Source organism: Pseudomonas citrullilanati (assembly GCF_030580855.1).
Lineage (GTDB): Bacteria > Pseudomonadota > Gammaproteobacteria > Pseudomonadales > Pseudomonadaceae > Aquipseudomonas > Aquipseudomonas citrulli.
On record NZ_JAUQOP010000016.1, the window covers coordinates 57,672 to 111,990 of the forward strand.

The 54,319-nt window shown below is 63.1% G+C and carries 48 protein-coding genes and 1 riboswitch (1 of these 49 running past the window's edge); of the genes, 31 read left to right on the forward strand and 17 right to left on the reverse strand.

All coding sequences use genetic code 11. The annotated features are described in order from the left end of the window. From Q6A48_RS13005 to Q6A48_RS13015, 3 genes are all read left to right on the forward strand, one after another. A protein-coding gene (locus Q6A48_RS13005; protein ID WP_304554508.1) for a hypothetical protein crosses the window boundary here: on the forward strand, window positions 1-548 show its 3' portion. The gene continues 52 nt to the left of window position 1, outside the view; the window shows 548 of its 600 coding nt (coding positions 53-600); its start codon lies beyond the left edge, outside the window; its stop codon occupies window positions 546-548. Between the two features lie 95 nt (window positions 549-643). Next, entirely contained in the window at window positions 644-1,321 is a 678-nt protein-coding gene (locus Q6A48_RS13010; protein WP_304554509.1) for a response regulator, read from the forward strand. Beyond that, a complete protein-coding gene (locus Q6A48_RS13015; RefSeq protein WP_304554510.1) occupies window positions 1,318-2,664 on the forward strand; it encodes an ATP-binding protein in 1,347 nt (448 codons plus the stop codon). The genes Q6A48_RS13010 and Q6A48_RS13015 overlap by 4 nt, the downstream gene beginning before the upstream one ends. A 190-nt stretch (window positions 2,665-2,854) precedes the next feature. Here Q6A48_RS13015 and Q6A48_RS13020 read toward each other — a convergent pair whose 3' ends face one another. Next, window positions 2,855-3,853, reverse strand: coding sequence for an AraC family transcriptional regulator (locus Q6A48_RS13020; protein ID WP_304554511.1), 999 nt, complete (start codon window positions 3,851-3,853; stop codon window positions 2,855-2,857). A gap of 333 nt (window positions 3,854-4,186) precedes the next feature. Between Q6A48_RS13020 and Q6A48_RS13025 the strand changes: the two genes are divergently transcribed. Both Q6A48_RS13025 and Q6A48_RS13030 read left to right on the forward strand, forming a co-directional pair. After that, entirely contained in the window at window positions 4,187-5,524 is a 1,338-nt protein-coding gene (locus tag Q6A48_RS13025) for a dicarboxylate/amino acid:cation symporter (RefSeq protein ID WP_304554512.1), read from the forward strand. Between the two features lie 347 nt (window positions 5,525-5,871). Beyond that, window positions 5,872-7,053, forward strand: a complete 1,182-nt coding sequence (locus Q6A48_RS13030) for a CaiB/BaiF CoA transferase family protein (protein ID WP_304554513.1) — start codon at window positions 5,872-5,874, stop codon at window positions 7,051-7,053. Window positions 7,054-7,170: 117 nt separating this feature from the next. On the opposite strand, the gene Q6A48_RS13035 is transcribed toward Q6A48_RS13030, so the two are convergent. Both Q6A48_RS13035 and Q6A48_RS13040 read right to left on the reverse strand, forming a co-directional pair. Beyond that, window positions 7,171-7,665, reverse strand: a complete 495-nt coding sequence (locus Q6A48_RS13035) for a SprT family zinc-dependent metalloprotease (RefSeq protein WP_304554514.1) — start codon at window positions 7,663-7,665, stop codon at window positions 7,171-7,173. Window positions 7,666-7,822: 157 nt separating this feature from the next. Then, on the reverse strand, window positions 7,823-8,425 hold the full coding sequence (locus Q6A48_RS13040) for a Yip1 family protein (protein ID WP_014339766.1): 603 nt from the start codon (window positions 8,423-8,425) through the stop codon (window positions 7,823-7,825). Window positions 8,426-8,850: 425 nt separating this feature from the next. Between Q6A48_RS13040 and ttcA the strand changes: the two genes are divergently transcribed. Next, window positions 8,851-9,675, forward strand: a complete 825-nt coding sequence (ttcA, locus tag Q6A48_RS13045) for a tRNA 2-thiocytidine(32) synthetase TtcA (protein ID WP_053145881.1) — start codon at window positions 8,851-8,853, stop codon at window positions 9,673-9,675. A 67-nt stretch (window positions 9,676-9,742) separates the two neighbouring features. After that, the gene (locus tag Q6A48_RS13050) at window positions 9,743-10,417 is read left to right on the forward strand and encodes a DNA-3-methyladenine glycosylase I (protein ID WP_304554515.1); all 675 of its coding nucleotides are present in this window, start codon (window positions 9,743-9,745) and stop codon (window positions 10,415-10,417) included. Window positions 10,418-10,516: 99 nt separating this feature from the next. Here the strand turns inward: Q6A48_RS13050 and Q6A48_RS13055 are convergent, their stop codons facing one another. The 3 genes from Q6A48_RS13055 to arsC are packed head-to-tail and all read right to left on the reverse strand — an operon-like array spanning window position 10,517 to window position 11,890. Continuing rightward, window positions 10,517-10,942 carry a DUF2069 domain-containing protein gene (locus Q6A48_RS13055; RefSeq protein WP_304554516.1) on the reverse strand — a complete coding sequence of 142 codons (426 nt, stop codon included), beginning with the start codon at window positions 10,940-10,942 and terminating at the stop codon, window positions 10,517-10,519. Beyond that, a complete protein-coding gene (wrbA, locus tag Q6A48_RS13060) occupies window positions 10,935-11,540 on the reverse strand; it encodes an NAD(P)H:quinone oxidoreductase (protein ID WP_304554517.1) in 606 nt (201 codons plus the stop codon). The genes Q6A48_RS13055 and wrbA overlap by 8 nt, the downstream gene beginning before the upstream one ends. Next, on the reverse strand, window positions 11,537-11,890 hold the full coding sequence (gene arsC, locus Q6A48_RS13065) for an arsenate reductase (glutaredoxin) (protein WP_304554518.1): 354 nt from the start codon (window positions 11,888-11,890) through the stop codon (window positions 11,537-11,539). Before arsC ends, wrbA begins: the two co-directional genes overlap by 4 nt. A 112-nt stretch (window positions 11,891-12,002) precedes the next feature. On the opposite strand from arsC, the gene Q6A48_RS13070 reads away from it, so the two are divergent. Further along, entirely contained in the window at window positions 12,003-12,470 is a 468-nt protein-coding gene (locus tag Q6A48_RS13070) for a TlpA disulfide reductase family protein (protein WP_304554519.1), read from the forward strand. 182 nt (window positions 12,471-12,652) lie between these two features. On the opposite strand, the gene Q6A48_RS13075 is transcribed toward Q6A48_RS13070, so the two are convergent. From Q6A48_RS13075 to Q6A48_RS13090, 4 genes are all read right to left on the reverse strand, one after another. Beyond that, window positions 12,653-13,057, reverse strand: a complete 405-nt coding sequence (locus Q6A48_RS13075) for an META domain-containing protein (RefSeq protein ID WP_304554520.1) — start codon at window positions 13,055-13,057, stop codon at window positions 12,653-12,655. Continuing rightward, complete coding sequence (locus Q6A48_RS13080) at window positions 13,057-13,491, reverse strand: hypothetical protein (RefSeq protein ID WP_304554521.1); 435 nt, start codon at window positions 13,489-13,491, stop codon at window positions 13,057-13,059. Before Q6A48_RS13080 ends, Q6A48_RS13075 begins: the two co-directional genes overlap by 1 nt. Before the next feature lie 216 nt (window positions 13,492-13,707). Next, window positions 13,708-14,697, reverse strand: a complete 990-nt coding sequence (locus tag Q6A48_RS13085) for a 2-hydroxyacid dehydrogenase (protein ID WP_304554522.1) — start codon at window positions 14,695-14,697, stop codon at window positions 13,708-13,710. A 66-nt stretch (window positions 14,698-14,763) separates the two neighbouring features. Further along, a complete protein-coding gene (locus Q6A48_RS13090) occupies window positions 14,764-17,514 on the reverse strand; it encodes a response regulator (RefSeq protein ID WP_304554523.1) in 2,751 nt (916 codons plus the stop codon). A gap of 375 nt (window positions 17,515-17,889) precedes the next feature. On the opposite strand from Q6A48_RS13090, the gene cysM reads away from it, so the two are divergent. From cysM to Q6A48_RS13115, 5 genes are all read left to right on the forward strand, one after another. Then, window positions 17,890-18,792 (forward strand): cysteine synthase CysM, encoded by a 903-nt coding sequence (gene cysM / locus Q6A48_RS13095; RefSeq protein ID WP_304554524.1) that lies wholly within the window; start codon window positions 17,890-17,892, stop codon window positions 18,790-18,792. Then, a complete protein-coding gene (gene rlmD, locus Q6A48_RS13100) occupies window positions 18,792-20,162 on the forward strand; it encodes a 23S rRNA (uracil(1939)-C(5))-methyltransferase RlmD (RefSeq protein WP_304554525.1) in 1,371 nt (456 codons plus the stop codon). Before cysM ends, rlmD begins: the two co-directional genes overlap by 1 nt. Window positions 20,163-20,263: 101 nt before the next feature. Further along, on the forward strand, window positions 20,264-22,510 hold the full coding sequence (gene relA, locus Q6A48_RS13105; protein ID WP_304554526.1) for a GTP diphosphokinase: 2,247 nt from the start codon (window positions 20,264-20,266) through the stop codon (window positions 22,508-22,510). Window positions 22,511-22,630: 120 nt separating this feature from the next. Continuing rightward, a complete protein-coding gene (mazG, locus tag Q6A48_RS13110; RefSeq protein WP_304554527.1) occupies window positions 22,631-23,464 on the forward strand; it encodes a nucleoside triphosphate pyrophosphohydrolase in 834 nt (277 codons plus the stop codon). 26 nt (window positions 23,465-23,490) lie between these two features. Next, the gene (locus Q6A48_RS13115; RefSeq protein WP_304554528.1) at window positions 23,491-24,030 is read left to right on the forward strand and encodes a DUF2058 domain-containing protein; all 540 of its coding nucleotides are present in this window, start codon (window positions 23,491-23,493) and stop codon (window positions 24,028-24,030) included. A gap of 139 nt (window positions 24,031-24,169) precedes the next feature. On the opposite strand, the gene Q6A48_RS13120 is transcribed toward Q6A48_RS13115, so the two are convergent. The 4 genes from Q6A48_RS13120 to purM form a co-directional block, all read right to left on the reverse strand. Continuing rightward, the gene (locus Q6A48_RS13120; RefSeq protein ID WP_304554529.1) at window positions 24,170-24,364 is read right to left on the reverse strand and encodes a hypothetical protein; all 195 of its coding nucleotides are present in this window, start codon (window positions 24,362-24,364) and stop codon (window positions 24,170-24,172) included. Window positions 24,365-24,746: 382 nt separating this feature from the next. Beyond that, window positions 24,747-25,460: a DUF3108 domain-containing protein gene (locus Q6A48_RS13125; RefSeq protein ID WP_215007843.1), complete on the reverse strand. Its 714-nt coding sequence runs from the start codon at window positions 25,458-25,460 to the stop codon at window positions 24,747-24,749. A gap of 8 nt (window positions 25,461-25,468) precedes the next feature. Then, window positions 25,469-26,119 carry a phosphoribosylglycinamide formyltransferase gene (gene purN, locus Q6A48_RS13130; protein WP_304554530.1) on the reverse strand — a complete coding sequence of 217 codons (651 nt, stop codon included), beginning with the start codon at window positions 26,117-26,119 and terminating at the stop codon, window positions 25,469-25,471. An 11-nt stretch (window positions 26,120-26,130) separates the two neighbouring features. Then, complete coding sequence (gene purM / locus Q6A48_RS13135) at window positions 26,131-27,189, reverse strand: phosphoribosylformylglycinamidine cyclo-ligase (protein ID WP_304554531.1); 1,059 nt, start codon at window positions 27,187-27,189, stop codon at window positions 26,131-26,133. A gap of 365 nt (window positions 27,190-27,554) precedes the next feature. Here purM and Q6A48_RS13140 point away from each other — a divergent pair, with 365 nt between their 5' ends. The 5 genes from Q6A48_RS13140 (at window position 27,555) to Q6A48_RS13160 (ending at window position 32,118) form a co-directional block, all read left to right on the forward strand. Continuing rightward, complete coding sequence (locus Q6A48_RS13140) at window positions 27,555-28,613, forward strand: DUF2066 domain-containing protein (RefSeq protein ID WP_304554532.1); 1,059 nt, start codon at window positions 27,555-27,557, stop codon at window positions 28,611-28,613. Window positions 28,614-28,645: 32 nt separating this feature from the next. Continuing rightward, on the forward strand, window positions 28,646-29,719 hold the full coding sequence (locus Q6A48_RS13145) for an AI-2E family transporter (protein WP_304554534.1): 1,074 nt from the start codon (window positions 28,646-28,648) through the stop codon (window positions 29,717-29,719). A gap of 156 nt (window positions 29,720-29,875) precedes the next feature. Then, a complete protein-coding gene (gene hda / locus Q6A48_RS13150; protein ID WP_042728538.1) occupies window positions 29,876-30,580 on the forward strand; it encodes a DnaA regulatory inactivator Hda in 705 nt (234 codons plus the stop codon). Window positions 30,581-30,792: 212 nt separating this feature from the next. After that, window positions 30,793-31,419: a C40 family peptidase gene (locus Q6A48_RS13155; protein WP_304554535.1), complete on the forward strand. Its 627-nt coding sequence runs from the start codon at window positions 30,793-30,795 to the stop codon at window positions 31,417-31,419. 165 nt (window positions 31,420-31,584) lie between these two features. Beyond that, the gene (locus tag Q6A48_RS13160) at window positions 31,585-32,118 is read left to right on the forward strand and encodes a C40 family peptidase (protein ID WP_053145916.1); all 534 of its coding nucleotides are present in this window, start codon (window positions 31,585-31,587) and stop codon (window positions 32,116-32,118) included. A gap of 131 nt (window positions 32,119-32,249) precedes the next feature. Here the strand turns inward: Q6A48_RS13160 and Q6A48_RS13165 are convergent, their stop codons facing one another. Both Q6A48_RS13165 and Q6A48_RS13170 read right to left on the reverse strand, forming a co-directional pair. Beyond that, complete coding sequence (locus tag Q6A48_RS13165) at window positions 32,250-33,560, reverse strand: PQQ-dependent sugar dehydrogenase (RefSeq protein WP_304554536.1); 1,311 nt, start codon at window positions 33,558-33,560, stop codon at window positions 32,250-32,252. Between the two features lie 67 nt (window positions 33,561-33,627). Further along, window positions 33,628-34,212, reverse strand: coding sequence for a hypothetical protein (locus Q6A48_RS13170; RefSeq protein WP_304554537.1), 585 nt, complete (start codon window positions 34,210-34,212; stop codon window positions 33,628-33,630). Window positions 34,213-34,361: 149 nt separating this feature from the next. Beyond that, window positions 34,362-34,570: riboswitch (cobalamin riboswitch) on the forward strand. A gap of 82 nt (window positions 34,571-34,652) precedes the next feature. Between Q6A48_RS13170 and cobO the strand changes: the two genes are divergently transcribed. The 13 genes from cobO (at window position 34,653) to Q6A48_RS13235 (ending at window position 49,947) form a co-directional block, all read left to right on the forward strand. Then, window positions 34,653-35,279, forward strand: coding sequence for a cob(I)yrinic acid a,c-diamide adenosyltransferase (gene cobO / locus Q6A48_RS13175; RefSeq protein WP_304554538.1), 627 nt, complete (start codon window positions 34,653-34,655; stop codon window positions 35,277-35,279). Beyond that, a complete protein-coding gene (locus Q6A48_RS13180; protein ID WP_304554539.1) occupies window positions 35,276-36,667 on the forward strand; it encodes a cobyrinic acid a,c-diamide synthase CobB in 1,392 nt (463 codons plus the stop codon). Before cobO ends, Q6A48_RS13180 begins: the two co-directional genes overlap by 4 nt. Continuing rightward, window positions 36,664-37,314 (forward strand): 5,6-dimethylbenzimidazole synthase, encoded by a 651-nt coding sequence (gene bluB, locus Q6A48_RS13185; protein ID WP_304554540.1) that lies wholly within the window; start codon window positions 36,664-36,666, stop codon window positions 37,312-37,314. Before Q6A48_RS13180 ends, bluB begins: the two co-directional genes overlap by 4 nt. Then, window positions 37,311-38,219: an adenosylcobinamide-phosphate synthase CbiB gene (cbiB, locus tag Q6A48_RS13190; RefSeq protein ID WP_304554541.1), complete on the forward strand. Its 909-nt coding sequence runs from the start codon at window positions 37,311-37,313 to the stop codon at window positions 38,217-38,219. The genes bluB and cbiB overlap by 4 nt, the downstream gene beginning before the upstream one ends. Continuing rightward, window positions 38,212-39,204, forward strand: coding sequence for a threonine-phosphate decarboxylase CobD (gene cobD / locus Q6A48_RS13195; RefSeq protein WP_304554543.1), 993 nt, complete (start codon window positions 38,212-38,214; stop codon window positions 39,202-39,204). Before cbiB ends, cobD begins: the two co-directional genes overlap by 8 nt. Next, window positions 39,201-40,652 carry a cobyric acid synthase gene (locus Q6A48_RS13200; RefSeq protein ID WP_304554544.1) on the forward strand — a complete coding sequence of 484 codons (1,452 nt, stop codon included), beginning with the start codon at window positions 39,201-39,203 and terminating at the stop codon, window positions 40,650-40,652. Before cobD ends, Q6A48_RS13200 begins: the two co-directional genes overlap by 4 nt. Window positions 40,653-40,800: 148 nt before the next feature. Further along, window positions 40,801-41,322, forward strand: a complete 522-nt coding sequence (gene cobU, locus Q6A48_RS13205) for a bifunctional adenosylcobinamide kinase/adenosylcobinamide-phosphate guanylyltransferase (RefSeq protein ID WP_304554546.1) — start codon at window positions 40,801-40,803, stop codon at window positions 41,320-41,322. Then, complete coding sequence (cobT, locus tag Q6A48_RS13210) at window positions 41,319-42,374, forward strand: nicotinate-nucleotide--dimethylbenzimidazole phosphoribosyltransferase (RefSeq protein ID WP_304554547.1); 1,056 nt, start codon at window positions 41,319-41,321, stop codon at window positions 42,372-42,374. Before cobU ends, cobT begins: the two co-directional genes overlap by 4 nt. Then, complete coding sequence (gene cobC / locus Q6A48_RS13215) at window positions 42,371-42,946, forward strand: alpha-ribazole phosphatase family protein (protein ID WP_304554549.1); 576 nt, start codon at window positions 42,371-42,373, stop codon at window positions 42,944-42,946. The genes cobT and cobC overlap by 4 nt, the downstream gene beginning before the upstream one ends. Before the next feature lie 2 nt (window positions 42,947-42,948). After that, entirely contained in the window at window positions 42,949-43,680 is a 732-nt protein-coding gene (locus tag Q6A48_RS13220; protein WP_304554550.1) for an adenosylcobinamide-GDP ribazoletransferase, read from the forward strand. A 60-nt stretch (window positions 43,681-43,740) separates the two neighbouring features. After that, the gene (locus Q6A48_RS13225; RefSeq protein WP_304554551.1) at window positions 43,741-45,888 is read left to right on the forward strand and encodes a hypothetical protein; all 2,148 of its coding nucleotides are present in this window, start codon (window positions 43,741-43,743) and stop codon (window positions 45,886-45,888) included. Window positions 45,889-46,132: 244 nt separating this feature from the next. Continuing rightward, window positions 46,133-48,346 (forward strand): autotransporter outer membrane beta-barrel domain-containing protein, encoded by a 2,214-nt coding sequence (locus Q6A48_RS13230; RefSeq protein ID WP_304554552.1) that lies wholly within the window; start codon window positions 46,133-46,135, stop codon window positions 48,344-48,346. Window positions 48,347-48,447: 101 nt separating this feature from the next. After that, complete coding sequence (locus tag Q6A48_RS13235) at window positions 48,448-49,947, forward strand: hypothetical protein (RefSeq protein ID WP_304554553.1); 1,500 nt, start codon at window positions 48,448-48,450, stop codon at window positions 49,945-49,947. A gap of 221 nt (window positions 49,948-50,168) precedes the next feature. On the opposite strand, the gene Q6A48_RS13240 is transcribed toward Q6A48_RS13235, so the two are convergent. Beyond that, window positions 50,169-54,290 (reverse strand): RHS repeat domain-containing protein, encoded by a 4,122-nt coding sequence (locus tag Q6A48_RS13240; RefSeq protein WP_304554554.1) that lies wholly within the window; start codon window positions 54,288-54,290, stop codon window positions 50,169-50,171. Window positions 54,291-54,319: the final 29 nt, after the last annotated feature.

A 54,319-nucleotide genomic window follows, 5' to 3' on the forward strand; every position in this document is an offset into this window, starting at 1 on the left:
CCATGGCCCACGCCGATGACAATTTCGCCAGCCTGACCCTGGGCCAGACCAGCGACAAGGTCAAGAAATCCGACGCCCTGAACGACAACCTGGGCCATCCGAACGCCGACGGCATCATCGGCAAGGACACCACCTACGGCATTCGCCTCGGCAAGCAGAACGACCAGGGGCGCTACTACGCCACCTACGACAATGTCTCGGGCACCCACAACGGCATCAAGCTGCGCCAGGAGAACCTGCTGGGCAGCTACGATGTGTTCTACCCGGTCACCAGCACCACCAAGCTGTTCGGCGGCGGCACGGCAGGCCTGACCAAGTTGACCCAGGATTCCCCCGGCTACAGCCGCGACAGCGACATCGGCTACGCGGTGGGCTTGCAGGGCGGCGTCTTGCAGCAAATTTCGCAGAACACCTCGGTAGAACTGGGTTACCGTTACCTGCGCAGCAACGCCAGCACCGAAATGAGCCCCCACGGTGGCGACAAGGTCGGTTCGCTGGACCTGACCAGCAGCGCCCAGACCTACCTGTCCGCCAACTACACGTTCTAGGCTGAGGGTGGCCCGCCGGATCGGCCAGGACGATCCGGCGCCTTTCGTTGCGGCATACAGTGCCTGATCGTTCGATTCGCCTTGGGAGGGGCTTCATGAAACTACTGGTCGTCGAAGACGAGGCGCTGTTGCGTCATCACCTGCAAACCCGTCTTACCGACAGCGGCCACGTGGTGCAGGCCGTCGCCAACGCCGAAGAGGCCTTGTACCAGGTCGCGGAATTCAACCACGACCTGGCTGTCATCGACCTGGGCCTGCCGGGTATCAGCGGCCTGGAACTGATCCGCCGGCTGCGCTCCCAGGACAAGACGTTCCCGATCCTCATCCTGACCGCCCGCGGCAACTGGCAGGACAAGGTCGAGGGCCTGGCCGCCGGGGCCGACGACTACGTGGTCAAGCCGTTCCAGTTCGAGGAGCTGGAGGCGCGCCTGAATGCGCTGTTGCGTCGTTCCAGTGGCTTCACCCAGTCGACCATTGTCGCCGGGCCGTTGCTGCTGGACCTCAACCGCAAGCAGGCGACCCTGGACCAGGAGCCGCTGGCGCTGACCGCCTACGAGTACCGCATCCTCGAATACCTGATGCGTCATCACCAGCAGGTGGTCGCCAAGGACCGCTTGATGGAACAGTTGTATCCCGATGACGACGAGCGCGATCCGAATGTCATCGAAGTGTTGGTCGGGCGCCTGCGCCGCAAGCTGGAGGCCCCCAATAGCTTCAAGCCGATCGACACCGTGCGGGGGCTGGGCTACCTGTTCAACGAGCGCTGCCAGTGATTCGTTCGCTACGAGTGCGGTTGATGCTGGCCGCCATGACCCTGGCGGTGTTGTTCATGCTGGCGTTGTTGCCGGCCATGCAGGGCGCGTTCAGCCTGGCGTTGCAGGAATCCATCGAGCAGCGCCTGGCGTCGGACGTGACCACGCTGATTTCCGCCGCCCGGGTGGAGAACAACCACTTGAAGATGCCGGCGCAACTGCCCGACGAGCGCTTCAACCTCGCCGATGCCCGGCTGCTGGGCTACATCTATGACCGCGATGGGCGGCTGGTGTGGCGGTCGAAGGCGACCCGGGAAGAAAACATCAACTACACCCCGCGCTACGACGGCCAGGGCAACCAGTTCGCGCGGATCCGCGAGAACGACGGCCAGGAATTTTTCGTCTATGACGTCGAGATCCAACTGCTCGGTGGCCAGAGCGCGGCGTTCAGTATCGTCACCCTGCAACCGGTGCGCGACTACGAGGTGACCCTGCAAGAGCTGCGGGACAATCTCTACCTGGGCTTCGGCGCGGCCCTGCTGGTGTTGCTGGCGCTGTTGTGGATCGGCCTGACCTGGGGCCTGCGGGCCCTGCGGCGCCTGAGCCAGGAGCTGGACGAAATCGAAAGCGGGGCCCGGGACAGCCTCAGCACCGAGCACCCCCGGGAGCTGTTGCGCCTGACCGGTTCCCTCAACCGCTTGCTGTACAGCGAGCGCGAGCAGCGCAGCCGCTACCGTGACTCCCTCGATGACCTGGCCCACAGCCTGAAAACCCCGCTGGCGGTGTTGCAGGGCGTCAGCGAAGACATGGCCCGGCGCCCCGCGGACCGGGAGCAGGCCTGGGTGCTGCAAGCCCAGATCGAGCGCATGAGCCAGCAGATAGGCTATCAGTTGCAGCGCGCCAGCCTGCGCAAGAGCGGGCTGGTGCGCCATCAGGTGCCCTTGCGCCCGGTGTTGCAAAGCCTGTGCGACACCCTGGACAAGGTCTACCGCGATAAACGGGTCGATGTCGGGTTCGACCTGCCGGAGCACTGCCAGGTGCCGATCGAGCAGGGCGCCTTGTTGGAAATGCTCGGCAACCTGCTGGAAAACGCCTATCGCCTCTGCCTGGGGGCCGTGCGCGTCAGCGTCCACCAGACCCACGGCGGCACGGAGCTGTGCGTGGAGGACGATGGGCCGGGCGTGCCGCCGGATCAGCGGGCGAGGATTCTCCAGCGCGGTGAACGGCTGGACCGCCAGCACCCGGGGCAGGGGATTGGCCTGGCGGTGGTCAAGGACATCATCGAAAGCTATGGCGCCCGGCTGACCCTAGGGGATTCGGAACTGGGCGGGGCGGCGTTCCGGATTCATTTTCCGGTGGTTTGACTTGAACATTTCGTTGTGTGCGGGCCTCTGTGGCGAGGGGATTTATCGTTGGGCTGCGTAGCAGCCCCCAAACAGACAACTCGGTGTGCCAGGTAGCTGGAGTCACTGCTTTAGGGCCGCTGCGCAGCCCAACGGGGATAAATCCCCTCGCCACACGGGGCAGCACCCCGCAGGAACTGGAAGTCACCACTCAAATCTCCTGCTCTCGATAAGCCCCCGGCGTCACCCCCGTCCACTTCTTGAACGCCCGATGGAACGCCGACGGTTCCGAGAATCCCAGTTGCTCGGCAATCTGCTGCAACGACAACTGTGCCTGGCCCAGGTGATAGATGGCGATATCCCGCCGCAACTGATCCTTGAGCGCCTGGAAACTGGTGCCTTCCTCGCGCAGGTGCCGGCGCAACGTCTGGGGGCTGATGTGCAGGTGGGCCGCCACGCTGTCCAGGTCGGGCCAGCGGGCCGTGTCGCGGCTGAGCAGGCGGCGCAGCTGGCTGCTCAGGCTGTGGCCATCGTCCGGGCGCGACAGCAGGTCGGCGGGGGAGCGTTCGAGGAAGTGCTTGAGGGTGCGTTCGTCCTGCAACAAGGGCATGTCCAGGTAGCGGCTGTGGAACAACAGGCTGCTGGCGGGCGCCTCGAACACCTGCGCGCAGGGGAACAGCAAGTCGTACTCGGCGGCGTGGGCGGGCTTGGCATAGCTGAAGGTCGCCTGCTCCAGGCCGATCCGCTGGCCGATCAGCCAACTGCCGAGGCGATGCCAGATCACCAGCAGGCTTTCGCTCAGGAAATGATCCGGGTCCCACAATGTCGAGTCGTCCAGTACCAGCCGGACCCGCTCGCCTTCGGTTTCCAGCGTCAGCCGCGGGGCGTCGGGGAACAGGCCGTAGAACAACAGGCCGCGCTGGAGCGCCTTGCCCAGGGTGCGGCAGTGGATCAACGCGTGGCACATCATCGCAAACGTCCCGGGTTTACTCGGCGCCCGGCCGAACCCGAGGTATTCGTCATCCAGTTGTTGCCACAGCGCCTGCAACAAGCGCGCGAACTGTTCCGGCGCGATGCGCGCCCGTGACTCTTCCAACAGCTCGGGGCTGATGCCCAGTTGTTGCAGCAGGGGCAGGTAATCGAACCCTTGTCGCCGCGCGCCGCCCAGGGCTGCGCGGGCGAAATGGCTGGCGATCGTGCGTTGGCGCATGGCAAGAAAATCCGTCCGTTAAGCGGGCGATGGTAGCAGCGCGAAGGACTTGGACAAGGCGGATATCCGCCAAATTCCGGAGCGGGAAGCGGCCAGTGGGCGGAAAACCGCCACCCCGAACGCCCTGTTTAAACCCCTGTGGAATCCGCCGGCCCGTCTGCTATACCGGATGTAGGCGATTTCGCAAAAATGGCACGCGCTTTGCGATGTGTTAGGTAGGTCTGCCGCGTGCAGCCGACAAAACAAATCCCTCCAGTGCAGGAGGGTTCGCAATTGAGGTTTCGTCGACGACAGGTGGATGTTGTCGCACGGGACGCTTGAGGAAGGTTTGCCATGACGACTCGTCAGCCCCTGTACAAATCCCTGTATTTCCAGGTGATCGTAGCCATTGCCATCGGTATTTTGCTCGGCCACTTCTACCCGCAGACCGGTGTTGCCCTCAAGCCGTTCGGTGACGGGTTCATCAAACTGATCAAAATGGTCATTGCCCCGATCATCTTCTGTACCGTCGTCAGCGGTATCGCCGGCATGCAGAACATGAAGTCGGTCGGCAAGACGGGCGGCTATGCGCTGCTGTACTTCGAGATCGTCTCCACCATCGCCCTGTTGATCGGCCTGGTCGTGGTCAACGTCGTGCAACCGGGTAACGGCATGCACATCGACGTGACGACCCTGGACACCAGCAAGATCGCCGGCTTCATCTCCGCCGGTAAAGACCAGAGCATCATCGCCTTCATCCTCAACGTGATCCCCAACACCATCGTCGGCGCGTTCGCCAACGGCGATATCCTGCAAGTGCTGATGTTCTCGGTGCTCTTCGGTTTCGCCCTGCATCGCCTGGGTGCCTACGGCAAGCCGGTACTGGACTTCATCGACCGTTTCGCCCACGTCATGTTCATCATCATCAACATGATCATGAAACTGGCTCCCCTGGGTGCGTTCGGTGCCATGGCCTTCACCATCGGCGCCTACGGTGTCGGTTCGCTGGTGCAACTGGGCCAGCTGATGATCTGCTTCTACATCACCTGCGTGGTGTTCGTGCTGGTCGTGCTGGGTGCCATCTGCCGTGCCCACGGCTTTAGCGTGATCAAGCTGGTTCGCTACATCCGTGAAGAGCTGCTGATCGTGCTGGGCACTTCCTCGTCGGAATCGGCCCTGCCACGCATGCTGATCAAGATGGAACGCCTGGGTGCCAAGAAATCCGTGGTCGGCCTGGTCATCCCGACAGGCTACTCGTTCAACCTCGACGGTACGTCGATCTACCTGACCATGGCCGCGGTGTTCATCGCCCAGGCCACCGACACCCACATGGACATTACCCACCAGATCACCCTGCTGCTGGTGTTGCTGCTGTCGTCCAAGGGCGCTGCCGGCGTGACCGGTAGTGGCTTCATCGTACTGGCCGCCACCCTGTCGGCCGTGGGTCACCTGCCGGTGGCCGGCCTGGCGCTGATCCTGGGTATCGACCGCTTCATGTCCGAAGCCCGTGCCCTGACCAACCTGGTGGGCAACGCCGTTGCCACGATCGTGGTTGCCAAGTGGGTCAAGGAGCTGGATGAAGACCAACTGCATGCCGAGCTGGCTTCCGGTGGTCGCGGCATCTCCGACGTCCGTGAAGACGACGAGCAGATCGTGGCGGCTGAATCGTCTGCCCCTGGCGTCGTGAAGTAATCTGCACGTTGCAATGAAAAACCCGCTTCGGCGGGTTTTTTTATTGCGCCTCGTTTTCAGCCTAGAGTGTTTTGTGGTGAGAGCGCTTTTGTGGCGAGGGGATTTATCCCCGCTGGGCTACGCAGTAGCCCCCTGCGTCTGATCCGACACGCCGGGTGGCAGATGAAATCCTGGGGGCGCTGCGCGCCCCAACGGGGATAAATCCCCTCGCCACAAAGGATCCGTGGCACCACAAGGGATCCGTGGCAGCACTGAGCGCAATGGTCATCTCTTGTGACACCTGCGGTGATTGCCCCACCGCCAACCCCTGCCTAGTCTTCAGCCATCACCCCCGTCGGAGATCGCCCATGCAAGGCCCACTGGCATCGCTCAAGGTTCTGGACTTCTCGACCCTGCTGCCCGGCCCGTTCGCCTCGTTGCTGCTGGCCGACATGGGCGCCGAGGTGCTGCGCATCGAGTCGCCGACCCGGCCGGACCTGTTGCGGATATTGCCGCCCCATGACCAAGGGGTTTCGGCCAGCCACGCCTACCTCAACCGCAACAAGCGCAGCCTTGCCCTGGACCTCAAGCAGCCGCAGGCGCGGGCGGTGATCGAGGCCTTGCTCGCCGACCACGACATCCTGCTGGAACAGTTCCGCCCCGGAGTCATGGAGCGGCTGGGCCTGGGGTACGACGCGCTGAAGGCCATCAATCCGCGGCTGATCTACGTGTCGATCACCGGCTATGGCCAGACCGGGCCATACAAGGACCGCGCCGGCCACGACATCAACTACCTCGCCGTGGCGGGCCTGGCCAGCCATACCGGTCGCGCCGACAGCGGGCCGTTGCCACTGGGGATCCAGGCGGCCGACATTGCCGGCGGTTCGCTGCATGGGGTGATCGGGCTGTTGGCTGCGGTGATCGCCCGGCAGCAGACCGGGCAGGGCCAGCACCTGGACGTCAGCATGACCGACTGTGCCTTCAGCCTCAACGCCCTGGCCGGGGCCGGTTACCTGGCTTGCGGGAAAACCCCCGGGTTCGAGGACCAGCTGCTCAACGGCGGCAGCTTCTACGACTATTACCGCACGCGGGACGGTCGCTGGATGTCGGTGGGCAGCCTGGAACCGGCCTTCATGCAGGCCCTGTGCGCGGCCCTGGGACGCCCGGAACTGGCGGCCCAGGGCCTTTCGCCCGACCCCGTGCAACAACGGGCGCTCAAGCAGGCGTTGCAAGTGGAGTTCGAAAAGCACGATTTCGCCGAGCTGTGCCGGTTGTTCGCGGGCATCGACGCCTGTGTCGAGCCGGTGCTGGACCTGGAAGAGGCGGTCCGGCACCCGCAATTGCAGGCCCGTGGCGTGGTGACCCAGGTGCCCCGGGGCGATGGTTCGAGCCAGGCGCAGATGGCCTGCCCATTGAAGTTTTCCCAAGGGCTGCCCGAGCCCCGGCATATTGGCGCAAGGCTCGGGGCGCATACCGATCAGGTGTTGGAGGCGTTGGGGTTCAGTGCGCAGCGGATCGAAGCGTTGCGTAAGCGCGGGGTGGTTTTGTAGCGTCTGTCAGGCAGTCATCGCGAGCAAGCTCGCTCCCACACTGGATCTATGGTGTTCACAAAACCCCTGTGGGAGCGAGCTTGCTCGCGATGGGGCCAGCCCACACACCACAAAAACTTACTCCACCCGCGTCTCCCCGCTGAACACCAGGGTATTGCGGCAGCTACGGCACAAATATCGCCGCCCCTGGCGCACCAGGCGGTGGCGCTGGGCCGAGAACGGGAAGTCGCTGCCATCGCAGGGGCATTTGTAGATGTAGCGGGTCACGCTGCGGCGCTTGATCTCGTAGGTGTGGCAGCGATTGGGCGGCAGTTCGTACACGCCGCGCATGATCAATTGCCACTCTTCGCCATGGGGTTGGATGCGCTCGCCAAACAGCTGGTGGGCGATCAGGTGCGCGACTTCGTGGGCGACGGTCTGCTTGAGGAAGTCATCGGCGTTTTCCCGGTACAACTGCGGGTTGAAGCGCAGCAGGTTCTCATGCAGATGGGCGACCCCGGCTTTCTGGCCACGCAATTTGAAGCTGACCACCGGGCGTTTGAAGGGACGTTTGAAAAAGGATTCGGCTTGTTGGTAACACTCTTCGACGCGGGTATTGAGTTGCTCGAGCATGCTGTACGGGTCTCCAGAAACCCGAGTATGCCGCAAGCGCCGACCGTTGCGAATCGCCTGGCTGCCCGGCGGTCGTTTTCCTCCGTCCGCAGACAGGAAGGCCGCCTTGCGGCGGCCTGTGTTGGCAGGTTTGCTTGTTATTGGAGGGGCTTGCGGTTCAATTGGTGTACACCGGGCCGACGCCCAACCCCCAGACGATCACGGTGAACGCCATGATGGCGACCAGCACCACCAGGCCGACGGCAAGCACCGAGCTGGAGAACAGGAAGCCTTCGTCCTGGGGAATGTTCATGAAGGTCGGCAGGCCCACGTACAACAGGTAGACCGTGTAGCAGATGGCCGCCGTGCCGACGATCATCCCCAGCCACATGTGCGGGTAGAGCGCCGCCAGGCCGCCGATGAACAAGGGGGTCGCCGTGTAGGTGGCAAACGCGACGCAACGGGCCAGGCTCGGATTGGCATCGTAGGTACGCGCCATCCAGTGGATGAAGGCGCCCATCACCGCCACGCCGCCGAGCATCGCCAGGTACGACATGACGGTCATCCACAGCGCGCTTTCCTGCGTCAGCATCACCGGCGGGCGATTGCCGATGACCCAGCCCACCTGCGTGGTGCCGATGAACGCCGACACCGCGGGAATGGCCGCCAGGATCAGCGTGTGGGTCAGGTACATGTGGCTGATGCTTTCCTCCTGATCGCCACGGATCTCCTTCCATTCTTGATCAGGGTGGGTAAAGAGCCCCACGACATGATGGATCATAGTCAGTCACTCCTTTGTTATTGCCATCGCCCCCCAACGGAGCGCCTACGGGCCAAGTGGCCAAGTAAGTAAAGGTCTGTATGTGTGTGCGACCTTATGCCGCAGTATAGAAAGGACTCATGCCCTGTGGGATGGCAGGCTTAGAGCAAATCGCGCTGTCGACTGACGGGGTAATCGCCGATGGATCTGTACATCGCTTTCGGCGAACACTCACACTTGTGGCGAGGGGATTTATCCCCGCTGGGCTGCGCAGCGGCCCCCTTCGTCAGGTCTGGCACCACGGTGAAGCTGCGAATTTGGGGGCGCTTCGCACCCCAACGGGGATAAATCCCCTCGCCACAAAAGCGCATGTCATCAGCCTTCGCCGACAGCAAGTTTTTTGCGTAAAATGCCGGCCCTTCGTCACACCTCACGGATTTCGCGTCATGGGCACTCTCACGGTCAACCAGAACAAACTGCAAAAGCGCCTGCGCCGCCTGGCCGGTGAGGCGGTCGCCGATTTCAACATGATCGAGGACGGCGACAAGGTCATGGTCTGCCTGTCCGGCGGCAAGGACAGCTACACCCTGCTCGATGTGCTGATGCACCTGCAGAAGGTTGCCCCGATCAAGTTCGACATCGTCGCGGTGAACATGGACCAGAAGCAGCCGGGGTTCCCCGAGCACGTGCTGCCGGCCTACCTCGAATCGCTGGGCGTGGAATACCACATCGTCGAGAAGGACACCTATTCGGTGGTCAAGGAGCTGATTCCCGAAGGCAAGACCACCTGCTCGCTGTGTTCACGCCTGCGGCGCGGGACGCTCTACACCTTCGCCGACGAGATCGGCGCGACCAAGATGGCCCTGGGTCACCACCGCGACGACATCGTCGAGACGTTCTTCCTGAACATGTTCTACAACGGCACCCTCAAGGCCATGCCGCCCAAGCTGCGGGCCGATGACGGGCGCAACGTGGTAATACGGCCCTTGGCCTACTGCAACGAGAAAGACATCCAGGCTTATTCGGACTTCAAGCAATTCCCGATCATCCCCTGCAATCTTTGCGGTTCCCAGGAGAACCTGCAGCGCCAGGTGGTCAAGGAAATGCTCCAGGAGTGGGAACGCAAGACCCCGGGCCGTACCGAGAGCATTTTCCGCGGCTTGCAGAACGTCGTCCCTTCGCAGCTGGCGGACCGCAACCTGTTCGACTTCACCAGCCTGCGCATCGACGAAAACGCGACCCCGCGCTTCGTCAACGTGGTGAACCTCTGACGCTGTCAACGCCTCAATTGCACGGCGCTCGCGAGCGCCGTTTTCATTTCCGACCCCAGGAGAGGGCATGCGCGATTACAAGTGGCTGCACGAGTATTGTCTGAACCGCTTCGGTTCGGCGGCTGAACTGGAAGCCCACCTGCCGGTTCCCAAGACCCCGGCGCAACTACGCAAGATCAGTGATGACCGCTACCTCTCGACCCTGGCGCTACGGGTCTTTCGCGCAGGCCTCAAGCACAGCCTGGTGGATGCCAAGTGGCCGGCGTTCGAGGAAGTGTTCTTCAAGTTCGACCCGGAAAAAGTCGTGCTCATGAGTGCCGAGCACCTGGAGCGGCTGATGCAGGACGCGCGGATCATCCGCCACCTGGGCAAGCTCAAGAGCGTGCCGCGCAACGCCCAGCTGATCCTGGACGTGGCCCACGAAAAGGGCAGCTTCGGCGCGCTGATCGCCGACTGGCCGGTGACCGACATCGTCGGCCTGTGGACCTACCTGAAAAAGCACGGCCATCAATTGGGCGGCCTGTCGGCACCGCGTTTCCTGCGGATGATGGGCAAGGACACGTTCGTGCCGAGTTATGACGTGGTGGCCGCGCTCAATGCCCAGGACATCATCGACAAGGTCCCCACGAGCCTGCGGGACCTGGCGACGGTGCAGGCTGCCTTCAACCAGTGGCATGAAGAAAGTGGTGGGCGGCCGATGTCGCAGATTTCGATGATGCTGGCGTATACCGTCAATCATTGAGACCGCGTCGCACCTATCGCGAGCAAGCTCGCTCCCACAGGGGATTTGTGAACGCCGAAAATTCAATGTGGGAGCGAGCTTGCTCGCGATAGCGGCCTATCAGGCGACGGACGGTTCGCCTTCCCCCGCTAACCGCCGGTTCAACTGAAACCGCCAACGCACATACAGCAAGGCCGAGCAGAACAGCGCCAGGCTCGCCACCATTTCCAGCACGCCGAACCACTGACGGTTCGGGTCATAGGCCGCCAACGCGCCCTTGATGAAATACAGGTTCACCACGAAGCACATCCACGAGTGCCCGCGGGCGCTGCCGCTGAGCATGCCGGGGGCGAGGATCAGCAGCGGCACCAGCTCGATCAGCAGGATGACCCACGGCCGTGCGCCATGCAGGTCGGCGATCAGCAGGTAATAGGCGCTGAGCAACCCCACCAGGGCGAAAAAGCACAGCAGGCTGAGGACCCGGGCGATGCGCACGCGCGGTTCCAGCCAGGGGATGGGCGGCAGGATCTTCGGCTTCTTAGCCACGGCCGTTCTCCAGCAGTTGCGCGGTCTTCGCCAGGCGCGAACCCAGGGCCCGGCACAGCGCGACCTCGTGTTCGTTCAAGCCGCGCTTGCCGTCGCTGCCGGCGTGATGACTCGGCCCGTAGGGCGTGCCGCCGCCTGCGGTGTCGATCAGCGCCGACTCGCTGTAGGGCAGGCCGGTGATCAGCATGCCGTGGTGCAGCAACGGCAGCATCATCGACAGCAGGGTGGTTTCCTGGCCGCCATGCAGGCTGGCCGTGGAGGTGAACACCCCGGCCGGCTTGCCCACCAGGGCACCGGTCAGCCACAGGTTGCTGGTGCCGTCGAGGAAATACTTCAACGGCGCGGCCATGTTGCCGAAACGGGTCGGGCTGCCCAAGGCCAGGCCGGCGCAGTGCTTCAGGTCGTCGAGGGTGGCGTACAGCGGGCCTTGTTCGGGGATGTCCGGCGCCACCGCTTCGCACTCGGTGGAAATCGCCGGCACCGTGCGCAGCCGGGCTTCCAGGCCGGCCTGCTCGACGCCGCGGGCGATCTGCCGGGCCATCTCGTTGGTGGCGCCGCTGCGGCTGTAATACAACACCAGGATGTACGGCGTGCTCACGGCAGGATCTCCAGGATCTTCTCCGGCGGACGACCGATCACGGCCTTGTCAGCGGTTTCCAGGATCGGCCGTTCCATGAGTTTCGGGTGGGCGGCGATGGCGGCGATCAACTGCGCCTGGCTCAGGCTTTCGTCGGCCAGGTTCAAGTCCTTGTATTCATCCTCGCCAGTGCGCAGCAATTGCCGGGCGGTGATGCCGAGCTTGCCCAGCAGGCGTTCCAGTTGCGCGGCGTCCAGTGGGGTTTCCAGGTAGCGGACCACGGTGGGCGCCAGGCCTTGGGCCTCCAACAGTTCCAGCGCACCGCGGGATTTCGAGCAGCGCGGGTTGTGATAAAGCGTCAGATCGGTCATGAGCGGGTCGCATCTTGCGTAAGGTGGCGGCTATTCTACTGTGCCGCGAGGCCCCAAGCACCCAACAGAGGCAACGGGTCGCGGCGGCTCACATTCAGACAAGGATCGGCACATGGCAAGGCGACTGACGGCGGCACTGGCATTCATGGGCATTTTGTCGCTCAGCGGCTGTGGCAACGACTACGGGGTGGACCAGAACGGCCAGGCCATCGCCTCGCAACGGCTGGACAAGCAATGGCTGGTGCTCAACTACTGGGCGGAGTGGTGCGCGCCGTGCCGCACTGAAATCCCCGAGTTCAATGCCCTGGCCGACCAGCTCAAGGGCCGCAATGTCGGTGTCTTCGGGGTCAATTTCGACCAGGTCCAGGGCGAAGAACTCAAGAGCGCCAGCGACAAGATGGGCATCCGCTTCACCGTATTGGCCCGCGACCCGGCCGAGATCTTCGACCTTCCCCGCAGCGAAGGGCTGCCGGTGACCTACATCATCGACAACCGGGGCAAAGTGCGCGAGCAATTGCTCGGGGAGCAGACGGCGGCGGGGGTGATGGCGAAGCTCGAGGCGTTGCAGGCGGTTAAATAACGTACAGTGAGCTTGAGTAGCACGCGTTTGTGGCGAGGGGATTTATCCCTGCTGGGCCGCGAAGCGGCCCCAAGATTTACTTGCCACTGCGGTGTGTCAGACGCAGCACAATGGGGCTGCTACGCAGCCCAGCGGGGATAAATCCCCTCGCCACAGGGTTTTGGCCAGGCTCAGGAATAGCCTCAGCCTTCTTCCAGCCACCAACGCAACGGCTTGCCCTGGGCAGGCCAGAAGCGCATCTGCTCGTTGGGCGCAATGTCCCAGCGCTCGACTTTTTCCAGCGCTTGCAAGAACCGTCCTTCCTGCTCCATCACGGCCGGGGCGCAGAGCTTGCGGGTGCTGCCGATCTTGCCGAAGCTCAAGCGGTGGCCTTCCAGGGTATAGGGGGCGAACCAGTGGTTGCAGCCGCCGTTGCCATAGGCGCGACCGTCATCGCCGAGGGTGATGGTCAGGTGGCTGTAGTCCATCAACGGGCGTTCGCCGATCCACTCCAGGATGTAGCTGCGGTTGTGTTGCAGTTGCACCGGCTCAGCGGCACAGCCCAGCAGGCTCATGCCGATCAGCGCGGACAGCGCCGTGCGTTTCATCAGGCCGCTTCCTGGCATTGCGGGCACAGGTGCTTTTCACCGACCGTGGTCCAGCCCAACTCGGCAATGCGCGCACGGGCGGCCGGCTTCTCGGCTTTGGTGCCGAGCTTGGCATCGACGGCGAATTCGAAACTCAGTGCCTTGGCGCAGTTGTCGCAATTGACCTGCCAGGTGTGGATCGCCAGCTCGCCGAACACCGGGCCGGTGGTCATGGCGGTCCATTGGCCCATGGGCTTGAGCAGGTGCCGAACGGTGTCCACCGTCAGGCGCATGGACAAGTCCTTGCTGCCCTTGAGGGTCACGAGCAATACATCATTGGCCTGGATCGACCCGCCATTGCCGGTCACCTGGTAGCGGCCCGGCGCCAGGGCGCGGACTTCGGTCAAGGTGTGTTGCGGGTTCATCAGGGTGTAGCGGAAATCATGTTCGGCCATGGGTCCTCCAAATAGGCGCGACATGCTAGCACGCGGCATGGCTTGGGATGGTCTCGATGGCGGGCATCTGGAGATCAGGCCGACGAAACTCCATCCCCTGTGGGAGCGAGCTTGCTCGCGATGGCAGTGTGTCAGTCAACCTCGAGGGCGGCTGATGCACCGCCATCGCGAGCAAGCTCGCTCCCACAGGGGTTATTTATTGGCTGGTAAAACGGGTTAGCCGTCGACCAGATTCTGCGGCGTGCCGTTCGCCCAGGCGGCGATGTTGTCCAGGGTGGTCGTGGCGATCGCCGCCAGTGCTTCATGGGTCAGGAAGGCCTGGTGGGCGGTGACGATCACGTTGGGAAACGTCAGCAGCCGGGCCAGGACGTCGTCTTGCAGGGGCTGGTCGGAGCGGTCCTTGAAGAACAGTTGGGCCTCTTCCTCATAGACGTCCAGGCCCAGGTAGCCCAGTTGGCCGCTTTTCAGCGCTTCGATCAGCGCCGGTGTGTCCACCAGGCCGCCGCGCCCGGTGTTGATCAGCATGGCGCCGCGTTGCATCGTCGCCAGGGATCGGGCGTTGATCAGGTGGTGGCTCTGTGCGTTGAGCGGGCAGTGCAGGCTGATGATCTGCGCCTGCTCCAGCAGCGCGGGCAGCGGCAGGTAGCGTGCCCCCAGGGCTTCGAGCTGGGGGTTGGGGTAGGGGTCATGCGCCAGCAACCGGCAACCGAAGCCGGCCATGATCCGCGCGAACGTCGCGCCGATCTGCCCGGTGCCGATCACGCCGACGGTCTTGCCCACCAGGTCGAAGCCGGTGAGACCGTGCAGGCTGAAGTTGCCGTCACGGGTCCGGTTATAGGCGCGGTGCAGGCAGCGGTTGAGCGCCATGATCAGCGCCACCGCATGTTCGGCCACGGCATGGGGCGAATAGGCCGGCACCCGGACGATGGCCAGTCCCAGGCGCTTGGCGGCGGGCAGGTCGACATGGTTGTAGCCGGCCGAGCGCAAGGCGATCAACCGGGTGCCGCCGTTCGCCAGTCGCTCCAGCACCGGTGCGCCCAGGTCATCGTTGATGAAGGCACAAACCACTTCATGCCGTTCGGCCAGGGCCACGGTGTCCAGGTTCAGGCGCGCCGGCTGGAACTGCAGTTCAAGGCCGGCGGGGACCGAAGCGTGGCTGAAACTGTCGCGGTCGTAGGTCTGGCTGCTGAAAACAATCACGCGCATGGCGGCCTCCTGAGGCTGGGATGGCGTCAGCTTAGCCGCGATTGGGCCGACGATTATTGCCCTGGGTCAGGCGCTGATACGGGCCTCGCTCGCCAGGCGGTTGATGGCGCGCTCCAGTTCCTCGAGGGCAGCGGCGGCCTTGGGGTCGTTTTGCTTGAGCAAGGTTTCGCTGCGCTGGCAGGCGGCGCGCAGTTGCGGAACGCCGCAGTAGCGCGTCGCACCGTGCAGGCGATGGACCCGTTCGATCAGGGCGTTGTGATCGTTGGCTTCGCTGGCCTGGCGGATCGCTTCGCGGTCGGCTTCCAGGGACGCCAGCAGCATCGCCAGCATGTCCGCGGCCAGGTCGGCCTTGCCGGCGGCCAGGCGCAGGCCTTCCTCGTGGTCGAGCACCAGCAGTTCGCCGCCGGCCTGGGCGTCGCCGTGGCGTTCCGGCGACTGGTTGCGCAGGGCCAGGCCGGTCCATTTGAGCACCACCTGGGCCAGTTGCCGTTCGCTGATGGGCTTGGTCAGGTAGTCGTCCATGCCGCTTTGCAGCAGGGCGCGCTTTTCGTTGGCCATGGCGTGGGCGGTGAGGGCGACGATCGGCAGCGGCGTGCAGTGGCGCTCGCTTTCCCACTGACGGATCGCCTCGGTGCTCTGGCGCCCGTCCATGCCCGGCATCTGCACGTCCATCAGCACCAGGTCGTAGGTTTCCTTTTGCACGGCCTTGACCGCGGCATAGCCGCTTTCCACCGCCAGGACCTTGGCCCCCATGTCTTCGAGCAGGGTCTGCACCAGCAGCAGGTTGGCCGGGTTGTCATCCACGCACAACACTTTTGGCGCGCGGCTGGCGACCGGCTCGTTCGGCTCGCTGCGGGTCGGCCGTGGGTTCACCAGGTCGGACAGCGAGCGGCGCAACTTGCGGGTGCAGGCGGGCTTGGCCTGCAACTGGCTGTGGGGGTTGGGCACCGAGAGATGGTAGAGCGTCTGTTCGGTGGTGGGGCACAGCACCAGCACCTTGCAACCCAGGTGTTCGAGGTCCCAGATGTGCTGGTTGAGGCGTTCCGGCGGCATGTCGTTGCTGGTGATGCCCAGCACGGCCAGGTCAAACGCCTGGTCGGTCGGATGGGCGACGGTGACGCCGTTGGTCAGGCCTTCCAGGGTGTTGAACGGCGTGACGTGCAGGCCGCAGTCCTCGAGCTGGTGTTGCAACGCCTGGCGCGCCAGTTCGTGGTTTTCCAGCAGCGCCACGCGCCGGCCCAGCAACGGTGGACCGGGCAGGTCCTCGGCGTCGTCGCGGGTCTTGGGCAGGCGCAGGCTGATCCAGAACTCCGAGCCTTCGCCCGGGGTGCTGTCCACGCCGATCTCGCCGCCCATCTGTTCCACCAGGCGCTTGGAAATCACCAGCCCCAGTCCGGTGCCGCCCGGCTGGCGCGACAGCGAGTTGTCGGCCTGGCTAAAGGCCTGGAACAGCGCCCGCACGTCCTGGGCGGACAGGCCGATGCCGGTGTCCTGGACGCTGATGCGCAGTTGCACGCTGTCTTCGTGTTCGTCTTCGAGCATCGCCCGGGCGACGATGGTGCCTTCGCGGGTGAACTTGATGGCGTTGCTCACCAGGTTGGTGAGGATCTGCTTGAGGCGCAGCGGATCGCCCACCAGCGACAACGGCGTGTCGCGGTAGACCAGGCTCACCAGTTCCAACTGCTTGGCATGGGCGGCGGGGGCGAGGATGGTCAGGGTGTCCTGCAACAGGTCGCGCAGGTTGAACGGGATGCTGTCGAGCACCAGCTTGCCAGCCTCGATCTTCGAGAAGTCGAGGATCTCGTTGATGATGCCCAGCAGGCTGTCGGCGGATTTTTCGATGGTGCCCAGGTAGTCGAGCTGGCGCGGGGTCAGCTCGCTTTTCTGCAAGAGATGGGTGAAGCCGAGGATGCCGTTGAGCGGGGTGCGGATCTCATGGCTCATGTTCGCCAGGAACTCGGATTTGATCCGGCTCGCTTCCAGGGCTTCCTTGCGCGCCAGGTCCAGCTCGATGTTCTGGATCTCGATGGTTTCCAGGTTCTGGCGCACGTCCTCGGTGGCCTGGTCGATGCTGTGTTGCAGCTCTTCCTGGGCGTTCTGCAAGGTGCCGGCCATGCGGTTGATGCCCGACGCCAGTTCATCCAGTTCCTGGCTGCCCAAGGGCGGCAGGCGGGTTTCCAGGTGGCCGTCCTTGAGCTGGGCCACGGCTTGCTTGATCTGGCTCAGCGGGCGGTTGATCGTGCGGCCCATGCGCAGGGCCAGCAGCGCGGTCAGGCCCAGGCCGGCAGCGATCAGCAACAGGCTGGCGAAAAGGCTGCGGTAACCGCGCAACAACATGCCGCTGTGGGACAGTTCCAGCTCGACCCAGCCCAACAGGCGGTCGGCTTCTTCGGGAATCAGTTCGCCCGCCAGGTTGCGGTGCTTGCCGAAGACCGGCAGCAGGTAGCGCGTGGCGTCGTTGCCGGTGCGCTGCAGCAGTTGCGTGCTGTTGCCCTCCGGCGCCCGGTTGAGCATGGTCGGACCGGCGTGGGCCAGCGGCGTGCGGTCGGGGGCGAGGAAGGTCACGGCGCGCACGTCGGTCTGTTCCAGCGACTGGGTGGCGATGCGCTCCAGCAGTTCGGTGTCCTGCCGGCTCATGGCGGGGGCGACCAGCGGCGCCAGTTGTTCGGCGATCATCTCGCCCCGTTGCAGCAACTGGGCGTGCAGGTCCGATTGCTGCATCCAGGTGAAGTAACCGCCCAGGACCAGCGCCATCAGGCTGGTCGGCAACAGGGTCAGCAACAGCACGCGGCCTTTGATTCCCAGTTTCTTGAGCACACTTGTCTCCTGCATCCAGCGGTCTGATTAAGCGGTGCGCGCATCCGGCGCGCAATACCTGCGCAGTGTAGCGATTTGAGGGCGGGGGATCTTCGTAAAATTCAGGTCCGCCGCGCCTTTGTGGCGAGGGGATTTATCCCCGCTGGGCTGCGAAGCGGCCCCCCTACAGCCTGTTTGGCGCACCATGAACCCAGGAAATAGGACTGCTTCGCAGCCCAGCGGGGATAAATCCCCTCGCCACAAATGAAGGTGTTCAACCGATGGCTGCCGCCTCGCTTATTCCCATAAGCCATAACCACCTCACTTTGCGTGATATGGCCTCGCCGGGTTTGCCGGTATGATAGGCGCCCCCGCAGCCCGGATTGCGAATACGCCATGACTTTGCAGTACCCCACGATCGCCGATTGCGTCGGCAACACCCCGCTGGTCCGCTTGCAGCGCTTGCCCGGCGCCACCAGCAACACGCTCTTGCTCAAGCTCGAAGGCAACAACCCGGCGGGTTCGGTCAAGGACCGGCCGGCGCTGTCGATGATCACCCGTGGCGAATTGCGCGGGCACATCAGGCCGGGCGACACGCTGATCGAGGCGACGTCCGGCAACACCGGCATCGCCCTGGCCATGGCGGCGGCGATCAAGGGCTACAAGATGGTGCTGATCATGCCCGACAACTCCAGCGCCGAGCGCAAGGCGGCCATGACGGCCTACGGCGCGGAACTGATCCTGGTGACCCAGGAGCAGGGCATGGAAGGCGCCCGGGACCTGGCCGAGCGCATGCAGGCCGAAGGCCGTGGCAAGGTGCTCGACCAGTTCGCTAACGGCGACAACCCCGAGGCCCACTACACCACCACCGGTCCCGAGATCTGGCGCCAGACCGGCGGCACCATCACCCATTTCGTCAGCTCGATGGGCACCACCGGCACCATCATGGGCAACTCGCGCTACTTGAAGGAACAGAACCCCAACGTGCAGATCATCGGCCTGCAACCGATGGAAGGCGCGGCCATCCCCGGCATCCGTCGCTGGCCCGAGGAATACCTGCCGAAGATCTACCAGGCCGACCGCGTGGACCGCATCATCGACATGGCCCAGGCCGAAGCCGAGGACGTGACCCGGCGCCTGGCGCGCGAGGAAGGCATCTTCTGCGGCGTCTCTTCGGGCGGTGCCGTGGCGGGAATGCTGCGTTTGTCGAAGGAGGTTGAAAACGCGGTGATCGTCGCGATCATTTGCGACCGCGGCGACCGCTACCTGTCGACCGGCATTTTCGACGCGCCCAACTGATGGCCAAGCAAGAAAGAGGCTTGCGCTTCCAGCCCAGCGGCGGAAGCCGGGCCCCGCAAGTGCCCACCGGTAAAAAGCAGCGCCTGACCATCGAGCGCCTGGCCAACGATGGCCGCGGCATCGGCTTCGTCGACGGGCGTACCTGGTTCGTCATCGGTGCCCTGGCCGGCGAAGACGTCGAGGCGCGGGTGCTGGGTGCCCACGGCAAAGTGGTCGAGGCCCGAACCGAGCGCGTGTTCCTGGCCAACGAACTGCGGCGTCCGGCGCCTTGTGTCCACGCCGGTCGCTGTGGCGGTTGCAGCGTCCAGCACTTGCCCCACGCCGAACAACTCGTCCTGAAGCAGCGCCTGCTCGCCGAGCAATTGTCGCGGGTGGCCGGGGTGGAACCCGAGGAATGGGCCGCGCCGCTGAGCGGGGCGGAGTTCGCTTATCGGCGCCGTGCCCGCGTGGCGGTGCGCTGGGACCACAAGGCGAAGAAACTCGAGGTGGGTTTGCGAGCCGTCGGCAGCCAGGACATCGTCGCCATCGGCGATTGTCCGGTGTTGGTTGCGCCCCTGCAGCCGATCATGAAGCAGCTGCCGGACATGCTCGGGCGCTTGAGCAAACCCCAGGCCCTGGGCCATGTGGAGTTGTTCGCCGGTTCGTCCCTGGCGGTGCTGTTGCGGCACATGGCGCCGCTGTCGGAAGCCGACTTGACGATCCTCAAGGACTTCTGCGCCATTCACCAGGCCCAGTTGTGGTTGCACGGCGAGGGCGAGCCGCAGCCAGTCGAGCCGGGCCAGGCCCTGGGTTATCGCCTGGACACCTGGGGGCTGGAACTGGCCTACCGGCCAGGGGATTTCATCCAGGTGAACGCCGGGGTCAATGAGGCGATGGTCGCCCAGGCCTTGCAATGGCTGGCGCCGCAACCCGATGAACGCGTGCTGGACCTGTTCTGCGGCCTGGGCAATTTCGCCTTGCCGTTGGCCAGGACGGTGCGCGAGGTGGTGGCCGTGGAAGGCGTGCAGGCCATGGTGGATCGCGCGGCGGCCAACGCCGTCAGCAACAATTTGAATAACACTGCCTTTTTTCAGGCCGATTTATCCCAGCCCCTGGCGACTGCGCAGTGGATCGGCGAAGGCTTTTCTGCGGTACTCTTGGACCCACCCCGTGACGGTGCTTTCGAGGTGGTGCGCACGCTGGCGTCCCTGGGCGCCAAACGGTTGGTGTATGTATCGTGCAACCCGGCAACTTTGGCCCGGGACACGGTCGAATTGATCAAGCAGGGCTACCGGTTAAAACGTGCCGGGATTCTCGATATGTTTCCTCAGACGGCGCATGTCGAGGCCATGGCGTTATTTGAAGCGAGCCAGGATGGCTTGTCCGACTGACCCGTTCGTGCCAACCCGCCACGGTCCTGGGCGGACACACGGACACTGAAGGTCAGCGATGTTGACGCATTGAATCTGCGTCGTAGGGAAGGTACGCAACGATGGTACAGGTGAGAGCACACCAGCCGATCAACACCGACGGCAGTATCAATCTCGAGGCTTGGCTCGATCACACGGTCAGTATCGACATGGTGCTGGATCGTGAAGCCTTGAAGGAGGCCTGCGAGTTCGCTCGCGAGGCCGAGCAGCAACACAATGCGGCGAAGAACCTCTGGTCCGAGGGCACCTCGAGTTTCCAGACGGGCCTGGAGATCGCCGAAATCCTGGCCGACCTCAAGCTCGACCAGGATTCGCTGGTGGCGGCGGTGCTGTACCGCGGCGTACGCGAAGGCCAGATCCAGCTCGCGGTGGTCAGCCAGCGCTTCGGCCCGGTGGTCGCCAAGCTGATCGACGGCGTGCTGCGCATGGCCGCCATCAGTGCCAGCCTCAGCCCGCGCCACTCCATGGTCCTGGGCACCCAGGGCCAGGTGGAAAACCTGCGCAAGATGCTGGTGGCGATGGTCGATGACGTGCGTGTCGCGCTGATCAAGCTGGCCGAGCGGACGTGCGCCATCCGCGCCGTCAAGGCGGCGGACGATGAAAAGCGCAACCGCGTCGCCCGCGAGGTGTTCGACATCTACGCACCCCTTGCCCACCGCCTCGGCATCGGCCATATCAAGTGGGAGCTGGAGGACCTGTCCTTCCGCTACCTGGAGCCGGACCAGTACAAGCAGATCGCCAAGCTGTTGCATGAGCGACGCCTGGACCGCGAGCGCTTCATCAACGACGTGATGAGCCAGTTGCGCGAGGAATTGCAGGCCACGGGCGTGGAAGCCGACATCAGTGGCCGGGCCAAGCACATCTATTCGATCTGGCGCAAAATGCAGCGCAAGGGCCTGGAATTCAGCCAGATCTACGACGTTCGCGCCGTCCGCGTGCTGGTCCCGGAAATGCGCGACTGCTACACCGCGCTGGGGATCGTCCACACCTTGTGGCGGCACATCCCGAAGGAATTCGACGACTACATCGCCAACCCCAAGGAAAACGGCTATCGCTCGCTGCACACGGCGGTGATCGGCCCCGAGGGCAAGGTGCTGGAAGTGCAGATCCGTACCCACGCCATGCACGAGGAAGCCGAGCTGGGGGTTTGCGCGCACTGGAAATACAAGGGCACCGACGTCAAGTCCGGGTCCAACCACTACGAAGAGAAGATCTCCTGGCTGCGCCAGGTCCTCGAATGGCATGAGGAACTGGGTGACATCGGTGGCCTGGCGGAACAGCTGCGGGTGGACATCGAGCCGGACCGGGTCTACATCTTCACCCCCGACGGCCACGCCATCGACCTGCCCAAGGGCGCGACGCCGCTGGATTTCGCCTACCGGGTGCACACCGAGATCGGCCACAACTGCCGTGGCGCCAAGATCAACGGGCGGATCGTGCCGCTCAACTACAGCCTGCAGACCGGCGAGCAGGTCGAGATCATCACCAGCAAGCACGGCACGCCGAGCCGCGACTGGCTGAACCCGAACCTGGGCTACATCACCACGTCGCGGGCGCGGGCGAAAATCGTCCACTGGTTCAAGTTGCAGGCCCGCGATCAGAACGTTGCCGCCGGCAAGACCCTGATCGAGCGCGAGCTCAGTCGCCTGGGCCTGCCCCAGGTGGATTTCGACAAGCTGGCCGAAAAGGCCAACATGAAAACCGCCGAGGACATGTTCGCCGCCCTCGGGGCCGGCGACCTGCGCCTGGCGCAACTGGTCAACCTGGCCCAGCAACTGGTGGAGCCGGAGCGCGGCAACGAGCAGTTGGAACTGATCCCGCGCAAGGCCACGGGCTACAAGCCTGGCAAGCGCGGCGACATCCAGATCCAGGGCGTCGGCAACCTGATGACCCAGATGGCCGGTTGCTGCCAGCCATTGCCGGGAGACGCGATCGTCGGCTACATCACCCAGGGCCGGGGCGTCAGCATCCACCGCCAGGATTGCGCCTCGGTGCTGCAACTGGCCGGTCGCGAGCCGGAGCGGATCATCCAGGTCAGCTGGGGGCCGGTGCCGGTGCTCACCTACCCGGTGGACATCGTCATTCGCGCCTACGACCGCTCCGGCCTGCTGCGGGACGTGTCCCAGGTGTTGCTGAACGAGCGGATCAACGTGCTGGCGGTCAACACCCGCTCGAACAAGGAAGACAACACCGCGCTGATGTCCCTGACCATCGAGATCCCGGGGCTGGACGCCCTGGGGCGGTTGCTGGGGCGGATTTCCCAGTTGCCGAACATCATCGAGACGCGGCGTAACCGGACGCCGGGTTAAGCGCAGTCCGAATGTAGGAGCAAGCCTGTGGGAGCAAAGCTTGCTCCCACAGGCTTGCTCTCACAGGCTTACTCTCATTGGGTTATTTCCCACAGTGTTTTGTGTGATGAGAAGGACTAAATGTATAGCCTCGAAGACCTGCTCCACTTGATGAACCGCCTGCGCGACCCGCAATACGGGTGCCCGTGGGACATCAAGCAAACCTACCGGACCATCGTCCCCCATACCCTGGAAGAAGCCTACGAAGTGGCCGACGCCATCGAGCGCGGTGACTTCGAGCATCTGCAGGGAGAGTTGGGCGACTTGTTGTTCCAGGTGGTGTATTACAGCCAGCTGGCCCGGGAAGAGAACCGCTTCGAATTCGCCGGCGTGGTCGACGGCATCACCCGCAAGCTGATCCGCCGCCATCCCCATGTGTTCCCCAGCGGTGACCTGTACGCGCCCCCCGACACGCCGCGCTTGAGCGAGGAACAGGTCAAGCAGCGGTGGGAGGAAATCAAGGCACAGGAGCGCGCCGAGAAGGCCTCGGCACCCGAGCAGTTGTCGTTGCTCGATGATGTGCCGGCGGCACTGCCGGCGTTGTCCCGCTCGGCGAAGCTGCAAAAGCGCGCGGGCCAGGTCGGCTTCGACTGGCCGGACGCCTTGCCGGTCCTCGACAAGGTTCGCGAAGAGCTGGATGAAGTGCTGGAGGCGATGTCGGAAAACGACCAAGTGGCAGTGACGGACGAAATCGGCGACCTGCTGTTCTCCGTCGTCAACCTGGCTCGCCACCTCAAGGTCGATCCGGAAAACGCCTTGCGCGGCGCCAACGCCAAGTTCGAACGACGCTTCCGATTTATCGAACAGGCATTGCGCGACACCCATCGACCCATGGAAGATTGCACCCTCGAAGAGTTGGACGCCTTGTGGGGCGAAGCCAAACGTCAGGAAAAGAATTTGCCCAGCTGTGGCTGAGGCCGTTGCCTAAGTGAGTAAGCACCATGAGCCTTTCCCTTCGCGACCAGTTGCTCAAAGCAGGGCTGGTCAACCAAAAGCAGGCCAAGCAGGTCGGCAAAGAGAAGCAGAAGCAGCAGCGCCTGGCGCACAAGGGCCAGATCGAACTGGATGATTCCCAGCAGCGTGCCGCCCAGCAAGCGTTGGCCGAGAAGGTCAAGCGCGACCAGGAGCTCAATCGCCAGCAGCAGGAAAAGGCCGAGCAGAAGGCTCGGGCCGCGCAGATCAAGCAATTGATCGAAGTCTCGCGCCTGCCGAAGCTGACCACCGAGGACTACTACAATTTCGTCGACGACAAGAAGGTCAAGCGTATTTCGGTCAACACCCTGATGCGCAACAAGCTGAGCAGCGGCTCCCTGGCGATCGTCCATCATGCCGGCGGCTATGAAGTGATCCCGCGCGAAGCGGCCCTGAAGATCCAGGAACGTGACCCCAAGCGCATCGTCCAGCTCAACACCCAGACCGAAGAAGTGGATGCGGATGATCCGTACGCGGCGTATCAGATTCCTGATGACTTGATGTGGTAAGCCGGGCTCAATGCTATTGAGCTGAAGCACAAAACCTGTGGGAGCGAGCTTGCTCGCGATGGCGGTCTATCGGTGACAGAGATGTTGACTGATGCGCCGCTATCGCGAGCGAGCTCGCTCCCACAGGTTCTTTTAGTGCTCAAGAGTTTGCGTTTTCATGCGAGCGCTGCCTTTCCTCGCGCTCCAGCTCAGCCTTGTAGTTCTGGGCATCGGTCTCCGAGTGGAACATCCCCACCAGCAGATCCTGTTGCCGCACATCCCAGATCCGGATACCCGCCGCAATGGCTTCATGGGACATGTGGGCATCGTCGCGTTCATTTACTTTCACAGTCATCTTGCAAGCTCCAATCTCTGTTATCTGCAGCAAGGCGTGTGCAGGGCTTTGTTATAGATTTGGATAGCCTGCTAAGTAAACGTCTGGAAGCGTTAAGAAGTTTTCATGAAAATCGCAAGAATCCTGGAGGCCAGGCAGGGCGCGGCGTTTGGTCGCAGACGGTTTTCATGAAGAAGTTTTCATATTGCAGCGACAAGCCTAAGTGAAAGCGCAACCCCTGTGGGAGCGGGCTTGCTCGCGAAGGCGCAGTGTCAGTCGATATCAATGTTGTTTGACACACTGCTTTCGCGAGCAAGCCCGCTCCCACAGGGGTATTGGGTGATCATGAAATCCAGGCAATAAAAAGCCCCGCATCTGCGGGGCTTCTTTTTATCAACTTGGCTCAGCTGCCTTTCACAGCCTTGCCATTGACCGTACCGTCCTGGAGCATGATGTTGTACTCCTTGCCGTCGGTCTCGACCTGTTGCAGGCGTACCAGCAGGTAGTCCCAGTCCTTGGCGAACCAGAGCACGGTGATGCGCTTGCTCTGCGTCGGGTCGCGCACGCGCTCGACCTTGATCGCGTCGATCTGGCCGGCCTTGGTGTCGACCTTCTCGGCGCCCAGCACGCGGAAGTCATAGGTATCGACTTCGCCGTCGTCCACGACCTGGTAGCTCATGCTTTTCTTGCCGGCGGCGACATCGTGCTGCAGGGCCAGTTGGTAGGTGGACTTGTCCACCATGCCACGGTTGAGCGGCAGCTTGACCGCGTCGCCGCGATCGGTGCCGGTGACCATCTTGGTGTTCCAGTCGAAGTCCAGGTCGGCCTTCTTGGCCTTGCCCAGGCCGCCGCGTTCGAAGTGGTAGGACTGCGGCAGCAGGGTGTCCTTGTCCAGCGTCAGGGTACTTTCTTCGGTCAGGCTGGCGATCATCATCGAAGCCTTGAAACTCAGCTTCCAGGTGCCGTTGGCTTCCTTGGTCAGGCTGCGCTCGGCGGTGCCGCTCATGGGCAGCTGTTTCCAGTCGGCGGTGTAGCTGGCGGAGAACGGTTGAAGGTCCGAAGCCTGTGCCAGGGGCAGGGCAAGCAGGGCGCAAGCGAAGAGCAGGGCGCGACGCATAAAATCTCCTAGTGTCGAATCAAATGGCCGCTGGCGGCGAGCAACTGGCCGTCCAGGGAGGCTCCACGATCGTCGAGGGTAAGCCGTCCTTCGGCAAACCAACGCACGGCCATCGGGTAGATCTGGTGCTCACGGGCGTGAACCCGTTCCGCCAGGCTTTGCGGCGTGTCGTGCAACTCTACCGGTATTACTGCCTGTACGACCAGTGGTCCGCCATCGAGTTCCTCGGTGACAAAGTGCACGGAGCAGCCGTGCTCCGTGTCTCCGGCCTCCAGCGCACGCTGGTGAGTGTGTAACCCTTTGTATTTGGGCAGCAGCGAGGGATGGATATTGAACAGGCGGCCCTGGTAGTGACGCACGAAGCCGGCGCTGAGGATGCGCATGAAGCCGGCCAGCACCACCAGTTGCGGATTGAAGGTGTCGATCTGTTCGATCAGCGCGGCGTCGAAGGCTTCGCGGCCTTCGAAGGCCTTGTGGTCGAGGACGCGGGTGTCGATGCCCGCGTCCCGGGCGCGTTGCAGGCCGTAGGCATCGGCGCGGTTGGAAATCACCGCGCGGATACGGACCGGGCTGTCGCCGGTCCGCGTGCTGTCGATCAGGGCCTGCAGGTTACTGCCGGTGCCGGACAGCAGCACCACGACGTTACAGGTTGCAGGCATCCGTCGGTGCATCAGTGCGCCTTGAGGTTTTGCAGCTCGACCTGGGCAGCGCCTTCGGCGGCGGTGGCGATCTGGCCGATCACCCAAGGTTGTTCGCCAGCTTCACGCAACACGTTCAGGGCGGTCTCGACGTGTTCCTGGGCCACGCAGATGACCATGCCCACGCCGCAGTTCAGCACCCGGTGCATCTCGGTTTCGTCGACGTTGCCTTTTTCCTGCAGCCAGTCGAACACCGCCGGGCGGTTCCAGCTCGCCACGTCGACCACCGCCTGGGCGCCTTTTGGCAGCACGCGCGGGATGTTGTCCAGCAGGCCGCCACCGGTGATGTGGGCCATGGCCTTGACGGCGCCGGTGTCCTTGATCAGCTTGAGCAGCGGCTTGACGTAGATCCGGGTCGGGGCCATCAGCAGGTCGGTCAGCGGCTTGCCGTCGAGCTGGGTGTTCTCGATGTCGGCACCCGAGACTTCGATGATCTTGCGGATCAGCGAGTAGCCGTTGGAGTGCGGGCCGGAGGATGGCAGGGCGAGCAGGGCATCGCCGGCGGCGACTTTCGAGCCGTCGATGATCTCGGCTTTCTCGACCACGCCAACGCAGAAGCCGGCCAGGTCGTAGTCTTCGCCTTCGTACATGCCGGGCATTTCAGCGGTTTCGCCGCCGACCAGGGAACAGCCGGACAGTTCGCAGCCGGCACCGATGCCGGTCACGACCTGGGCGGCGGTGTCGACGTTCAGCTTGCCGGTGGCGTAGTAGTCGAGGAAGAACAGTGGCTCGGCGCCGCAGACCACCAGGTCGTTCACGCACATGGCGACCAGGTCGATGCCGATGCTGTCGTGCTTGTTCAGGTTCAAGGCCAGGCGCAGCTTGGTGCCGACGCCGTCGGTGCCGGAGACCAGCACGGGTTGCTTGTAGCCGGCCGGGATCTCGCAGAGGGCGCCGAAACCGCCCAGGCCGCCCATGACTTCCGGGCGCGCAGTGCGCTTGGCGACGCTCTTGATGCGTTCGACCAATGCTTCACCGGCGTCGATGTCTACACCGGCGTCCTTGTAGCTCAGGGAGGGTTGCTTGCTCATGATCCAGGCCTTTAGGGGGGATTTCTGGGTAACGACCGACTGCCGGGGCCATTGAATAACCGTTGTACGGATTATTCCGGATGCCCGACTGTTGCCGGTCTGCGAAGGCGCGCGATTTTATCAGGCTTGAGGGGCAGCGGCCATCCTCGCGCCGACGGGCAGGGACATATCCGCGGAAAAAAACCGATATTTCTTATATTGGTACTGTGCGGCGCGGCTGTATAAGGTGTAGCGGTAACCGGCTATGGTGATGACAGTGCGAAACTTCCATCGGGCCTGTGAATGTTTTGCCCGATGCCGTGGTCACAGCCATGCTCAATCTTCTCCACACGGCCTGTTCCAGCCGTTATGCCCGGGAATCTTCCATGCGTTTGTTCAAATTCTTGTCCGTGGGTTGCCTGTCGCTGATCAGCCTGGCGAGCCATGCCGAAACCGTCAACGGCCTCTACCAAGTGTTCGAACCGGTGGGCAACCAGACACCGGAGGAGCGCAACCAGGCGACGCTGCGTGCCCTGGATACCCTGGTGCTGCGCCTGACCGGCGACGCCAAGGCCGCGCAGAGTCCCGGTCTGGCGGCGATCCGCAAGGACCCGCAGCAGATCATCCTGCAATACGGCTACGACGCCGGTCCGCCGGAAAGCCTGAAGGTCGACTTCGACCCGGCGAGCACCGACCGGGCGCTGCGCTCGGCGGGGTTGTCGCTGTGGAGCGCGAACCGGCCGTCAATCCTGGGCTGGTGGCTGAACGATTCGACGGAGGGCTCCAGCCTGGTGGGCGATGGCCAGGCCAGCGCCGCGCCATTGCGTCGTGCCGCGCAGCATCGCGGCCTGGCCCTGCACCTGCCACTGGCGGACCTGAGCGAGCAGATCGTCGCCACCGCGCCGAACCTGGAAGGCACCGACCCTGCGCCGTTGCACGCGGCCTCCGAGCGTTACGCGGCGGATGCATTGCTGGCGGTCCATGCCAAGGAAGAAGGCGGGCAATGGCACGGTACCTGGCGTTTGTGGCTGGGCGACCAGCGCGAGCAGGGCAGCGCCCAGGGCGCCGATCCGGCGGCCCTGGCCGACGCGGTCATGCTGGCGGTGAGCCAACGCCTGGCGCCGCGTTTCGTCGCCAAGCCGGGCCTGGCCAGCGAGCAGTGGCTGGAAGTGCAGGGCATGAACTTGGAGCGTTACGCGGCCCTGGGGCGCTTGCTCGAACCGTTTGGCGGGCAGCTGCAACGGGTCGAGGGTGACCGGGTGCTCTACCGGGTCAATGGCAGTGCCGACCAGTTGAAGGCCCAATTGGCCCTGGCGAAACTGCAGGAAATCCCGGCCGGTGAAGCCGCTGCGCCCGCGCCGCAGGTGCCAGCTGCCGTGGATGGCGCAGCCCCGGTGGCGACACCCGCGCCGGCGCCGACCGCCAACCTGCGTTTCCGCTGGTAGGTTTTCTTTCCTTATATAGCTAGGAGTGCTTCATGGGCGATACGCGGCGTTGGTTCTGGTTGGGTGGGGTCGCCCTGCTGTTTGCGTTCATCTATCTGTTGCATCCGATCCTGACGCCGTTCCTGGTTGCGTTGCTGCTGGCCTACCTGTTCGACCCGGTGGTGGATCGCCTGGAAAAATTCGGCCTGTCGCGGACTTGGGGCGTGGTGGCGGTGTTTGCGCTGTTCACCCTGATCGTCAGTGCCTTGTTGCTGGTGTTGATCCCCATGCTCGCCAAGCAGTTGGTGCGCTTGTACGAACTGGCGCCGCAGATGCTCGACTGGCTGCAGCACAGCGCGGTGCCGTGGGTGCAGTCGAAGCTGGGGCTGGCGGACGGTTTCTGGAAGTTCGACAAGGTCAAGGCGGCCATCAGCGAGCACATGGGCCAGACCACCGACATCGTCGGCGTGGTGTTGAGCCAGGCCACGGCTTCGAGCCTGGCGCTGATCGGCTGGCTGGCGAACCTGGTGCTGATCCCGGTGGTGGCTTTCTATCTGCTGCGCGACTGGGACCTGATGATGGCGAAGATCCGCAGCCTGCTGCCCCGCCATCGCGAGGCGCACATCATGGCCTTGACCGGTGAATGCCACGAGGTGCTCGGGGCGTTCGTGCGGGGGCAACTGCTGGTGATGGTCGCCCTGGGCTTCATCTACGCGGCCGGGCTGATGCTGGTAGGGCTGGAACTGGGCCTGTTGATCGGCATGATCGCCGGGCTGGCGGCCATCGTGCCGTACATGGGGTTCGTGATCGGTATCGGCGCGGCGTTGATCGCCGGGTTGTTCCAGTTCGGCGGCGACCTGTACCCGATGGTGGGCATCGTCGCGGTGTTCATGGTGGGCCAGGCGCTGGAAGGCATGGTGCTGACGCCGTTGCTGGTCGGCGACCGGATCGGCCTGCACCCGGTGGCGGTGATCTTCGCGATCCTGGCGGGTGGCGAGTTGTTCGGCTTCACCGGAATCCTGCTGGCGCTGCCGGTGGCGGCGGTGATCATGGTGCTGGTGCGACACATGCACGACCTGTACAAGGATTCGGATATCTACAGCGGCGCCGAAGACCCCGAGCTGTAGGGGCCATGACGGGAAAACCGTCGCTCCCGGGTGTTGCCGCTGCAAACCGTTGATTTTGCTCGTGGTCCGGCGCATTGTGCGGCCTGCGCCACGGGTATAAACTTTGCCAACTTTACACAGAGGCCACTAACGGTTCCCCGCAGCCGTTCAGTCAGCATGAAACCGATTCAGCTGCCCCTAGGTGTGCGTCTGCGTGATGACGCCACCTTTATCAACTACTACCCAGGCGCCAATGCCGCTGCACTCGGCTATGTCGAGCGGCTTTGCGAAGCCGACGCCGGCTGGACCGAAAGTCTGATCTATCTGTGGGGCAAGGACGGGGTAGGGCGGACGCACCTGTTGCAGGCCGCTTGCCTGCGGTTCGAGCAGTTGGGGGAGCCGGCGGTGTACCTGCCGCTGGCCGAGTTGCTGGATCGCGGGGTGGAAATCCTCGACAACCTCGAACAGTATGAGCTGGTCTGCCTGGACGACCTCCAGGCCGTCGCCGGCAAGGCCGACTGGGAAGAAGCGCTGTTCCATCTGTTCAATCGGTTGCGCGACAGCGGTCGGCGCTTACTGATCGCCGCCTCGACGTCGCCACGGGAGCTGCCGGTGAAACTGGCGGACCTCAAGTCCCGCCTCACCCTGGCGCTGATTTTCCAGATGCGAGCCCTGTCGGACGAAGACAAGCTCCGTGCCTTGCAACTGCGCGCGTCCCGCCGTGGCCTTCACCTGACCGACGAAGTAGGCCATTTCATCCTCACCCGCGGCACCCGCAGCATGAGCGCGCTGTTCGAATTGCTCGAACGCCTCGACCAGGCCTCCCTCCAGGCCCAGCGCAAGCTGACTATTCCTTTTTTGAAAGAAACCTTGGGCTGGTAGAACCGTTGTCTGTAGTGGCTCCTGGCCTCTTCTGCACACGGCGAAACCCGCGGTCCTGCTGGGCTGCAGGCCACGTGACATTCAAAATGGGCTTAAGCGCTTAGATGTAAACGCAAAACCGGGAAGTCACATTTTCATCGATTGAATTTGCAAATGAGGTTGATAGAGGGCATAGTCTCGCCATCTTTACTACTACAGCCACGGTCGTGCCCATGCTAAATCGCTTCGCACCCCTCGTGCCTCTCGCACTCGTTACCCTGTTGTTCGGTTGCGCTGCGCACTCCCCAGTGTCCCAGCAAGTACAACAACCACAGGTCCAGAACACCGTTACCGCCCAGTCTTCCCCGGTTTCCTTCCAGGAAGAAATGGCCAACGACAAAGAGCTGGCAGCGTTCGCCGGCAACAAGCCCTACCAGCTTCCGGTGCTGGCTGACAGTATCCTGGAACGTGGCATGTCGTTGATCGGCACCCGCTACCGCTTTGGCGGCACCTCCGAAGCCGGCTTCGATTGCAGCGGTTTCATTGGCTACCTGTTCCGCGAAGAGGCCGGCATGAGCCTGCCACGTTCGACGCGCGAAATGATCAACGTGAACGCCCCGCTGGTTGCGCGCAATCAACTGGAGCCCGGTGACCTGCTGTTCTTCAGCACCAGCGGCCGTCGCGGTCGCGTCAGCCATGCCGGTATCTACCTGGGCGACAACCAGTTCATCCATTCCAGCAGCCGCCGCAGCGGTGGCGTGCGAATCGACAGCCTGGGCGACAGCTACTGGAGCAAGACCTTCATCGAGGCCAAGCGTGCCCTCGCGATGGCACCGACCGTGGTCACCGCTCGCAAGTAAGCGCACAGTTTGTAGGGCAAACTTAAAGTCTTACTTGAAGTTTGCCCTATAGCCGCTAGAATCCTAGATCATTGATTGATGGCAATCCGCCTGCGTATCCCGCAGGCGGATTTGTTTTCATGTTCACGGCAGAAAAGCCGCATCCAGATCAGGATTGTTCTGCATATGTCGACGTCGGCCCGCCTTGCTCTCGTGTGTCTCGCTGCGCTGCTCAGTGCTTGCGCCAGCCGTACCCCGCCGCCTGCCCCAGTGCGGGCGCCGGTGGTCTTCGCGCCTTCCCAGACCTTTTCTCCCGCCGCTGAAGATGTGCTTTTCCGGGCGCTGGGCCTGGTGGGGACGCCGTATCGATGGGGTGGCAATACACCGGATTCGGGGTTTGATTGCAGTGGCCTGATCGGTTACGTCTACCGCGACGCCGCCGGTATTTCCCTGCCGCGTTCCACGCGCGAAATGATCGGCATGCGCGCGCCGGATGTCGGCAAGGAAGCATTGCAGACCGGCGACCTGGTGTTCTTCGCCACCAATGGTGGATCCCAGGTCAGCCATGCGGGGATCTACGTGGGGGAGGGGCGCTTCGTGCACGCACCGGCCACGGGTGGCACGGTCAAGCTCGACAGCCTGTCCAAGGCTTATTGGCAGAAAGCCTACCTGGGTGCCAAGCGGGTATTGCAGCCGGAGCACCTGGCGCGCAATCCCTGAGGTGCTGCGCTGATTGTGGGAGCAAAGCTTGCTCGCGAAACAGGCGCCTCGATCCCTGAAAGACCGCATCGCCTTCATCGCGGGCAAGCGTTGCTCCCACAGATTTCCCTCGCCACTAAGGTGTCTAGGTATTATTTAGCCGACACCCGCCAGATCTTGTTCCCCACGTCATCGGCCACCAACAGCCCGCCCTGTTTATCGATCACCACGCCCACTGGCCGGCCCTGGGCCTTTTCGTCACCGTTGAGGAACCCGGTCAGTACATCCACGGGTTGCCCTGTCGGCTTGCCGCCGCTGAACGGTACGAAAATCACTTTGTAGCCACTGTGGGGCTTGCGGTTCCAGGAACCGTGCTGGCCGATGAAGGCGCCCTCGGTGAAGGGGGCTGGCAAGCGGCTGCCCTCGGCGAAGGTCAGGCCCAATGAGGCGGTGTGCGGGCCGACGGCGTAGTCCGGGGCGATAGCCTTGGCCACCAGCGCCGGGTTCTGCGGTTCGACGCGGGTGTCGACGTTCTGCCCGTAGTAGCTGTAGGGCCAGCCATAGAATGCGCCGTCCTTGACCGAGGTGATGTAGTCCGGCACCAGGTCGCTGCCGATCTCATCCCGCTCGTTCACCGCCGTCCACAGTGCGCCGCTGCCGGGCTCCCAGGCCAGGCCGTTGGGGTTGCGCAGGCCCGAGGCGAAAATACGGTGGCTGCCGCTGGCCCGATCGACTTCCCAGATCGCTGCCCGGCCTTCTTCCGCCTCCATGCCGTTTTCGGCGACGTTGCTGTTCGAACCGGTGGTGACGTACAGCTTGCTGCCATCGCGGCTGGCGATGACATTCTTGGTCCAGTGATGGTTGATGGTCCCGCCGGGCAGATCGACGACCTTGGTCGGCTGTGCGGTGATTTTCGTGTCGCCCTCCTTGTACGGGAAGCGGATCAGCCGGTCGGTGTCGGCCACGTAGAGGTCATTGCCCACCAGGGTCATGCCGAACGGCGAGTTGAGGTTTTCCAGGAAGACGCTACGGGTTTCGGCGACGCCGTCATGGTTGGCATCTCGCAGCAAGGTGATGCGATTGGGGCTCGGCACCCCGGCGCCGGCGCGGCCCATGACCTTTTTCATCACCCAGCCACGCACGCCCTTGGCATCGTCCGGCTTGGGCGGGGCGTTGGTTTCAGCCACCAGCACGTCGCCATTGGGCAGCACGTAGAGCCAGCGCGGGTGGTCCAGCCCCTCGGCGAAGGCGCCCACCTGCAGGCCCGGGGCCGCGGTCGGCTTGGCGCCTTCCGGCCAACCGATGGCTTCGGCGATGTTCACGGTGGGGATCAGGGTCTTGTTCGGCTCGGGCAGTTTCGGCGCCGGGCCGGTACCGTCGGACACTTGCAAGGTGGAAGACTCGCCGCAAGCGGCGAGCCCGACGGCAAGGGCGAGGATCAACAAATGAGGTGGCTTGAGCATGCGGGCTTCCCTATGAATGCACGTGGTTATTCATAGAGAAGCGTGGATGCCCGTATGGTTCAACCGATCAGCCGTGGGCCTGCTTGAACAGCACGGCAATGCCGGGGTGGTAATGGCCGCTCTCATTGCGCAACTTGCGATAGGCGTAGGGGAAATACCAGGCCACGGCGCAGGTGTTTTCCTTTTGCAGGTCGTCGAGCATGTCCTGCAATTCTTCCGGCGTGGCGCTCTGCTGGGCCTTTTGCGGCGCCACGAACAGGCAGCCGAGCTTCAAGTCGCTGGCATAGCTGATGCGCTTGGCATCGCTGGTGGCCTCCGCCAGCGGCTGGGTCAGGTTCAGCTGGCTGACCCTGGGCCAGCGCTGGGTGGCCTGGATGAAGGCGCGTTCATCGCTGCTGGCAATGAACAGGTCGGCGCAGACGTTGCGTTCGCCTTCTTCATTCTGCTTGCGGGTGGGGGTGTGTTGCAGCGTGACCATCTCGGCCATCCACGCCGCGGCCGACAGCAATCCGAGGTTGGCCTTTTCATCGTGCCAGTAAGGTGTGTCGTTATCGCCGCGCAGGGCGTTGTAGCGATCGATGCAGTCGAACCAGCGCTCCAGCATCGGGCGCAGGAATTCCAGCTTGGGATTGCTGATGATCATGCCTTGCATGCTTTTTGCCCTCTTATTCTTGTGATATCGGGGTAATGTCCATTTGATATCACTTGCCGCAGCCTGACACAAGATTGGCGTCACTTTATTGATCCGGGCCAATGACCGGTGAACCGGCTTTAATTGACGCTCCACCCCCAACCCTCTAACCTTCGCCGCTTGTTTCAGGTGCTTTGTGGCCGTGGCCGACAAAGTGAAACAGGGAAGCCGGTGAGTGCACACGAACCCGGCGCTGCCCCCGCAACGGTAAATGAGTCAAGGCTGCCACCACGCCACTGTGTCATCGACATGGGAAGGCGCGCAGCCCGGCACCACGCCGCTCATGAGCCCGGAGACCGGCCTGATCCATCCAACGGCGTCACGGTGGGCGACGCCAGGCTTTGTTGCCGTCCTTTTTCGTGCCTGCCCGCCGTTATTCCATTCCAACGGAGGCTTCCCCCATGTCCGGTTCACCCAACAGCGACGCGCCTGATCGCGACGAACGCCATTTGGCGCGCATGCTGCGCAAGAAGGCCGTGATCGACGAGCGCATCGCCAACTCGCCGAATGAATGCGGCCTGCTGCTGGTGCTGAGCGGCAACGGCAAGGGCAAGAGCAGCTCGGCGTTCGGCATGCTGGCCCGGGCCATGGGCCACGGCATGCAGTGCGGCGTGGTGCAGTTCATCAAGGGGCGCAACAGCACCGGCGAAGAACTGTTCTTCCGGCGTTTTCCCGAGCAGGTGCGCTTTCACGTCATGGGCGAAGGCTTCACCTGGGAAACCCAGGATCGCCAGCGCGATATCGCTGCCGCCGAAGCCGCCTGGGCGGTATCGCGGCAATTGCTGAGCGACCCGGGCATCGGCCTGGTGGTGCTCGATGAACTGAATATCGCCCTCAAGCACGGCTACCTCGACCTCGACCAGGTGCTGGGCGACCTGCAGGCGCGTCCGCCGATGCAGCACGTGGTGGTGACCGGTCGCGGCGCCAAGCCCGAGCTGATCGAGCTGGCCGACACCGTGACCGAGATGGGCATGGTCAAGCACGCGTTCCAGGCCGGGATCAAGGCGCAGAAGGGCGTCGAGCTGTGAGTGATGCGTCCCTGAGCCGCCAGTGTCCGGCGGTGCTGATCGCGGCCCCTGCTTCGGGCCAGGGCAAGACCACCGTCACCGCGGCCCTGGCCCGGCTGCATCGCAATCGGGGGCGCAAGGTGCGCGTCTTCAAGTGCGGCCCGGATTTCCTCGACCCGATGATCCTCGAGCGTGCCAGCGGCGCGCCGGTCTATCAGTTGGACATGTGGATGGTCGGCGAGCAGGAAAGCCGCCGGCTGTTGTGGGAAGCCGCGGGCGAGGCGGACCTGATCCTGATCGAAGGGGTCATGGGGTTGTTCGACGGCACTCCGTCCAGCGCCGACCTGGCGCGGCATTTCGGCGTGCCGGTGCTGGCGGTCATCGACGGCACCGCCATGGCCCAGACATTCGGCGCCCTGGCCCTGGGCCTGGCGCGCTACCAACCGGACCTGCCGTTTGCCGGGGTACTGGCCAACCGCGTCGGCACCCTGCGCCATGCGCAGTTGCTCGAAGGCAGCCTGACCGAAGGCCTGCGCTGGTACGGCGCGCTGTCGCGGGAAACCGGTATCGAATTACCCAGTCGTCACCTCGGGCTGGTCCAGGCCAGTGAATTGAACGACCTCGACCTGCGTCTCGACGCGGCGGCCGAGGCCTTGGCCTGCAGTTGCGAAGTGGCGCTGCCGCCCGCCGTGGCGTTCGCCGCGCCCCAGGTGAGCGCGGCGCAGCCATGGCTCGACGGTGTGCGCATCGCGGTGGCCCGTGATGAAGCGTTCGCCTTCACCTATGGCGCAAGCCTTGACCTGCTGCGGGCCATGGGCGCGCAGTTGAGCTTCTTTTCGCCGATCCATGACACCGAACTGCCCGAGGCGGACAGCCTTTACCTGCCGGGTGGCTATCCGGAGCTGCACCATGTTGCGTTGGCCGGGAACGCGCCGATGCTCGCGGCGATCCGTGCCCATCATGCCGCCGACAAACCGTTGCTCGCCGAATGCGGCGGCATGTTGTACCTGCTGGACTCATTGACCGATGTCGAAGGCGTGCGCGCCGACCTGCTGGGTTTACTGGCCGGCGAGGCACAGATGCAAAAGCGCCTGGCGGCCCTGGCGCTGCAATCGGTGGATTTGCCGGAAGGCCACCTGCGTGGGCACACCTACCATCATTCGCTGACCAATACCGAACTCGAACCGATTGCCCGTGGCCATAGCCCCAACGGCGGGCGCGGGGCGGAAGCGGTGTTCCGGCAGGGACGGATGACGGCGTCTTATGTGCACTTTTATTTTCCATCGAACCCGAAGGCGATTGCCGCGTTGTTTGCGCCCGATCTTGAGGCCGCCTTCGCGGGCAAGCCCGCTCCCACAGGGGACTGCGATTCAAATGTGGGAGCGGGCTTGCCCGCGAAGAGGCCATGACCGACAACGCTTTCACCCAGGCCGAACGCGACGCCATCTACCGCGCCATCGCCGAGCGTCGCGACATGCGCCATTTCAGCGGCGGCACGGTCGAGCCGGAATTGCTGCGCCGCCTGCTGGAAGCCGCGCACCAGGCGCCCAGCGTTGGCCTCATGCAACCGTGGCGCTTCATCCGCATCAGCGACCGCGCCTTGCGTGGCCAGATCCGCGAGGTGGTGGAGCAAGAACGCATCCGTACCGCCGAGGCCCTAGGTGAACGCAGCGATGAATTCATGGCGCTCAAGGTCGAGGGCATCAATGATTGCGCCGAAGTGCTGGTGGCGGCGTTGATGGAGGATCGCGAACGGCACATCTTCGGTCGTCGGACCCTGCCGGAGATGGACCTGGCCTCGCTGTCCTGCGCAATCCAGAACCTGTGGCTGGCCTCCCGCGCCGAAGGGCTGGGGATGGGCTGGGTGTCGCTGTTCGAACCCCAGGCCCTGGCTGATTTGCTGGGCTTGCCCGCAGGCGCCAAGCCACTGGCGATCCTCTGCCTGGGACCGGTGGAGGGCTTTTACCCGGCGCCGATGCTCGCCCTCGAAGGCTGGGCGCAGCCGCGTCCGTTGCATGAATTGCTGTATGAAAACCGTTGGGGGGTGAGTCCATGAGCGTAGCGTTGCTCAGTGCCGCCGCGGTGGCGCTGGATGCACTGCTGGGCGAGCCCCGGCGCGGGCATCCGCTGGTGGCCTTCGGTGCTTTCGCCGAGCGTATCGAGCGACGTTTCAACGCCGGTGGGCGTGGCTGGCGCAGCCATGGGGTGACGGCGTGGATCATTACCGTGTTGCCGCTGACGCTGCTGGCCACGGCGTTGTCCTGGGCGCCGATGGTGGGTTGGCTGGTGGAGATCCTGGCGCTGTACTGCGCCCTCGGCCTGCGCAGCCTCGGCGAGCACGTCGAGCCGGTGGCCCAGGCGTTGCGCAGCGGCGATCTCGATCAGGCGCGCCAGCGTGTCGGCTACCTGGTCAGCCGCGAAACCCGCGAGCTGGACGAAACCGCCGTGGCCCGCGCCGCCACCGAATCGGTGCTGGAAAACGGCAGCGACGCGGTGTTTGCCGCACTGTTCTGGTTTGCCGTGGCCGGTGCGCCCGGGGTGGTGTTGTACCGGTTGAGCAACACCCTCGACGCCATGTGGGGCTATCGCAACGAACGTTTCGAGCGCTTCGGCTGGGCCGCGGCGAAAATCGATGATTTGCTCAATTACATTCCGGCGCGCCTGGTGGCGTTGACCTACGCGCTGCTGGGCAAGACCCGCCTGGCGCTGCAGTGCTGGCGCCGCCAGGGCCCGACCTGGGACAGCCCGAATGCCGGGCCGGTGATGGCCGCCGGTGCCGGTGCCCTGGGGGTCGAGCTGGGCGGGGCGGCGGTGTATCACGGCGAACTGCACCAGCGTCCGCCGTTGGGCGAGGGCGTGCCGGCGAGTGCCGATTCCATCGACCGCGGCTGGCAATTGGTCCAGCGCGGGGTATGGTTGTGGTTGCTGATCCTTTGCCTGGGAGCTGAGTTCTATGCTTGAGCACGGTGGGCGCCTGCGCAACGCGGCCCTGCACTATGGCATCGCCGAGGCCGACTGGCTCGACTTGTCCAGCGGCCTCGCGCCGTGGCCATTCGATGTCCCGGCGATCCCGCTGCGCGCCTGGGCCCGCCTGCCGGAGAGCGAGGACGGCCTGGAGCAGGCGGCCTGCGACTACTACAGCGCGGCGCAGGTGTTGCCGGTGGCCGGTTCGCAGATGGCGATCCAGTTGTTGCCGCGCTTGCGCCGGGCCGGCAAGGTCGGCGTGTTGTCGCCCTGCTACGCCGAACACGCCGAAGCCTGGCGTCGCAGTGGCTACATCGTGCGCGAAGTGCTCGAAGCCGAAGTGGACTTCTTCCTCGACAGCCTCGACGTGCTGGTGGTGGTCAATCCGAACAACCCCACCGGCCAGCGCCTGGCGCCCGAGCGCTTGCTGGACTGGCACGCGCGGCTCGCCCAGCGCGGTGGCTGGCTGGTGGTGGATGAAGCCTTCATGGACGTCACCCCGCAGCACAGCCTGGCGGCGTACAGCCATCAGGTCGGCCTGATCGTGCTGCGTTCCTTCGGCAAGTTCTTTGGCCTGGCCGGGGTGCGCCTGGGGTTCGTCCTGGCCGAGCGGCACTTGCTCAGGCTGCTCGCCGAACAAGTCGGGCCGTGGGCCGTCAGCGGGCCGACCCGGGTGCTGGGCCAGGCCTGCCTGCTGGACAGCGCCGCCCACCTGCGCCAGCGCCGACGTTGCGAGCAGGCCAGCCAGCGCCTGGCCGCCACGCTGGAGCACCATGGCTTCCCTCCCCAGGGCGGCTGCGGATTGTTCCAATGGCGGGTGACCGAACACGCCCAGGCGCTTCACGAATTCATGGCCCGTCGCGGCATTCTCCTGCGATTGTTCTTGAACACCAGCAGCCTGCGCTTCGGCCTCCCGGCCGATGACCACGAATTCCTGCGCCTCGAACAAGCCTTCGAGGCGTACGCCAAGGACACCCCATGACCACGTTGATGGTGCAAGGCACCACGTCCGATGCCGGCAAAAGTACCCTGGTCACGGCGTTGTGCCGCTGGATCCGCCGCCAGGGCGTCAGCGTGGTGCCGTTCAAGCCGCAGAACATGGCCCTCAACAGCGCGGTGACGGCCGACGGTGGCGAGATCGGTCGCGCCCAGGCGGTGCAGGCCCAGGCCGCCGGCCTGGAGCCCCACACCGACATGAACCCGGTGTTGCTCAAACCCAACAGCGACACCGGCGCCCAGGTGATCATCCATGGCCGCGCCGTCACCACCATGAACGCCGTCGCCTATCACGACTACAAGGCCATCGCGATGCAAGCGGTGCTGGCTTCCCACGCGCGCTTGAGCGCGGCCTACCCGGTGGTGATGGTGGAAGGTGCGGGCTCGCCGGCGGAGATCAACCTGCGCGCCGGCGACATCGCCAACATGGGCTTCGCCGAGGCCGTGGACTGCCCGGTGCTGCTGATCGCCGACATCAATCGCGGTGGCGTATTCGCTCACCTGGTGGGCACCCTGGAATTGCTGTCGCCCAGCGAACAGGCGCGGGTCAAGGGTTTCATCATCAACCGTTTTCGCGGCGACATCGCCTTGCTGCAACCCGGCCTGGACTGGCTGGAGGCGCGCACCGGCAAGCCGGTGGTGGGCGTGTTGCCCTACGTGATGGACCTGCACCTGGAGGCCGAGGACGGCCTCGACCAGCGCCAGGCCGACAAGGCCGAGCAAGTGCTCAAGGTGGTGGTGCCGGTGTTGCCGCGCATCAGCAACCACACCGACTTCGATCCGCTGCGCCTGCACCCCCAGGTCGACCTGCGATTCATCGGCCCCGGCCAGGCGATCCCGCCCGCCGACCTGATCATCCTGCCTGGCTCGAAAAGCGTGCGCAGCGACCTGGCCTACCTGCGCGCCAACGGTTGGGACACTGCCGTGCAGCGTCACCTGCGCTATGGCGGCAAGCTGCTGGGCGTCTGCGGCGGCTTGCAGATGCTCGGCGAGCAGGTCCACGACCCGCTGGGGCTGGAAGGCGTCGCCGGTTCCAGTGCCGGGCTGGGCCTGCTGGCGTTCGAGACGACCCTGGAGCAGGAGAAACAACTGCGCAACGTTCGCGGGCGCCTGGCCCTGGAAGACGCCGAGGTCTGCGGCTACGAGATTCATGCCGGCGTGACCTGCGGCCCGGCCCTGGAAAACCCCGCCGTGCAACTGGACGACGGTCGTTGCGACGGCGCCCAGAGCGCCGACGGGCAGGTTTTCGGTACTTACCTGCACGGGCTGTTCGAGTCCCCACAGGCCAGCAGCGCCTTGCTGCGTTGGGCCGGGCTGGCGGACGTGCAGGCGGTGGATTACCACGGGTTGCGCGAGCGCGATATCGAGCGGCTGGCGGATCTGGTGGAGAAGCATCTGGATACGCGTTTGTTGCGTGAGCTCTGTGGCATCTAGGGTGGCTATGCTGGCCCCTTCGCGGGCAAGCCCGCTCCCACATTGGGTCTGAGACGCACAGGAAATTTGTGTGCACTGAAGAACCTGTGGGAGCGGGCTTGCCCGCGAAAGAGGCCAGTAAATCACCGCGAATACAAGGTAATGACCCATGCTCCAACTGATCCTCGGCGGCGCCCGCTCCGGCAAGAGTCGCCTGGCTGAAAAGCTCGCGGCGGACACCGGCTTGGCCGTGACCTACATCGCCACCAGCCAACCCCTGGATGGCGAGATGAACGCGCGGGTCGCCCAGCATCGCGCCCGGCGTCCGGCGCAATGGGCGCTGGTGGAAGAACCCCTGGCCCTGGTCCGGGTACTGCGGGACAACGCCGCCGCCGACCGATGCCTGTTGGTCGATTGCCTGACCCTGTGGCTGACCAACCTGCTGATGCTCGACGATCACGCGCAACTGAATGTCGAGCGTGAAGCGCTGCTGGACAGCCTGGCCGCGCTGCCCGGCGAAATCATTTTCGTCAGCAACGAAACCGGCCTGGGCGTCGTGCCGCTGGGCGAGCTGACGCGCCGTTATGTCGATGAAGCCGGTTGGCTGCATCAAGCCTTGGCCGAACATTGCCAGCGCGTCGTGCTGACCGTTGCCGGCCTGCCCCTGACTCTCAAAGGTACTGCGTTATGACTCACCGCTGGTGGCTGGACCCATGCAAGCCCATCGACACCCAGGCCCTGGACCAGGCCACCGCCCGTCAGCAGCAACTGACCAAGCCGGCCGGCGCCCTCGGCCGGCTGGAGTCGGTGGCGGTGCAACTGGCCAGCCTGCAAGGGCAGGTCAAGCCCAGCCTGGAGCGGCTGTGGATCGCCATTTTCGCTGGCGACCATGGCGTGGTGGCGGAGGGCGTCTCGGCCTATCCCCAGGAGGTCACTGGGCAGATGCTGCACAACTTCGTCAGCGGTGGCGCAGCCATCAGCGTCCTGGCACGGCAACTGGGCGCGTCGCTGGAAGTGGTGGACCTGGGCACCGTGACCCCGTCGTTGGACCTGCCCGGGGTGCGGCACCTGAATGTCGGGCCGGGCACGGCGAACTTCACCCAGGGCCCGGCGATGACCGTGGCCCAGGGCGAGCAGGCCCTGCAAGCCGGGCGCGACAGCGTGCTGCGCGCCGTGGCAGCCGGCACCCAGCTGTTCATTGGCGGCGAGATGGGCATCGGCAACACCACGGCGGCCAGCGCCGTGGCCTGCACCTTGCTCGACTGCCCGGTGGCGCATCTCGCCGGGCCGGGCACCGGGTTGGATGCGGCGGGTGTCAGCCGCAAGGCCGAGGTGATCCAACGGGCCTTGGCCCTGCATCGGGCCCAGGCCGACGACCCGTTGCAGACCCTGTTCAATCTCGGCGGTTTTGAAATCGCCGCACTGGTCGGTGCCTACCTGGCCTGCGCCCAACAAGGCGTGGTCGTGCTGGTGGACGGGTTCATTTGCAGCGTCGCCGCCCTGGTGGCGGTGCGCCTCAATCCGGCGTGTCGCCCGTGGTTGTTGTTCGGCCATCGCGGCGCCGAGCCGGGCCATCGCCATGTGCTGGAAACCCTTGGCGCCGAGCCATTGCTGGAACTGGGCCTGCGCCTGGGTGAGGGCAGCGGTGCGGCGTTGGCGGTGCCGCTGCTGCGCCTGGCCTGCGACCTGCACGGACAGATGGCGACATTCGCCGAAGCCGCCGTGGCGGATCGCCCGGCATGACCCTGCGCCTGGACCTGCTGCGTCACGGCGAGACCGAACTGGGCGGCGGCTTGCGCGGCAGCCTCGACGACGCCCTGACGGCCAAGGGCTGGGAGCAGATGCACGCGGCTGTCGCCCAAGGCGGCCCTTGGGATCGCCTGGTGAGTTCGCCCTTGCAGCGCTGCGCCCGTTTCGCCGAGCAACTCGGCGCCCGGCTCGGCGTACCGGTGCACTTGGACAAGGACCTGCAAGAGCTGCATTTCGGCGCCTGGGAAGGCCGCAGCGCGGCGGCGCTGATGGACACCGACGCCGAGGCGCTGGGGCGCTTCTGGGCCAATCCCTATGCCTTCACCCCGCCCGATGGCGAGCCGGTGCTGGCGTTCTCGACGCGGGTGCTGGCGGCGATCGAACGCCTGCATGTCGCCTATGCCGGGCAGCGGGTCCTGCTGGTCAGCCATGGCGGGGTGATGCGCTTGCTGCTGGCCCGAGCTCGCGGCTTGCCTCGGGAACAGTTGCTCAACGTCGAAGTCGCCCACGGCGCGCTGTTTTCTCTCCAGGTATCGTCCGACTCCCTGTTGGCAGAGGTGAGCTGAACATGCGGCCGTTCTGGATCGCCCTGCAATTTCTCAGCAGCCTGCCGGTGCGCCTGCCGGGCATGCCCGAGCCCGGGCAACTGGGCCGTTCGCTGCTGTTCTATCCGCTGGTGGGGCTGTTGTTCGGTGTTTTGCTGTGGCTGCTCAATGCCGTGTTGCTGGGTGTGCCGTCGCTGCTGCACGCCGCGCTGTTGCTGGCCGCCTGGGTGTTGCTCAGTGGCGGCCTGCACCTGGATGGCCTGGCCGACAGCGCCGATGCCTGGTTGGGCGGCTTTGGCGATCGCGAGCGCACGCTATTGATCATGAAAGACCCTCGCAGCGGGCCCATCGCCGTCATCACCCTGGTGCTGGTGCTGCTGCTCAAGTTCACCGCGCTGCTGGCGTTGGTCGAGCAGGGGCAGGGCTTGATGTTGATCATCGTGCCGGTATTGGGGCGCGCCGCGTTGCTTGGGTTGTTCCTGACCACGCCTTATGTGCGTGCCGGTGGCTTGGGCCAGGCGCTGGCCGACCATCTGCCACGGCGTGCGGGGTGGCAGGTGTTGTGGGTGTGTGCGCTGGGTTGTGCGGTGGTGGGAGGCTGGACCGGCCTTTTTGCACTGCTGGTTGCCTCGGTGGTGTTTGTGGGCTTGCGACAGATGATGCTGCGCCGGCTCGGGGGCTGCACCGGGGATACCGCCGGGGCCTTGCTGGAATTGCTGGAGATGGCGGTGTTGGTGGGGGTGGTGGCGATCTGATTGTGCCCTGGTGACCTGTCAACTCTGACAGTATCGCCTCGTTGAAAACCGGTGCTTAATTTGCTCAAGGCCTTAGCTGCCACGCAGAGCGATGGGAAGCGTTATGTAGTGCCCGGTGTTATCGATCTGCCAGAAAACTGGATGGCTGTTGCTGTTGCAACGGCAGAGCGTTGTCAATGGGAGAGCGATAACATGGCAAGTGCGGATAAAAAACTGGCGCGACGTGAAGCAAACAGTGCTTATCTCAGGGAGCGCACCGAGCACCAGTCAAGGTTGGGCGACGCCTACATAATCATTGATCATCCTATAGTGGACATTGCCACAGGTCTGCTCAATGGCCCCAGTCTCAAGGACGGATTGAAGGTGAAAATTCCCAAGTGGACTTTCCTGCCACCTCCGAACGTACCGGAGACAGTCCAAGTCATGTTCGATCGCAGTGGCAATGGTCGTTTTGAGGTCGTGGCAGAACATGAGTTTGTGGTACCTGATGGTGGCACCGACTTTCCAGAGACCTTTCCCTACCCAATGCTCATCGAGATCGACAATCTTCCGCAAAACTCTCCCTGCCGCGTGAGATTCGACCATTACCCCTATAACGCAGAAGTGCCAGACGAGTCTCCGATAACTCCGCTCATTTGCGACCGGCTGCCACCCTATGATCGTGACTCGCCGCAAGCATTGATATTTGCAACCACCTACCTCGATGACGCCAATCTGGCCCCCGGCAGCAAGCTGAAGGCCAAGATTCCTGGATACGCTGATTGGCAAGCGACTGATAAAATCGCTGTTTATCTGGTGGACGCTGCCCATATCCCTGAGGAGCCGACTGGGCTCACCCCGATCTTCTTCGACTATGTCCCCGCCCCGGGTGTCACGGAAACCGAGATCGAAATCGATGGTGACCGTGTTCGTGAGTTTGGCGATGCCGAATGCGTGTTCATCTATGTCTTGATCGACCAGGCGACCAATCCCAGTGTTCTGTCGCTTTGGCAGAAAATAAGCCTCACCTTCGGGCGGCTACCGAGCAACCTGCAAGCACCGGAGGTCCCCCAAGCGGATCCGGGGCCGTTGGTGGTCGAACATGCTTTGTCGGGGGTGAGTGTCTGGGTTCCCCTGTATGACAATCACAAGAGCTATGACTTCATTCGATTGAAGTGGGGGAGTACGACACTGGAGGACGTTTCTGTCGGGCCTAACCCGCCGGCCAGGATCGAGATCCCGGTGGAACCAAAGCTCCTCATGCTCCGGGAGTACGGCGAAAATACCACCGGCGACAAGGAGACCAACATCAGTTATCAGGTCGTGCGTAAAGGCCGGCTATTCGGACCTGAAGACATCGATATCCACGTCAACTTCGAGGTGCCGATCCCCTGGATCCCCTGGCCGGCTCCCGACTGGCCGGATACGGTGCATCCAAGCCTGACGGTAGGTGTCGTCAAGAACTGGGATAATAGCCGTACGAACCAGCTGACGCGGGCCGACAAGGACAAGCAAGCGTATTTCACTTTTACCTGGTACGCCGAGGCGGTTGACGGCCATGTCATCGATTTCTTCTGGAATGGCACGCGTGTCGTTGAGGCCCAGATAACCTTCGAGGCTTCGCAGCATACCCCTGGCGACGATGAAACCGTCGAAATCCCTTGGACTTACATCAAGGACGGCGGCAATGGCCTCACGGTACCGGTGCACTATCAATTGAGCGTGACCGACGTTGAGAATGACCTGAAGTCCGCCCCAACTGAAGTCAACGTCAATGCCATCGCCGTTGAACTGCCAGCACCGAGTTTTCCCACCATCAGTACCGATTATCCGGGTTGTCAGGTGCTTGATGACGATGGCGCGCTCCAGGTCGCCATTCCTGACCTCTCCGGAGTGCTCAAGAATGGTGACCAAATCAATTTCGTCTTCACTCCCATGAGGGGGGAGTATCTGAGCGACCCTGAAGATCCGATCAACGCGGCGATATTCAGGCGAGACTACGTGTTGGGCGCTGCCGGCACACCTCTCACCGGCTTCATCATTCGAGTGGCACCTTATGTGGACCATATCCTGCCGCTTTATGACGAGACCGCGGCAACGGATCACAGGGGCCGGGCGAAGATCCAGTATTTCCACAATGACGGCTCGGAAATACTTGAATCGACACCGCACACCACCATCACGGCCTTCCACATGCCTAGCTCGCCGTGTGAGATCCCAAGGCCTTGACTTCCAAGCGGCACCCGGGCGTTTTTTCGCCCGGGTGTGTACGCTGACGCGAGTCATGAGAGAGGTGCCTACATTGATATTTCATACGGATGTAATAAGAAAAGTCTCACGGATACTGGGATAAATCCTACATATATCCGGGGAGGGAGTGCTTAGGATTGCCGCCTTTTGATCGTCCAGACCCGCGCAGTAAAACGCCAGGCTCGACGGTTGCCAGACAGCTTGTTTTATCCAGGAGTTATCCATGCCCGTCAGCCACTCATTCTCCATCACGCCGCTCGCGCGTTTCCTCAAGCTCGCGACCCTCGCGCCGTTGCTGCTACTGAGCCCGACCGGCCTGGCGCAGACGCTCATTGAAAACGGTGGGTCCAAGACCATCGATGCCACCACGACGCCCGACGATTACCTGGTGGAGACCGAAAGCAGGTTGACGGCCAATGGCGCCACGACTTACCAGATCCGGGCGTCCGGCGGGTCGACGATCAATCTGAGCGATACCCAGGTTACCGCTCAAGGCAATGCCAACGGCGTCGACTTATCCGGCAGCGAAGCGAACATCGCCAACGGCAGCAAAGTGGTCAGCAGCAACGTCGGGCTGCGTCTGGCAAACTCGGCCACCGGTGGATCTACCGCGGTGGTCAGCGACAGCGAAATTATCGGTGGGCGAGTGGGGGCAGTCCTCAGTGCAGGCAGCCAATTGATACTCGAGGCCGGTTCCTCCGTGACTGGCAGCAACACCAACGGCATCGGCGTGCAAAGTTTCGGTGGAAAGATTTCCGCCACCGACAGCACCATTGTGGGGGGGCTCAACGGCGTGTACCTGTTCGCTGACCTGAACCTTTCCCCCGACAACAGCTTGGTTCTCAACAACACCCACGTCGAAGGGCTGACCGGCTCGGCGATCGTTGTCGACGGACAGACCCAGACCAACGCCGAACGCGTCAATATCCAAGTCGACAACGGTTCGACCCTGGTGGGTGGCAACGGCAAGCTGGTGGAGGTCGTCAATGGTTCTTCGCTGAGTTTCCAGGCCGATAACAGCCAACTGGTCGGCGACATCATCGTGGAGGCCGGCAGCAGCGCCGATGTGCTGCTCGACCATTCCGCCACACTCACCGGCCGCCTTGAAAACGTCCAGGGCCTGACCATCAACAACGAGGCCCGCTGGGTGATGGTCGGCGACGGCGAGGTCGAGACGCTGGCGATGAACGGTGGCGCCATCCAGTTCGGCAACCCGGGCGAGTTCTACAAATTGACGGTGGGTGAGCTGTCCGGCAACGGCACCTTCTTCATGCACACCAACTTCACCACCGGCCAGGTCGATACGCTGACGGTCACCGGCACGGCCACCGGCAATCATGTGGTGGCGATGGACAGCAGCGGCACGGAGCCCGGGGCTGCCGGGGCCATTCCGGTGGTGACCATCGGCGGTGGCGATGCCGAGTTCTCCTTGCAGGGTGGCCAGGTCGACCTGGGGGCTTTCTCCTACGACCTGATCAAGCAAGGCGACAATGCCTGGTACCTGAACACGGCGGCCCGGGTCATCAGCCCGGGCACTCAATCGGTCATTGCGCTGTTCAACGCCGCGCCAACTATCTGGTACGGCGAACTCAGCACGTTGCGCAGCCGTATGGGCGAAGTGCGCAGGGACTCGGGCAAGGCCGGTGGCTGGATGCGGGCCTATGGCAACAAGTTCGATGTCAACGCCAGTTCCGGCGTGGCTTACCAGCAAACCCAGCATGGCCTGTCATTGGGTGCCGACGCGCCGCTGCCGGTGGGCGACGGCCAATGGCTGGTGGGTGTGCTGGCCGGCTACAGCAAGTCCGACCTCGACCTGAGTCGCGGTACCACGGGTGAAGTCGACAGTTACTACCTGGGTGCCTACACCACCTGGCTGGATGACGACACCGGCTATTACTTCGACGGCGTGCTCAAGTTCAACCGGTTCCAGAACGAGTCCAAGGTCCAGCTCAGCGATGGCGACAAGACCAAGGGTCGCTATGACAGCCACGGCGTCGGTGCTTCCCTGGAATTCGGTCGCCATATCAAGCTGGCCGATGATTATTTCGTCGAACCCTATACCCAACTATCGGGCTTGATCGTCGAAGGCAAGGATTACCGCTTGGATAACGGCTTGTCGGCCGAAGGCGATCGGACCCACTCGCTGTTGGGCAAGGTCGGCGCAACCACAGGACGCAACTTCAACCTGGGTGAAGGCAAGGTGATTCAGCCGTATCTTCGCGCGGCCTATGTGCATGAGTTTGCCAACAACAGCAAGGTGAAGGTCAACGACTACTCGTTCAACAACGATCTTTCCGGCTCTCGTGGCGAATTGGGTGCGGGTGTGGCCATGACGTTGACCGACAAGGTATCGGTACACGCCGATTTTGATTACAGCAACGGCAATAAGATCGAGCAACCGTGGGGGGCTAACGTGGGCGTGCGTTATCTCTGGTAATTCAAGGGGCTGACGCTGCACGACGCGTTCATTGTTCTTCACACGCTGCGAGGATAACGGCCACGGCCATTGTCCTCGCGCTTCTTTGAGGAGTCTTGTTCATGAACGAGCCAGCAGATACGCCGTCTTCCGATAGCCCCAGAGAGTTGCCCGCACCCAGCGTGGATGAACTGCTCGACGACATTCCGGGCGGTGAACCCAATTTGCTCCCAGAAGCTGCGACACACGGCGACCTGAAGGTTTGGTTTGAGTTGTGGACATGGTCTGATCCGACGTTGGCTGAAGAGTCGGTGAAGCTGTTCTTTGACGCAGACCCAGACCCGGTAGACTTCCGTACCTGGAATGCACCTATCGAAGAATCAGACCGGTATGTGACGCTGCCCCAAAGGCTACTGCGAGGCAACGACGGACGCCATCGGTTGCGCTACATTGCGACGGCTTATAACAATGAGTCTGATGAATCCGCCGAATTGGTGATGACGCTCGATACGACGCCTCCGGTTCTTGCTGCCAGCAGCAAACTGATCTTCCCTTCCGAAGTCCTGCCTCCCAATAAACTCACTGCCCACTACCTCGAACAGAACGGTGATGAGGTAAAGGCCAATCTCCCTCCGTATACGGACCCCCGCCCCTGGGATCGAATCACCTGGTACTGGGGAGCGACGCCAGGAACCTTGGACCCGGGGGGTGTCATCGAGCTGGATGACCGGAACTTCGCTGACCCCATCGTCGTGACAATCCCGGCAGCGTTGGTACAGAGCAGGGGCGATGGCTGGCGCTATGTGTGGTATCAGGTGGAGGATCGGGCGGGTAACCAGAGCTTGCGTTCCGAGCCGGTTGAACTCGATGTAGCCGCCACGCCGATTCCCCGTGATTTGCCTTGGCCCTCTGTGGAAGGCGCGCTTGGGACGGGGGAGCAACAGACGTTGGACCCGTGGGTGCCTACCGACGGCGTGGCTATTGTGCAAGTGCCGGAAACCGCCGTCATCTACCCGGGGGAGAAGGTCTGGGTGCAGTGGGGGGAGCCTGGCACCCTGGGCGCTACTCGGGTTGAACAGCCCATCAGTTCAGGTTCGCGTCGTTATCGGGTGGAGATGCAGTACCTGGCGGCTCATATCGGCAGGGTATTGCCGGTGTCCTATGGTGTTGTCGAGGCATCGGGTCAGGAGCACCCCTCCATCCCGCGCAGACTCCAGGTTCGAACGATTCCCAGCAACCGACTCGAAGCCGTCCAGTGTGACGGCCTTTCCGGCGGTCATTTGAGCTACAACGCGGTTGCCCCGCAGGGCGCACGGTTGACGCTGAAAAAATGGCCGCTCATCACCACCGACCACTGGATCATGATCACCATGACCGGCGTCAACTCATCCGGCCAGGACTCGGTATTCGAGGCCGTGAGAAGGCGTGCGGTCACTGAGCAGGAAACCATCGCCGGCATTGGTTTTAGCACGGATGTCAGGGTGCTCAAGACGTTTTTGAATACGCTGCGACGCAATGCGCCCTTAACGGGCAAGGCTTATGTCAGTTTTGACGGCGGGAAAACCTGGCCGCCTCTGGCAGCACCGAATTTTCCGCTGTTGCAATTGACGTTGGTTGATTGACTTTGATTGAGGTACGTAGTCCGTAGCAGCCAATATCTGTTGGTTGTCACAGGAGAGATGTTTGTTCGGATAATGACTCAACGTTCAGGTGTTGTGAGATATCGAGGGAAGTGATTTGTATGGGTTGATAAGTTGAAGGGAAACCAAGTATGCAATCTGCCGGGTGATTGCATACTTGGAGGGTGCGTAGAGATTTATTATCTAGAGATCCATGGTTTGCATTAGTGACGAGCTCCAGTGGATAAGAGAATAGCTAAACCTTTATTCTTTTTTTGTCTCTCAGTTAGTGTTCCAGCCAGTGCATTAGATTGTTGTGCTGCCAAGCTAATGGTGGGGGCGGGAGGAGCGCTGCTCCCGGCTTGACGTGCCGGTGGAAGTTTAGGCGTGGATGGGGGGGTAGACGAAGGTGAAGATGAAGATGAAGACGAGAGTGAATAGTCAATTGGAGGTTCAGACTCAAGTCCGCGCACGATATGATTGGATGGGGGTATCTCTGGAGCTTCAGGAATCATCGGCAACCCGCCACGATTAAGCTCAGGGCTATTAGGAACAGCCAAAGACCCAGACCTTGATCCCGCCCCAACTCCAGCCCCAGCTCCAGCTCCAACTCCAGCCCCAGCCCCAGCCCCAGCCCCAGCCGCTACTCCAGCTGTACTACCCCTGGGTGTACCGGAAGCCGCCGGCGCTTTAGCTCCTGAATTGCGACCGAAATAGGCTGCCCCGCTTATGATACTACCGACAGCTACTAATATGTAGCCAATTGCCAGGAGTGGCGTGCTTTCTGTGGCAGCTCCATACACGGTCAGTCCTGCACCTACAGCGACTATCGCTAAACCCACAAGGGCTATCGTCGAGCCTCCAGTTGCAATGGCTACACCGATTGCGCTAACCAATGCAGCCGCTGCTGCGACGTAATGCAGTATTTTTTCCCATGGAGAAGCTTTCTGTTGGGGCACGGGGTCGATATACCCTGGGTTTTCCGGACGTCGATCATTAGCCCGATGCCCGGTCGGGTCACGGAATGTAATCGGGTTACCCAGGCAATAGGCATAGGGGTTGATCCCGCCCGAGCCGAACGGGCTGTACGAATCCGGGGTGTGGAAACGCATCAGGTTGGGGTTGTACACCCGGTAGCCACGGCCCAGCAGGTACCATTGGCTGGCGTTCTCGCAGATCTCGCTATTGAACGCCAGCAAGCTGTGCAAGGCCTCCTCGCTGCTGCGAATACCGTAGGCGCTGTAGGCCACCGAGTGCACATCCGATTGCACGCATTCCCCGATGACGTTGGGGCTGGCGTCTGTCATCAGCAGCAGGGCTTGGTCATGGTCATCGATTTGCTGCTGCCCCAAGGGGCGTTCCTCATGGAACAAATACTGCGTGCCGATGCCGTTGTGCAGCGTGTGGCTCAGGTTGTAGCCCTGGTAAAAGCGTAGTGTTTCCGGTTCGTTGCCTTGACGCACGCCGACCAGATGGTCGTGCCCGTCATAGCGATAACTCACCACGAGCTGGTCCTGCGCATCCTTGACCGCAACCAGGCGGCCATGATCGTCGTAGACCAGGCGTCGGTTGAGTTCGTCATTGAGCATATGGCCATTGGCGTCGTACTCGAACTCAAGCAGCCCAGGATAACCGCCGGCGGTATAGGTGTGGGTGATTTGCTTCAGTAGAAAAGGGTCGTCGGGGTCATAGGTAAACAGGGCAATGTCGCTGAGGCCGCCGTCGAATTGCGTGGTCACCCGTAGGATATTATCCAGCTCATCGAAGCGGAAAATCTGGCTGAGGATGCCATTGCCGTAGGCGTCCTTGGGCAGGGCGCTGCCCGTGCACGTGTGGTGGACCAGGCGGTTGCGCGAGTCATACACGAATGTTTCATCGAGCAAGTCCTCGCCATCCAGGGACACGTGCCGGCTTTTGAGTTGATTGTCGTCTTGCCAGACCTGGGTGATGACCCGGGGGGCTTGATCATTGAGCGTCAGTGTCCGCTCGATTTCCCGGCCCTGTGGGTCGTATTTGACGTCGGCGGTCAATGTCGCGGTGGGGCTGCGCGTCGTGGTGCGGCACAGTTGGCCGAGTGCGTCGTAATCGAACTCGGCACTCAGTGCGCCTTGGGTGACCGTCTTGGCCCGCCCGCAGTCGTCATAGGTATAAAGGGTATCCAGGCCGCCGGTATGGCTCCGACGGATTTGTCTCCCCAGCAGGGAGGTCTGGTAAGTGGTCTCCATCCGTTTTCCGTCGATGTCGGTCCAGCTCTCGTATTCCAGCTCGCCGGTGTCGGCATAACGATACTCACGCTGGCCTTGATTATTCTGCGCACCGGTTATCGCTCCGGTCTTGAGGTCATAGACGTAAGTTGTCGATTCGTCTTTGGAAGAGGTGATCGCCAAAGGCTGCAGGGTCAGTTCTGGCTTGTATTCGTAGTCGAAAACTTCTTTGGCCGGGGTGATCCGCTGGCTGGGTTGCATCTGGGTGCCGGTGTATTTGTACTCCTCGATGCGCGGATTGATCATCGAGCCGAGACGACGTTCGGTCATGCGCTGGAGGCTATCGAATGTCTGTTGGCCGACTGTGACCGACGGCTTGGCGCTGGGTTTCACGCTCATGCTGGTGGTCTGTTCGCCCAGACTGTGCTCGGCAAACGCCCGACTGATGACCGTGTTATCGGGCAGGGTGGTGGCTTCCACGCGATCCCACGGGTCATAGGCGAAGCGGGTCTTGCTCTCCTGCCCGTCGTGTAGCTCTATTTGTTGTACACAGTTGTTCTTGCCGTCGTAGGTGTATTCAACCGCACCTACGGTCGGCAGCCCCGTGGTTTCGAGCAGATAGCGCAGATGTTCCGCGACCGGGCGTTCGGGTTGTTGCTGGCACAGGTCGATCAACGGCTGCGCGTCCAATCGTTCGAAGCGGTCAAGCTTACCGAAGGCATTGTATTGGCCCACCGTCAAACTGCTGACAAGGGGCGTCGTTGCAGACTCGGGGGTTTCCAGCCATTGGTGTTCGATCGGACCCTTGCTGCCGAAGGGCGACCACAGGTCGCGGCTGACAACGCCATCCGGCATTGTCACGCGATGAGCGATGCCCCAGGCGTCGTATTCGAAATGCTGGCGCAAGGGCTTGGGCTGGTCTTCCAGCCAGTCGTAGCGGGTTTCTTCGACCAGGTTATCCAGCGTGTCGTAGCGGGCGGCATAGATCTGGCGCGGTGCTTTCGCTTTCTCCACTCGCTCCTGATAAACCGTTCGCCCCATCCCATCGAAGCGGGTCTGGGTCGTTACGCCGTTGACATCCGTCATGCTTTCCGACGCTCTTTGCCCGTCTGTACCGACCAGCGTATAGGTATACACGCGTTCGGCTTGAACCTCGGTCGATGAGGGGGAGATGATTTCCTTGGTTATCCGACCCAGCGCATCGAACTGGCGAAGCAGTTGCACCCCATCGACGTCGGTGCTCAGCACGGCTTCGCCGGTGATCAGTGACTTTTGCTGGGTCATGGTTTTTTCGATGCCGTCAAAACCGGTGAACAGCTCGCGTGTCTCCAGCACGGTTTCACCGGCCAGCACGCTGGTCAGCCGTTTGTACTCGTACGAGGTCGTACTGGTCGTGCCGTTGAGCAGGGTTTGCTGGCTGGCCAGGCGGCCGTGCAGCAAGGCGTTCCCCACCAGTTCGTGGTAACTGTTCAAGGTTTGCTGCAAGGTGGTTTCGTTGTCGCCTTCCACCTGCAGCAGGGTTTCGCTGTCCACCGCCAGCCAGTCGTCCACCCCGCTGCCGTTCAGCGGCTTGTGCGCGCTATAGCGCAGGCGGGTGCGCAGTATCGGTGCCCCCGGCTCGCCCTGGGGCGAGGGGAATACCGTGGTGTCTTTCAGGTTGCGTTCGAAACGGTCCGCCGGACAGCCATCTTCACCGTCCTTGGAGTAGTAGCTGTAGACGGTCCTGATGCCGTTGGGTTCGACCTGTTCGGTCTGGTTGCCCTGGTCGTTGTAAGCGCTGCGGGCGACTTCGGCGCGGTATTGGGTCGCGTCATTGTCCAGCTCCCAACTGGTGGTGACTTCCTTGGGGAACTGGAACTGCGGCACCTGGCGCTCGAACGGCACGTCCTCGGCGTAATACTGGGTCCTGACGCGCTTGACGCAATGCGCTTGCGTGGTTTTTTCCTCGACCAGCAAGTGGAACCGGTTGTAACTGCGTTCGACCGTGCGCACCGCCTGACCGCCGACCATCAGGCTGGCGGTGCTGCCGTATTCATAGCTGGCTTGCAGTTTGTACAGCGGGTCCATTCCGTCTTCCCAACTGACGGTTTCACCGGCACCGAGGAAGTTGTGGCCGGTGTAGCTGAAGGCCACTTCGATCATCGTTGCATCGGCGTTCGGCTGGCCGAAAT

Excerpts from the sequence above, each read along its gene's own strand:
- Q6A48_RS13145 (WP_304554534.1), top strand. The coding sequence starts at position 28,646 with ATGGGCGATACGCGGCGTTGGTTCTGGTTGGGTGGGGTCGCCCTGCTG.
- purN (WP_304554530.1), bottom strand. The coding sequence starts at position 26,119 with ATGCCTGCAACCTGTAACGTCGTGGTGCTGCTGTCCGGCACCGGCAGT.
- Q6A48_RS13120 (WP_304554529.1), bottom strand. The coding sequence starts at position 24,364 with ATGACTGTGAAAGTAAATGAACGCGACGATGCCCACATGTCCCATGAA.
- cobT (WP_304554547.1), top strand. The coding sequence starts at position 41,319 with ATGACTCACCGCTGGTGGCTGGACCCATGCAAGCCCATCGACACCCAG.
- Q6A48_RS13080 (WP_304554521.1), bottom strand. The coding sequence starts at position 13,491 with ATGGCCGAACATGATTTCCGCTACACCCTGATGAACCCGCAACACACC.
- Q6A48_RS13050 (WP_304554515.1), top strand. The coding sequence starts at position 9,743 with ATGCGCGATTACAAGTGGCTGCACGAGTATTGTCTGAACCGCTTCGGT.
- Q6A48_RS13020 (WP_304554511.1), bottom strand. The coding sequence starts at position 3,853 with ATGCGCCAACGCACGATCGCCAGCCATTTCGCCCGCGCAGCCCTGGGC.
- cobC (WP_304554549.1), top strand. The coding sequence starts at position 42,371 with ATGACCCTGCGCCTGGACCTGCTGCGTCACGGCGAGACCGAACTGGGC.
- Q6A48_RS13220 (WP_304554550.1), top strand. The coding sequence starts at position 42,949 with ATGCGGCCGTTCTGGATCGCCCTGCAATTTCTCAGCAGCCTGCCGGTG.
- Q6A48_RS13010 (WP_304554509.1), top strand. The coding sequence starts at position 644 with ATGAAACTACTGGTCGTCGAAGACGAGGCGCTGTTGCGTCATCACCTG.
- Q6A48_RS13125 (WP_215007843.1), bottom strand. The coding sequence starts at position 25,460 with ATGCGTCGCGCCCTGCTCTTCGCTTGCGCCCTGCTTGCCCTGCCCCTG.
- relA (WP_304554526.1), top strand. The coding sequence starts at position 20,264 with ATGGTACAGGTGAGAGCACACCAGCCGATCAACACCGACGGCAGTATC.
- cbiB (WP_304554541.1), top strand. The coding sequence starts at position 37,311 with ATGAGCGTAGCGTTGCTCAGTGCCGCCGCGGTGGCGCTGGATGCACTG.
- ttcA (WP_053145881.1), top strand. The coding sequence starts at position 8,851 with ATGGGCACTCTCACGGTCAACCAGAACAAACTGCAAAAGCGCCTGCGC.
- Q6A48_RS13075 (WP_304554520.1), bottom strand. The coding sequence starts at position 13,057 with ATGAAACGCACGGCGCTGTCCGCGCTGATCGGCATGAGCCTGCTGGGC.
- Q6A48_RS13115 (WP_304554528.1), top strand. The coding sequence starts at position 23,491 with ATGAGCCTTTCCCTTCGCGACCAGTTGCTCAAAGCAGGGCTGGTCAAC.
- Q6A48_RS13160 (WP_053145916.1), top strand. The coding sequence starts at position 31,585 with ATGTCGACGTCGGCCCGCCTTGCTCTCGTGTGTCTCGCTGCGCTGCTC.
- cysM (WP_304554524.1), top strand. The coding sequence starts at position 17,890 with ATGACTTTGCAGTACCCCACGATCGCCGATTGCGTCGGCAACACCCCG.
- cobD (WP_304554543.1), top strand. The coding sequence starts at position 38,212 with ATGCTTGAGCACGGTGGGCGCCTGCGCAACGCGGCCCTGCACTATGGC.
- Q6A48_RS13040 (WP_014339766.1), bottom strand. The coding sequence starts at position 8,425 with ATGATCCATCATGTCGTGGGGCTCTTTACCCACCCTGATCAAGAATGG.
- Q6A48_RS13035 (WP_304554514.1), bottom strand. The coding sequence starts at position 7,665 with ATGCTCGAGCAACTCAATACCCGCGTCGAAGAGTGTTACCAACAAGCC.
- bluB (WP_304554540.1), top strand. The coding sequence starts at position 36,664 with ATGACCGACAACGCTTTCACCCAGGCCGAACGCGACGCCATCTACCGC.
- Q6A48_RS13140 (WP_304554532.1), top strand. The coding sequence starts at position 27,555 with ATGCGTTTGTTCAAATTCTTGTCCGTGGGTTGCCTGTCGCTGATCAGC.
- Q6A48_RS13070 (WP_304554519.1), top strand. The coding sequence starts at position 12,003 with ATGGCAAGGCGACTGACGGCGGCACTGGCATTCATGGGCATTTTGTCG.
- Q6A48_RS13155 (WP_304554535.1), top strand. The coding sequence starts at position 30,793 with ATGCTAAATCGCTTCGCACCCCTCGTGCCTCTCGCACTCGTTACCCTG.
- Q6A48_RS13030 (WP_304554513.1), top strand. The coding sequence starts at position 5,872 with ATGCAAGGCCCACTGGCATCGCTCAAGGTTCTGGACTTCTCGACCCTG.
- Q6A48_RS13200 (WP_304554544.1), top strand. The coding sequence starts at position 39,201 with ATGACCACGTTGATGGTGCAAGGCACCACGTCCGATGCCGGCAAAAGT.
- cobO (WP_304554538.1), top strand. The coding sequence starts at position 34,653 with ATGTCCGGTTCACCCAACAGCGACGCGCCTGATCGCGACGAACGCCAT.
- rlmD (WP_304554525.1), top strand. The coding sequence starts at position 18,792 with ATGGCCAAGCAAGAAAGAGGCTTGCGCTTCCAGCCCAGCGGCGGAAGC.
- purM (WP_304554531.1), bottom strand. The coding sequence starts at position 27,189 with ATGAGCAAGCAACCCTCCCTGAGCTACAAGGACGCCGGTGTAGACATC.
- Q6A48_RS13230 (WP_304554552.1), top strand. The coding sequence starts at position 46,133 with ATGCCCGTCAGCCACTCATTCTCCATCACGCCGCTCGCGCGTTTCCTC.
- arsC (WP_304554518.1), bottom strand. The coding sequence starts at position 11,890 with ATGACCGATCTGACGCTTTATCACAACCCGCGCTGCTCGAAATCCCGC.
- mazG (WP_304554527.1), top strand. The coding sequence starts at position 22,631 with ATGTATAGCCTCGAAGACCTGCTCCACTTGATGAACCGCCTGCGCGAC.
- Q6A48_RS13240 (WP_304554554.1), bottom strand. The coding sequence starts at position 54,290 with ATGATCGAAGTGGCCTTCAGCTACACCGGCCACAACTTCCTCGGTGCC.
- Q6A48_RS13025 (WP_304554512.1), top strand. The coding sequence starts at position 4,187 with ATGACGACTCGTCAGCCCCTGTACAAATCCCTGTATTTCCAGGTGATC.
- cobU (WP_304554546.1), top strand. The coding sequence starts at position 40,801 with ATGCTCCAACTGATCCTCGGCGGCGCCCGCTCCGGCAAGAGTCGCCTG.
- Q6A48_RS13165 (WP_304554536.1), bottom strand. The coding sequence starts at position 33,560 with ATGCTCAAGCCACCTCATTTGTTGATCCTCGCCCTTGCCGTCGGGCTC.
- Q6A48_RS13085 (WP_304554522.1), bottom strand. The coding sequence starts at position 14,697 with ATGCGCGTGATTGTTTTCAGCAGCCAGACCTACGACCGCGACAGTTTC.
- Q6A48_RS13170 (WP_304554537.1), bottom strand. The coding sequence starts at position 34,212 with ATGCAAGGCATGATCATCAGCAATCCCAAGCTGGAATTCCTGCGCCCG.
- Q6A48_RS13235 (WP_304554553.1), top strand. The coding sequence starts at position 48,448 with ATGAACGAGCCAGCAGATACGCCGTCTTCCGATAGCCCCAGAGAGTTG.
- hda (WP_042728538.1), top strand. The coding sequence starts at position 29,876 with ATGAAACCGATTCAGCTGCCCCTAGGTGTGCGTCTGCGTGATGACGCC.